Here is a 51,399-nt window from a genome sequence, read left to right as displayed (position 1 = left end):
AACTAGGTTTTAATCGTTTTATTTCTTATTAATTGAATTTGAAAGTTGAGCCTGACAAATTACCAAAAGAAAACAAACTTTAAATCATTTATAAGAGCTAGAAATTCGTTAATTAGTTATAGAAACTTATTAGCAGAAAAGAAAATTTTATCTTTCTACAAACATCTCCTCGAAGAAACTGTTGAAACAGATAAAGGACTCACCCCAAATTGCTTCGATAGCTAGGGATGACCCGACCGACAGAAAACCGAATCGGGTGATAGAGATCATAAAAATTTTTTCGCCCCTTCCATATTATGGACATGAGAAAAAAAAAGTTTTTTGCCATGACTGACCAGAATCGCCTTACTTTAGACCCGACTCGCCCAGAAACCCTGATGGAAAAATATGGCATAAAAAGAGATGCCTACTACGACCGTTTGAAGTTTTTGGGAATCAAACATCAGAAGGATTCAGAGCATCGCTGTTACCTTACAGATGAGCAAGTTAATTTAATGGACGAACTAGATTTATACATTAAGGAAAACGGAAAAATGGAAGGTTTTGCTAATAATAATTCTGAGAATAATTCAGGAGCGATGGTGAAATCTGAAGATACTGCCATCGAACAGTCTTCTGAAAATATCTATGTCGAACCAGAAAACCCTACCGATAATCTCGATGTCGGACAACTGATCCGCAAAGCAGCCCAACTCAAAGCACGAGAACTGGCAACTCCAGACCTGGTAGTTAGAGAACTAGCCAACCGTATGGAAGAAGACGATCTACCAGAAGACTTGAAAGAAAAAGTGTCAGCAGTGAGGGAAGCAGTCAACCCAAAGTGGACACCAGGGCAACTAGCCGACACCATTCTGGCTCAGTATCGCAGCAGTCGCAGTTAGAAGATCGGGTTGATGGTAAGCTGTTATGCATTTAAATTGGGTATAATAATGGGATTAAAGAAAAGCGATCGCGACTCAAGATGCCGGCGAAAAATTATCTAACATCAGAGCAACAGAAAAAACTGCAAAAAGCTCTAAAAAGAGAAGAAAAAGGAGACATTAGAGAGAGAATATTAATCTTATTATTGCTCAATAATGGAAAAACACAGTCAGAAATAGCTGAATTTATTGGATGCTCAAAAAACAAAGTATGTTATTGGTGTGTCCATGGTGACCCAGATAACCTAGAGAGTCTTAAAGATGAAAGAATGAAAGGTAATCATCAAAAAGCTACAAAAAAATATATAGAAATATTATTAGAAACAATAGAGAAAAATCCAGAAGAATTAGGATATGAATTTGGTCGATGGTCAGCACAAAGACTAGCTAAATATTTAGAAGAGATAACAGGAATCAAGTTAAGTGGTTCTCAAGTAAGGAGGATATTATCAAGAAAAAAGTACGGTTACCTTTGGGCAAAGTATAGCTTAGATTTTCAAAGAAATCCTCAAAAAAGAGAAGCGTTCAAAGAGAAACTGAAAGAGTATTTAAAAATCGAAAAGGAAAAGCCTGAACGTCTCCAGGTATGGTTTTGGGACGAGTCTGGATTTAGTTTAAGAGTAATTAGACGCAAGAATTGGTGTCTCAAAGGAAAGCGCAAAAAAGTGAGAGGAGACAGACGAAAAGGTCGAGTAAATGTGATGGGAGCGTTAAGATACTCAGACAAAAAAAGATTTGTGGATTTCTTAAACAAAAGCAATAGTAATAATTTCTATGAAGTTCTAAAAATATTTTATCAAGAGATAATTACTGAATGGATTGAAGCAGGAAATCAAAAGGAAGACTTTGCTGAGAAAGGAGCAAAAATAGTCATTATTCTTGATAATGCTAGTTTTCACAAAAAAGAAGAATGTATCAAAAAAATAGAAACAGAAATGCCTAATATACATTTAGAGTATTTGCCAGAATATAGCCCAGATTATAATCTAATTGAATTAGTGTGGCATTCAGCCAAAGAATATATTGCGGGTAGACTTTTTAAATCAATTGAAGAATTAGAACTCTTGTTACATCAACTTTTAAATGAAGGAGAATTAATTATTAAATGGGGACGAAAACTCAAAAACAAAGGTAATGCTATTATCACAGTTTAAATGCATAACAGCTTATTAGGTGTCAGGTGTCAGGTAAAACATACAAACCTAACAACTGTAGCCTAGAACCCGAAACCTTTTCAAAAGTCTGTAATGCGGTTCGGGCTGGTAATTCAATCTTGGTACTGGGTGAAGCTGGAACGGGTAAGAGTGATTTTGCCTTCTCTCTTCACTCCGAATTATCGGGAGAATTTCAAAGTGCGATCGCGACTTACAAGGGTTCTCTCAAAAAGTTCTTCATTGCCATTGCCATGCAGTTAGATGTTCCGACGACGGAAGCTCAATTTAACAAAAATGGCGAACCGACAGGGGAGAAGGATTTAACCGTCGATGCTCTCAAACAAGAGATTTTAGATAATAGTGGTGAAGATACTTTATTAATACTTCCCGAAGCTAAAAGACTCACTACTTCTATTCGTTATTGGTTGGAAGACATGATTTCTGCTGGTGCGAGGGTCGTCTGTTTTGCCGTCGCCAATCCAGGTCGCGATATCTATCTCGATATGTTGGAAATCGAACTGTCACTGCCAAGCGCGCTGCCTTCGGCAGATCCGCTTTGCGGATCGCATCATTCGGGAAGTGATGGAAGTTGAAGCACAAAGACAGGGATTAGAGATTAGTAAATCTCGTTTAGCCGAACTCCAACCGTTGGCTGGTAGAAATCCGATGTTAGCGAGGAAAATTATCAGAAATGAGAAATTGGGGCTGAAGCAGGATAGACCAGAACATACTCAGTATGTGGTAATTATGCCGATTATTATTGCCATGCTATTTAGTTTTGCCGTAGTGAGATTTATTGGGATGGGAACGGGTAATAAAGGATTGTATATGACTGGAGGAATTTGTTTGGTATCTGCGATGGCGTTGAAGCAGTTAGGGAATGTTCGAGGAGCTAGAAAAAGGTTGGGACAGTGATCGAAGGAATTTATGCAGACGAAGCCGATAAGTTACACCCCGAGCAGTGGGTGAATGTCTACGAGATCGATGTATGCGGTAGGGCAACTTATTATGATTCCTATCAGGTTAAAGAATTAGATTTAGATGACCCAGAAGAGTATGGATTAGAACCGACTGATGAGTATGGAAATTTGATGTCTTTGAAAGAGGCATTTGCGAGGGGAGATAGAAAAGTTGAAATGGAATGTTCGAGGGGCGAGGAAGAGGTTAGGAAAATGATGAGTAAAAATTTAATGGTCATGGGAAATAAAGGTTTGTATATTACAGACAGATAGGTATGAAAGTTATTGGAAACCAACTTGAAAAGTAGGGTAGGAGGTGGCTCTCGATGGATGAAAGTAATCGATACTTGCGAATCGCTCTTATTGCTGTCGGAATTGCTTTTCTTCTTATTTATCCTTTGATGAAGGTCTGGTCATCGGGCTGGTCATGGCAACCAGGTCAGTACGAATACGAACAAATGATCGTTGGCGTTTATGCGACGCTCGGTGTTTTTTTACTCTGGGCTTCTCGAAATCCATCAGCACATTTGAGTTTGATTTGGTTTACTGTCTGGTCGAGTGTCGTTCACGGGCTGATTATGTCAGTACAAGCAGTAATAGACCCTGCCGAACACGGACACCTAATTGGAGATATTCCAGCATTATTCTTGGTGGCAATCGTACTTGGTGTTCTTACATCACGTAAAACGGTGTCAAATAGGCGTAATGATTCTGAAGCAATCACCTAGTCCTCTAAGTATTACGAATTGCGCGGTCTCGCTACGCGAGTGCGAAGCATCGCTTTGTTGGGAAAATTTTGCTCACGATTATTTAAATAGCTTTCTCCAACAGTGATTCTTCTAGCTGACGATCGCCCGTACCCTAACCCAAACTGGTAAAGTAACTCTACTTCTTACCTTTAATGTTAGCCATTACCCATTGCGCGATCGCACTCTCTGGAACTTCCCTAATCCTTGGCACTGCTAACCCTCTACCCTTGGGTTTGGCTATCCTGGGTTCACAACTTCCCGACTTGGACACTACCACTTCAACCATCGGTAAAATCTGTTTTCCTGTAAGCTCTTGGATCGAAGACAGGTTTCCCCATCGCAGTATTACTCATTCATTACTAGCGACAGTTGGTATTGCTGCGGTTAGTCTCACAGTTAACTACTTCTTACATGGCAGTATCAAAACTGCTCTTGCCTTACCATTAGGTCATTTATTAAGTTGCTTCAGCGATACTTTTACCAAGCAGGGAGTACAGCTATTTTACCCAGAACCCGTTTGGGCGGTTAGCGTCTCAAATCCCAGAAGAAGACTCAAGACTGGTGGTGCTGGTGAATTATGGGTTTTAGGTATCGCGATCGCTATGTTCTGTTTTGGAATTTATCTGGCTAACGGTGGTGGGATAACTCAGAAATTATCTCAGAGTTTGGGTTTAAAAGATGGAATAGTAGAACTTTATAACAAGAATGCTAGCTCTCACAATGTTTATGCCGAGATTAAAGGAGTTTGGGCAACAGATAGAACTTCGGCGGATGGTAAGTATTTGATTCTGGGTACTGAAGGAAGTGAATTTATTGTTAGTGATAGTAAGGGAGTTTATAAGACTGGAGAACAGATTATTACAAGCAAAGTAAGTACAGAAATAGGAGAAGCTTCCAAGACTGAGGTAAGAAGTATTAATTTCAATGATGAAGAAGCCATTACCAAACTGACTCAATTACGTACCGCTTATCCTGGTGCAGACATTTACTTGAGTGGTGAACTGGCGATAGATTTTCCTGAAGATGTGAAAATATCAATCGAACCCAATCAAATGGTTACGGCGACTGTTGTGGGAAATAGTTTGAAGTTGAATTATTGTGGGTTGGATAGAGCGATCGCTTTATTGAAAGAGCAGTTTGCAGTTGGGACTGTAGAGGTTAAGATTTGGCGGTCATGAATATTCAGTCTCAGAGCATTTAAGATGGTATATAATAAGTTCGCTCGACAAGTTCGCAACACCTGCATAACGAGAATAGGAGTTTCAATATGGCTTTAGATCAACTTGAGGCATTTTTAAAGAAAATGCAGTCCGATCCTGCACTCAAAAATGAGGTGCTAGCTTCACCAACAGCAGATGATGTTGCACAAATAGCACTCAAGCTTGGTTTTGAATTTTCAGGTGATGAATTATTGAGAATGTCAGGTAAAAAAGTTGGCAGGGTTACTGTTAAAAAAAAGGATCTTCCTGGAGAGTACTGGGGGAATTGAGCAATCGCTATTTCTAAGACCAAAATTACGCTGTGCATAGCACGGGCGATCTCGCCTTCGGCGAGGCACTACGCGAGGGGTTCACTCCCTTCGGTCGCGATCTCTCTACCCGAACTCAGATTACACCCAAAACTTTACTTAATAGACTAAGACAGATAACAGAACACCAGTATTGTTATTTGTTATGAAATGGTTTGGTAATCTACTTCCCTATGCACTAGCGACAGCAGGAATTATCCTCGCTTCGACTCTCACCAACAAGGTAACTGGTACTTCACCAGCTTCTTCTCATGCTTATCCTCTTACAACATCGACATCTAATCAAACAGACACGGCTACTACTTCACCCAGACGATTGACCGTAACCGTTAAAGTAGCCGAACCGACAGACCTCAAAATAGCTGAAGGACAAACTATCAGAGAAGGTCAAATCATCTCAGATCGCATCTCTGAAAAAACTCGCCTAACCTCCCAACAAAAACAACTCCAGCTATCTCTAGACCGACTCAAAGGAGCAACCACTGACGGGGTGACAAGTAACCTGAAAAGTAGCCACAGTAAAGAACAAAGCCGATAATGAAAGAATAAAAAATCGAGACAAAAATTTAAAATGATAATCATTAATAGCCAGAATAACTGTCGAAAGCTCAATTGACTTTTTAGTCAACTCAAAAGACACTCGCGAAGCTGAATATCTTAATAAGATTTAGATTATGAAATAATAAATAACGAATAATAGTTGCAGTAAACAATCAACCCAGTTTTATCAAACTTATAGCTTTAATTCCTCTTTGATAATGCGGCATTTTCTGGCGATTCAAATTCATCATATCTCGAACAACATTAATTAAAAACTCCCAAGCAATAATCCATAATTCGCCATAAATACCTAGCCAAAAATTGCTATGTCGCCTGCTTGTTCGTCGTGCTTCAGTTAAACGAGCAATATATTTTTGATGTCCAGAATTTTTAATTGATTTACCTTTCAGAACTGAGGTAGTATAAGCTAAAGCAATTAATAAAATTAAGTTAGTAAGACGTTGAGTATTAGCTTGACTTCCTTCAAGATTATAGCCACCTGTTTTGCAGTCTTTAAACATTGCTTCAATTCCCATTCGACTGCGATAAAGTTTAATAACTTCTTGACAGTTATCTAAGTTAGTTAGCAAATACCAAGGCTCTGGTTCGACTTTTTTATTATATTTTCTTTTCCAATAACCAGCCAAGTTAAAATAACCGAATCCTTTATTTTTGGTAATATTAATGTTCTTGAGAAATAGCTGATGACCAGGTTTAATTCCTAAACTAGAAAGCTTTTGGTATTCTCTTTTGGGCTTTCTTAAGTTAGTTCCTTGTTTTTGTCGAAATATAAAATAGATTTTTTGAGGTGATTTTTGGGTTTTGAGCCAATAGGATAATTCTACACCATGAAACTCTCTGTCCCCCAAAATTACTAATTCATACTGTTTCAATAAACGTAAGACTGGTTTGATAATCGCCTGTTGTTCCGCTAAATTGCTGCTCCCTTTTTTATTTAACACTTGCCAATATATTGGCAAAGCTCGTTTTTTATAAATAACAGCTATCAGAAAAATATTATTATTCTTCCATTGTGTTCTATCTATTGTCAGAATTAATCGACTTCCCCAAAGGAATTCTTTTTCAATAATTAACTTAATGATAGGAAACCAAAATAAAGGTAAGCTTAAAGCCGATTGAGTTAGAAATCTTTGTATATGTTTACGACGACTTTCATAGCGGATTGGTAAAGGAAAACAAGCAGAAAGTCTTTCTATTTTGACAGTTTTTTGCACTGTGAGTAGCCAAATTAAAATCTTTAACGTTTGAATTTGAGAGGCTGTTAAACACAGTTTAATGTGGTCTGTATATAATGGTAATAATTTCATGATTATCGGTCTATTTTTAATTGCAAATGACCGATATTTTCTACCATACAATCACCCTTCCTAATCAATCTATTTGACTTGAACTAAAAATCAACTCAAAATACAATGATTATCATTCTTAACAAATAACTTGATTTTATTCACAACTTGAAGACGCTTATCCCTTCTTTAAGCAAGGGTTTGGGGTGCTTGTCACCCCGTAAGTGTAGAACATCAGGAGACTCGTTATGGTCCTTATACCCCTGTCGGCAGTCCCATCCCTCTCGATCGTTATCGTAGTTTTAAAAAGACCTTGACCCAAAAACGTGCCGACCGTATCGAAGCGTTAGCAAAACAATTAGTTTTACCTGGTTCAGTTACCCAGAAAGTGGAGCTCAGATCTTGCACTTCGTTGCACGAACCCTATATTTTCGCCCTCTACGGGGTCATTGTCTGTAATTACGCCATCTTTACCAAAGAACAGCCAATCCAAGAAATGATGATAGCTCTCAACGATATTAATATGAGTTAGTTCGTTATTCTGAACTTAAATCTTGAGGACGAGGTAATCTAAATGTCACTTTTTGTAATTTAGATGCTTGAGTTTTGTTATCATTCTTCATTTCTTCATTAATTAGTCTTTCCCTTTCGTTGATAAGCCAATCTCGTAGTTTTTGAGAATTACTATCTGAAGTAATCTGCCAATGAGCTTCTGAACTACTATTTCTTTTATCATTCTCTACCCAACCTAAATTAGTATTAATTTTATTGAGTAAGAGTAAGTAAGATGTTTTATTCTCTGATAATTGTAAGTCTTTTTTTTGGGAATTTGTATAGTTAATAGTCAAATTTTTAGAATCAATTTCATGAAGTAACTGTTCTATAAAATTTGAACCTTTGCCCAATATTGATAAGGTTAATATGTCTGTTTTATTCTTTTTTCTCTTTTTTTTTTGCTCAGAAACTTCTATCCCGGTTCCCAAAGCAATAATCAGACCATCAAGCGTAATCGCGAGTACTCCAGCAGCGATTGCTGGAGGTTCTAATTTTCTAATTTTATGATAGGGCTGTAACAAAATATAAATGCTATCTTCATCGATATATTTACCACGGAATTCCCTATAATCAGTACTTCTAGGATTTAAAACTCGTTCGTATTCTTGCGGTAGACAATCAAAATTTGGGTCTTCTGGAAGACAATCATTTGAAACTTTACTTAAAGCTCGAAGATCTGTCTCAAAAATTGCCTTTGGCGTTTTTCCTTCTATTTGATATTCAAACAAACTTTTAAGATTTTTAGCTACTGGTAAAAGTTTGTTGTAGCGGTTTTGAAGCTCTTCTTTTTCATTTTTTAGTTGCTTACATATACTGCCACATCCTGGTAAACCAGAAGCTCTATTGCCAGCAATTTCTTCTTCTATTCGTAATTCTTTCGTCTCAATTTCGCTTTTCAGATTACTAACTTTGCGCTCAATCGGAGTATAGACTTCAAAAACCAAGCTATCATGTGCAGTCGAAGCTCTTTCTAAGGCTTGCTGCTTTTGTCCTTCGCTAGTCAGAAATTCGTAGTAAGCAAAAAAGCTAGTATATATACTTAAAGTCGAGCCAACTAGGATAGTTAACCATCTCCGTTTAGGAGCATGATTGAGAATATAACGAGAAGTAGAAAGAAATAATAAAGTCTGAATTACACCCCCAACTGACCAAGCCAATGGCACAGGGAACATTTGTAATGCACCTTTGATGGTTGTATAGCCACTTCCAATATTTAATACTGTTAATAAAGCGAGAAGAGTGACATCTTTTTTGGGTTTTGTTTGTTCTGAGGAAGTAGAGACATTTGGTTGATCTTCACCACATTTATTACATTTTTGCCTTATATTGACCATCGTTTCTTTATGACCAGGTTGGCCATTTCTTCCTCCATAACATCTCCACTTTTTTGGTTTTTTATTCATAATATTACCGAAAATTTGATAATTTTATATCGATATATTTTAGTTTTATTATTTATTTTGTCATAATTTAATATTACTCTTATTAAATTATGACATTAGTTAAGATATTGCTGCTCTATCAGTTTGTCATTTATCAATTTTATCAATTTTAAATTGGCGCATTCGTAATTATAATTACGTAAGAAAATTCCAATTTTTTTATTCTGTTCTTGGTTGGTGATTGAAATAAAAAACAGCATTTCAATTAGTTTTTTATCATATTCATAAATAGGCTCTAACTCTAAATAACTAAACAATAAATCTAGTAAACTGTAACCACATACTTGTTTTTTAACCTTTGTAAGTATTTCTTTGATGTCGCGATTATCAAAATCAAATTTTTGACATAATTTAACTAAACTACTAATTTCATTAGGAGTAGAACAAAATTCGATTAAATCAATGGCAATTTTTTTTAGATGATCTTTGGCTAAATATTTATAAATATCCTGAAATAATTGAAATTTATCATTAAGATTATCTACCAAATCAAATTTATTTTTAGCTATGGAATAAAGAGCTTTTTGCTGTGTATCGTCAAGTGGTTGTAAAGTAATAATAAAATCAGAATAAATTTTTAAGTGCCACTTTAAAGAGAAAATATTTAAACGTTCAACATTAGATAAATACTTAAGAAATGATGGTTCAATTAATCTAATCCACAGTTCTCGATCTTCGATACTTATACTCTTTTCTTGAAAATATAGTTGACATAAATAATTCAGCAAAGTTGGAATGACATTTACTAGACGTTCTTTCTCTTGGGTAAAACGTTCTACTACTAAACAAGTCAATAATTTGTTCCATTGCCCCTCTTCGGTTCGTGTCAAATCTGAAATAGTTTCTAATTGAATATTATTCCAGGAATAACTATTAAAAAAATCCTCCTTGAAGCTTGAATCTGCTTTTAATAGTTTTAACCATTTGAGCAATGATTTTTTAAGAAAAGCATTTTTTAATAGGTCTTCAACTAATAAAATATTTTCCATTGGTATTACTTTTAAAAAAGTAATTAAAGCATCCCAGTTATTCCATTTTTCTGAAGCATTTTCTAATGACTTTAATCGTTTCTCTAATTCGGCATTATTATTTTTAAACCATTGATATGTTGTGGAGAAGAGCTTTATTTTACTTGGAAAAGATTTAAGCTCGATATTTGAATCCTTTTCTGTTGATATATCAAAAGTAATAGCTTTCTTGATAATATCAATTAGAATCTCATAGGTATTTTCAGGTGGAGGGGAAAAAACATCTAGGAAATTAGCATACATTAGATCAGTTTTCTCATAGTTCAGTTCCATTTCCTGAGCTATTGCAGGTAAATAATTAAAAGATTTAGTTTTATCTGCGGTAAAGTATTTTGTCCAATTTTTAATACTAAAAAATTTTTCCAATGTTTGCCTATAAAGATCGCTGTTGAAAAATTGCTCATCTGCATATGGCAGTTTAATAGCTAAATATTGATTGAATATACTTTTAATTGTTTTAGTACTAAGTTCTGGTTTCAAAGCCTTAGAAAGCAACTCAAATTTTTCTTTAGCTGAAGAAAATAATCTTTGATATCTATTAGATTTTTGTAGAAAATTAATGAGTGCATCAAACTCTACAACAGAGTCTTTCACGAGATAGCGATCGCGGATATCTTTAATACTTTCCTCACAGATATCAACCAAATGTTGATTGAGAACGCTATTTTCAAGTTCACTAGGAAATCTATTTAGTAATCCAATTTTGATTAAAGCCGATGGTAAACCTTCAATTTGTTTGACCTCTTCTAATTTTTGGTATGCTTGCTCTATTCCTACTTTCTGAATTACTAATAATATAAGTTCTACAGCAATCGGAAAACTTTCTCCATGCTCTTGGAAAAGCTTCAATAAAGCTTGCCAAAAGTCATCGGCATCTTTAAAATCATCGATGATTGGTTGCCAATAATCAGTATTGCTATGATTTTCATAAATTTCAGCAATGTAGTTACACCAAAGATCTATTTTATGTTTTTGTAGTTCTTGTATTTCTTGTGCTTCTTTGGGGTCTTCTGGTAATCCTGAAATAAAATAAATCAAGCTACTTGCTTGCTGAAGATCGTCTCTAGTAAAGTTTCTAACGCTAGAAAAAAGTGAATTCAAATGCTTGATAAAATGCTCAATAAATTCAGGACTATTGCAAACCTTTTTAACAAAATCATTTAGATATCGATGATTATAAATATCTGGATCGTGTTTTCCAACAACCTTTTTACGATCGCGATCTAACCAAATAAATTCTTCTGCAAGAGGATATGCTGGTTCTTGATCGGTTTTAATAATTATGTCTGCCCAAAGACATTGATTTTCTTCGACCGTTCCAATAGAGATCGCAATTTTAGTACGATAACTAGCTGGTAAGAGTAATAAAAGATTGCTGACCAAATCTATAGGGTCTGAAGCATTATTATCGATGGTGAGTATAATTTTTTGACCAGTAAGAATAGCACCTAAAGTTAACAGTAAAAATGATCGAGCTTGATTATCTATATCATCACTAAATTGTTTTATCTTATTAGCTCGATCTGCAGTAATTTCTGATGATGTTGGTTGGAAAATTTCAGATATTATTTGTTCCCAAAAACTTCCGTTTGCAGAATGCGGATAAATAGGCTGATTAAAATCAGCAAAATAAGGACTGGTTCGATCTAAAAAACGAAGCAAAAAATCTACGGGATTAGTTTCTAAAAGCTCTATATTTTCGGTCACTCTATCCGCCAAAATGTAATGATGTTGATAGAAATGACGAACATCACGATCTGCACTAGACAAAAGCTGTTGATTTTCGTCTTCAGCTAAAGCTGCTTTAACCAAAACTAATCGGTTTGCATCTAATTGAAAAATTCCAATCGCTTTACCATCTCCTACACCTTGAGGACCCCAGAAATGGTATTTTCTGAATAAAATATAAATAAATTCGGTATTATTTTCATAATCTGGAGTGCAAGCAATCAAGCGATAGCCAGAGTTTTTACCGCAAAATTTACCATGAATTAATTGACTATACATTGGCTATTAATTAAATTAATTCAAATATTTTTTCTAACTTTTGATTCGGAGAATAGTTTATTCTTTTTCATTCTCACCAGGAGTAGGAGTATTAGTATGAATTGATGGAAGCTTTGGTGGGTTCTTTAAAATTCCTTCTATAAACCACTCAATAGGTTCGACCACATTCATTGGCTCTAGTCTTACCCCTTTAAGAATCTGGGGTTTGGGTTTTTGGTTGCGATCTTTACGTTCTCTTCCACCAAAGCGATCGCTAGGATTAGAAACTTTATCTCCTTTGGGACTAAACACATCATCAGATTTTCTTTCTTGAGGATCGGGATTGGGTTTTTCTGGAATAATTACACCTGATTTCGATCTTCCGGATTTTTCATCGTAATAAGATCCTATTGCTGAAACAGCAAAAAATTGACAACGATGGAATTTGCTTGGTTTTTCATAATAGCCATCGTCAATTTGTCTTGCCAACTTACTCTTATCTACATAAAAATAATTATCAAACCAATTAATAATATCTTCAGTCTTAGGATCAAAATTCAAAACTTTACTGACTAGTTCAATCGAACTCATGCCCGAATTTTCGATATCTTCATGATCTGCTTTAGTGACAGCAAAAACAACATAAGATTCTAATTGTTCAAAACTATTGTTTTGTTTTCGATTGCTTACTTTAGAATCTAAATATTCTCGTCTTTCAAACATTTCTCTGAACAATTCTTCCAATAGCTGAAGTTGAGACTTTCCATTACTTGTTTTGTTACTATTTCTCCAGTAATCGAGCAAAAATAGAATGCCATCACAACTCAACAAGTAATCAATCAGAGTAACTTCTTCCCCATTCAGATTGATTCTCAACTCTTCTCTATATCTAATTTTATTTTCTCCTCCATAATATTCACCAGCTATATCAAAAAAGTCGATAACCGCTTGAACCTTTTTTCCTGTTTCTTGAAAGTTATCATTACTAATCCGATACTGACAAGTTTTTATCTGTTCGTCTGAAGTATTTGTCGCATTAGGGAGTTCTCTATTGTCTAGTTTTTCTATAGCTTGTTCCAAAAAATCTTTATAGTCACCACTAATACGAATTTTCCATCCCTCTTTTAGCAACATTCTATATAATTTTGCTAAATAAACAGTTTTTCCAGATTCCGATACGCCCCAAATACCTAGACGGATCGGTTCTGCATTAAAATCTCTGCGTTTAATCATGCGTAATATATTCACTAAATTTTACTGAATTTATTGTTAATTAAGTTTTTGATTTTCTAGAAAAGCTTCTTTGACTAAACTATTCCACTGTTGTTGAAGCTCTTTGCGTTCTTCCAAATCTTTAAATTCTGTCCAGACTTGAGAACGATATTTTCCTAATAAAATGTCCCACTCTTGTTCTATATCTTTGGCACGAGTAATATGATCTGCAAATTCTTCAACCATAGAAATCTGTACATTCGTAATTGAAAGTGCCAGATTTTTTAATGTTTCCTGACAAATAATAATTGCTTTTTGATGCCGTTGCTTGAGGTCAAGTATAATGTCCTCAACATTACCAAAAGAACCATTAAAAGGTTGACCTAGAGGTAAAGGAAAAATACTGTTATCGCTAATTTCTTGCCAAACCTTCGATTGAAGAAAACCTCGATAAGAAATCTCAAAAGAAGCCAGAAATTTAAAGCCTAACTTGAGTTTCGGGAAACTATCATTTAATTCATTTGCCATCGCTTTTAAGGATTCTAAGCCTTGTTTGTTATTTAAATTACCCAATCCTAAATCAACAAAGATTTCAACAATCTCCAATTTTGTTTTATTTAAGAAGTCTTTTAGTTCTATTTCTAAAAAATGAAAATGTTGTAGAAAAGTTGCTCGCATTTGTTGAATGGCTCTAAAATGCGGTTCATTGGGAATACCTTCTTTTTTGATCCAAACTTTGATCTCTTCGGAACTAGGAAAACCAGGATTATCCTGACAATTAGTAATAGCTATATCTACTTGATTGATAAATTCTTTACTAGGTTGATCTTTTAGAAGACGTGTTTTTTCACGGAAGTCTTCTATTTTTTCATATAGCTGCTTAACTAAATTCTCTCTAAAAGATACATATTCAGCATGACCATCCCCATAATCCTCAATAAGTTCTTTTGCCCTGGTTAACTCTTGCTCTACTTTAGATTGCAGACTTTTGAGACTACTTAAAGATGCAGATATATATTGTCTGTCCAAACGGACTATATTTTCGACTAAATATTCAAGAACCTGCTCTAAAACTTGATTGGCTTCTATAGAGTTGTTACAGTTAGCTGTTAGACATTGCTTAACTCTAATCCCCTTTTGCTCTCTTGTATTCTCAAAATCTTTACATCGTTGACGATTTTCTCCATCATAATTGAGCAGCATGAAAGACCATTCTTCTAAAGGTAATTTTTCCTCAAGTGCTTTAGAAGCTGTATCATACAAATTTATATCCTTTTCTCCCCAAAAATCTCCCATCTTATTAGGTCTGCGAATAAAGAGAATAAAGTCAACATCCTGACTTAGTGCAGAAATCATACGTTCCGCATCTCCTAGTCTAGTATCTCCCAAGCCAGGCATATCAACCAAAGCAATCTGTTGAACGTCAACTTTAGGAAAAGAACAAGAAACTTCGACTTTTTCGACTGCTAAATGATTGAAGAATTTAGGATTACTATTACTGTCATATTCTTGTGAGACGTATTGTTTAATTTCACTTTGAGCAATTTCCTTACGCCATTTTTCTGGCTTTAGAGAGTTTGCATACTTATCAAAATTAAGATGGTATTCATCTTTTAGATGTTTATAAAGTGACTCAATTTTAGCTAATTGACCATGATTAATAGGCATCGAGGGAAGAGACACATTACGAAATTGGGTCAAGGTTTGAGGAGGATTAGGAAAACCTAATGCTTGGTAATAAGGTTCAATCACTTCCTCTAAAAAAGATTTTTCGGAATGAAAATGAACTACACCAGAAGTTATTCCCTCGGAGTGAAAAATGTTACTTTGAACCGTAGTACATGGCTGTCCATCGCTACTGGGAATTTCATTGTCTGTTAATCCAGATACCGCTTGAAGAAAAGTACTTTTCCCTTGGCGAGCTAGACCAACAACACCAATATTTATTGAATTACGTTCAAAGCGTTTCCAGAGATTTTCCCATACCTGTTGTTCTTGAATAGCTTCTTCAATCAATACTGAAAAATTAATTTGCTTCAGTCGTTCGATAAGTTTAGGAGTTATTCCAGGTTTTTCTAAAAGAGTTTGCTTTTGTGTTTTGAGTTTACGCAGTGAAGCCTCCAAAGATTTTAACTTCTCTTGTTTTTGTTTCGGTTCAGCAGCAGTAGTTTTGCGCTTGCTGATAATATCGTTGATGATCTGAGATTTTTCTAAAGCCATTATCCTAAAGCCACTAAAATAAGTTCTTAAGCGATTTGCTAGTGATGATTGGTAATTAGTTATTGGAGAGGTAGATTGAGATATACAAATAGCTTCTTTATATAAGTAAGACCCGTAATTAGCTGAAATAAAGGTGATTACAGATTTTTTTTAGAAATAACTTAACAATATTTATTTTTATCTGAAAAACCTGGTATTTGCTACATTATTTAGCTGAAAGTTCGCTTTGCTAATGCTAAGAATGCCATTACTCTAATTCTTTGACCCTTAGACAATTTGGCAACATCAGTTTTATAAAATTCCTTGAGAGCCAATTGCTTTTCAAATTCAAAATCATGTTCATGATTTAAATTAGTCCAAAGCTTCTTGAAACTGTCAATCAAATCTCGAACTGATATATCAACAGGTAAGCCTAATCCTCCTGGGCTACAAATTTGGACATTAAATAACTCCTCAGAAAAAAGTAATGAAGTATTGCAAATAGAGATATTTTGGTTAAACTTGAGAGAAAAATGATCGCTAGATTAGAAATTATGCTCGCTCAATCCTTAAAATCACAGAAACTACATTAAATATTTAAAGAACGAACAAACTCTGTCAAGTTTTTCGACCTTTTCTCAGAACCCTCGCTCGACTAAAGATTTATCATTAAAACTAATTAAACTTGCTTTAAATTTTTTAAATTTGTCGGAGAACGAGCGTAGTGCGATAGGTCGAACTTAGATTCGAGTCAAATAGAGTATTGCTAACCATAGCAGCAGTACTACTATCATTTCCCCATTCCATATTCATTATTGGTGGGTTGACATTAAAATCTATTTCTCCAAAACACCAAGTACTTGCTACGGAGGCTGATACAGATAAAAAAGTCATGCCTTCAAAGACAACCCTATTTCCTTGTGTAACGTAATTCCCTTGTAACGGAAACATATCTTTTCTGCCATTAGCAGGGGCAAAAAAAAAGGTTCCATTAGAATTAAACTGCCATATAGCTCCTGCTACCATGTCGAAAGCTTGAGATTTCCATTCATTTCGACCCTTTAATTGCTCAAAAATAATTATTTCCTGTACTGCAAAAGTTAATTGAAATGGCGTATATGTAGCTATGTCTTCCATAGATGTTTGAAAAGGCTTTTCTAGATTGGGCCAAAAATTCAAAGCAGATATAAGCATTTTGTATTTGCAGAAAAAACGAGCGAATTTGCCTTCTATAGTTTGACTCAGTAATGACTTTCAATGATTTCAAAAGTAGGCAACCTCTTGTCACACGAATCTTATGTACCGCCAACATGTCTGACAAGTGCTTAATTAGCTTTTGCAAATCGAAGCACGCGAGTTTCTTTTCCAGTACCAACATTAATTAATTTGTGAAAATCTATTCCAGAGCCATATCCTGAATAGGTAAGGGTAACTGCCGAACCAACTTTGGGGACAACTTGGTTATCGTACCAGTCATACCAAACGAAGTATTGATCGCCATTTCTTAATTGAATCAAAATTTTAGCTGCTGCATTAGTAGCATCCCAATCAAAATTTTGAACTACAGTAACTAAAGTTGTATCAGGCATTTTAAAATCTCCTTCTCTTGTTTGTTGGATATTTTTTTGTACGAATAGAATTATGAATTCATGCAAGGAATAGAAAACAATTAGATTGTTCGAGTACTTTTAGTTCAAGTGGGTTTTTTAATGACATCAAAAGAACGATCTTGGTTATACTGAGACACGAAGCGATCGCGATTGAGTATATGCTCGCTACTGAGATTTAATAATTGCAAATAAAACGATTTGGGCAAATCGATTTGAGCAATTGTTTTAGCCTGGTAAAACCTGTCAATTAAATGTTCGTCGATTTTAATTTCTAATACAGAATGATTTTCTGGAGGAATGACTGAAACTTTATAAAAGAGAGGAGAATAACCAATTGCTGTAATTCGACCCTTTCGATCGTGCCATATATGTATTCTTACTTGAGACATTAATCAACCTTTTTAAAATCAAAGCAAAATTCTTGAAGAATCGAAAAAGTTATAAAATTTACGCTGTCAAATACCATGAAAAGGGAGGTTGCATCCACAGCTAAGGAAGTAGTGGCAAAAAATGCCGTAGCAAAGTTAGATTGTTTTTTGGTACAGTCTCCCCAATAGCAGTTTTAAAAATCCTTTTTTTCAAAAAGATGTGTCTTTTTATCTCAGTGAAGTATGTTTGTTTTATTAATAAAACAGTTAAAATTTATACATCCTTCGTAATGCCAAAAACAAACTTTAATTCATCGATTGAAGGAATAGCAAACATGATAGGAATAATAGAACCGATCCCAGAAAAAACATTTTCCATATGAAAATCTGGTCGATCGAATTGTTCGGCAATATAAACACCGAGGCGAGCAGTATATAAATAATTTAGTGCTGAATTAAGTGTTACAGCACCAATCGCTCCCACGCCAGTGGCAATTAATAGCCATTGCAACGCTTTGCTACCAAAATAATACGAACCTGCACCTTGAGCGAGGTTGACACAAAAACGCTGAATGGCACCTTTCTCAATATAGCCATTGCCAGAGGTTTCAGCGATGCGATAAATCATACTAATCCAAACTCCACTAACGCCAAGTAGATCGACCCCAGGAACAAATGTTCCGGGAACTGCCAGACCTGCGGAGGCCAAGGCAGATTGATGGACGATATCTTTGTACTTTCCCAGATCGGCAACAGACGTAATTTTGTCACTCATCGTTCAAAATCTTTAATATTACTTTCAACTTTAAAGTCGGCAAAACGTCGATAATTATCGATACTCGGGGAACGAATAAACTTTGTCAAAGATTTCGATCTTTCTTTGAAACCTTTATTACAAATGTAGTTTGGGCAAACAGATACAATCGGTAAACTCTTTTTGTAATCTTTTTTTTATAATGTCGGAAATACTCAAACAGGAAGTACGCAATCTATTAAACAACCTGCTTAAATACGATTCTCAAAAAAATCCACCTTTAAAATCATCATTAAAATTAAAAACCAAATGGCATCAAACAAGTTTGAAGGTTGACACAACTTTAGATAGTCTATTAAATGCAAAGATATTTGAATTGATAGAAACATTTTCATCTTCGCCAAATGATAAACCCTCCAACTCCAAAGATCGTCTGAGATATCTTCTCAAAGAGATACTCGAAGAAAAGCTAAAACTTTTAGAAGATAAACGAGTTAAAAATGATAAAGGCACATATAGAGGGATCAAAAACTGGATATTCACTCTCAAACTCTGGCATTCACCCGAAGAACTTGCTTATATCGAACGAAATCTACGAGCATTTGAACAACATTGGTACACAATATATCCAACTCAATTCAATCGACAACTTCCTCTTTACAATCTTCCCCCTCGTCGTTATACAAAACTCTTTGGCTACGAAAGCGAGCTAGATCGCCTCTTAGAATTACTTTCTGCTAAAAGTAGGGAACAAATAATTTGTCTTCAAGGAATGAGTGGAAGTGGTAAAACGGCACTGGCTTTAGAAGTAGCCTATTATTGTCTGGAAGCTAGTAAAGATAAGACTAATACTCTTTCCTTTGATGCGATAATTTTTACTTCTGCTCAAACTACTCATGTTGTGGGCAATAATATAATGCCTAAATTACTTGGAGCAGAGCAGTATCTCGGTGATATCGTGCGAGTCATAAGCGACACTTTACAATTTCCTCTCGAACCTTCTTTAGATTTCGAGCGACAATTGCGACTTCTATTAAATTATCTAGATCGTAAAATCGTTCTACTAATTATTGATAACTTAGAAACAGTAAGAGATCGCGATACTATTGCCAATCTAATTTCTCATTTTCCCGAAACAGTCAAAATTATCCTTACTAGTCGAATCCCCTTCCCTCAACTCAATAGTTGTTCGATTACTCTAACTCACTTACAACCACAACCAGGTGGAGAATTAATCGATGATTTAGCAAAAAAGTTCCAAAGAATCCTTCAAAGTGAGCAAATAACCTCAATTTATAGTCGAACGGGAGGATTACCTTTAGCTATTACCTATCAAATGGCACAAATTGTCACCACAGGAATTCCAGACAATCTGATTGGAATGGTGGTAGATAATACACCTGATGAGTTACTCCAATTCTGTTTTGCCGATTTAGTTAAATCTCTCTCTCCCACTCCCGCCTATCACTATCTGCTAATTGCCGCTTTATTTAACCAATTTGCCAGCACAAAAGCGATCGCATACATACATCGAACAACTGAAGAAATTGCCTCTTCTCATCTCCAACACCTAGCCAATCTATATCTATTATTTCCCCAAAAAACAGAACAATATACTCTTCACTCCCTCACCCAAGAATATCTGCAACAAGAATTAGAGAAACAACCCGATTATCAAGCCCAAATTCGCGCTCGCTGGGTGCAATGGTATTTAGAATTAGTCGAACCTTATATTTCTCTGTCTGCTGATGAGTGGCATGATTATCGAGAGATAGAAGTAGAATGGATAAATTTGCGTTCTGTAGTTGAGTGGTGTACGCTCGACAATCGCTATTTGGATGTGAAAACCTTTTGGCAAAGTTTAAAAGGATTTACTCGCACTTTAGGATATTGGACGGAAAGAAATATTTGGTTGGATTGGCTACTAGATCGCGCTATTTTAGCTCGAGATTGGCAAATGGTAGCAGAAGCCAAATTTCATTTTAGTCAAACTTTGGCTCATATCGATCAAACCGATGCTAGCGGTCGGGCTATGAAACTCGCACGAGAAGCTTGGGATTTAAAAGAATATTGTTCTCTAGATTGGCAACTAGATTTATCCTTATATATTACGGCTCTCTATACCCGCCAAACGCAAACCAACAGTTGGAAAACAGCCCAAACCTGGTGCGATCGCAGTCAACAAATCTTTCAAACTCTGCCAACTACTATTCCCAACTACTCAGAAAAAAAATGTCAATTATTCTACTATCAAGCGGAAATTTATACCCACTCCCAAGAGTTTGGAACAGCCTTAGATACCTACCAAACAGCACTGAAAATTGCCAAAACTAACAATTATCACAGAGGGATTGCTTATATTCGCGCCCGAATTGCTGTAATTTTAATTAATCAAGATCTACTAACTGAAGCGAAAGAAGAATTACTCTCTCTACTAAAGCTTACAGAGCAACATCAAGATAGACGTTCTCGTACTTTTTGTTATCAGTATCTAGCTATAGTTGCCAAAAAACTTGAAAATGTTAAAGAAGCCAAAAATTACGCTACTCTAGCTCAAGAGGGTTTTAATAATTTGGCAATGGAAGCCGCCGCCGCCGAGATGGAGAAATTTATCGCAGAATATAATTAGATTCCCATTTAGCTATTTCTTCATTATCAAAATTTAAAATTTATCTTTTAGCGATTAGCAATAAACAACTAAAGTAAATCTTGAACCTTAAAATTATCCCTATTGAAAGCTACTGAACTTGTAATCGTTAATTCTTTTTCTCGCAAAGTTGTCAATAAAGCCGAGTCATCTTGAAAAACAGCCCAAAAAGGTTTTAAAAGCTCTATTTTGTCTTTAGGCAAAGAATAATAAATTTTATTTTGCTCCACTTTTATATCTTTAGGTAATACTTGGTGAGGAATTTTATTACCCAAAAAAGTTTGCCATCCTGCAATTAGATAACGATAAACTATTGAGTTACTCTCTAATTGAGGAGAATTAAGTAATTTTAATTTTCCTTTAATATAATCATCTTTAACAATAATCTTTTCGGGAGTGAAGTGTAACTTAGCCTTAATTTTTTCTGTTTCTATTACAGCAATCATCCCTTCCTTTTCTTCAGGTTGTAAACTGGTAAGATGTTCGACTCTTGCTTCAGCTTGTTTACACAATAGTAAAACAGTTTTTTCTTTAAGAGTTAATTGCTTGTCTTCTCGGTTTAAGAGAATATACTGCTGACTAAATTCTTGAGTTATTTTTTGAGATTGTTGCCAAATATTTTTTACGTTGTGTAATTTTTTCATATTCAATAACTATGATTGATGTTGTCTGACATATTACTGCAAAGCTAAGATATGTACGACAAAAACAATAACACGATCGCACCACGAAGTAATTATCGAGTACCAGTAGCTACAAATAAGCCAAATGCACCCCAAGCATGAGTTACATTAACTAATTTTGCCGTTTCTTCACGAGCAGCTAAAGCTAATTTTTCAAGATTGCGATCGAGAGCATAATAAGGACTACCAAACGAAAATAACTCTAAGAACTGCTCGATTCCACCTAAGCGATCGCTAGTTACGACTTCTACTCTAGTTTTAACATTACTAAAACCCGCTTTAGATAAATAACTTCCTAATTTATAACCAACCCGAGCATCTCCTCCTTGGCTAGCTTGAATAGTTCTCAAACCTTCTCTTAATGTTCTAAAAGCTGGTGGTTCGGGATTTAAAGCAAACCAACTATCTGCAACATCAACTAGACAAACTTTCCCCTCTGGTTTGAGGACTCTAGCAATTTCTTTCAAGGCTTTTACAGGTTCGGCTAAATGCTGAAATAATAATCGCCCATAAACAAAATCGCTTACTCCATTGGATAGATTGAGAGCATAAACATCGCCGAGAACAAATTTAACATTAGTTAGATGTTTTTGCTTTTGAAGTTGTCTGGCTGAGTCTAATAGACGCTCGCTACAATCTACTCCCAATATATCTGCATTGGGAAATTTTTTGGCGATCGCAATACTAATCGTACCAGTTCCACAACCGAGATCGACAATCTGCATTCCTTCTTTTAATCCTGCATCTAGCCAAATCTTTTCTTCGAGAGGTAGTAATGAATTTGCTTGATAGTTCAATCTATCTTTTTCCTTTTTTCGCTCGATAGTTGCAAAGCAATCGAAGTCATAAGAACCATCTTTTAGGTTAGTTATTGGTTTCATTGTCTCGATTAATTATATAATTTGCCGTAAAGTGGGCATCAATTGCCCACTCTTGATTACCTATTCAATTACAAACGAACCGATTTAGTTAAATCGCTCAACTGTAGTTTGATACTAGGACGTTGTAGATTGCCTTTTTTGTCGAGGAAGCAAAAACCAGCTTCAGGCATTAAAAAGCAAAACGCAGCTTGTGAATTCATTGAATGACTCCTGATGAAATAGCAATTAGTAATGACAAAAAATTAAACGACTAGTGATGAACGAGCGTTCCTTAACAACCTCGATCGATTACATCATCTCTACCCCAAAATGCTTAACCCATAAAGCTTGGGTTTTAATAAATGCCTCATCTAAAGCTTCGCGATCGCTTTCATCTTTCATGCCAAAATAAGGATAATGATCCATAAATTGACCGAACAGATTTTGACAATCTTTTCGATACTTAGCGGTATCTAGGATATGAAAATGCCAGACGCGATCGATAATTTTAGAAGGTACAACGATCTTTTCGGAATAGAGATAACTCAAAATGAGAAACCGTCGGTACTGTTCGATGGCTTCGGTAGCTTGTTCGAGCGACCAAGCTATACCATCTTCTGGGTGCATCAGTTTAAAAGCGATCGGGCCAAAATTGATTTGGTTTAGGCAACTTAAAAACTCCTGCCCTTTTAATTGGGTTATTAAGGATGAATTCATCACATCAGTTGTTTGATTTGAATTTCGTCATGTATCCAATTGAATCAAACAAACTCAAGTGACGAAATAGATCGTGTAAAAAAATAGATTATGTACAAACTTACATATCGATTTATATCGTTTAGTTTAACCAGAATGAATCATCAAGAAAAATTAGAATTCATTAAAGTTTTTCTAAATCAAACACCTCGTACTCAAGAGGTATTAATAGAATTTATAAATTCCAATAATTATCAAGATATTGCTAAAAAATTAAAGATCGAACCTAACACTGCCTCTCAACATATAACTAAAGTTTGTAAAGAACTTAAGTTAAGACAAAAGTTTCCCGATTTATCTTCTAAAGAGATTAGTCTGGAGTTGAGAAAATTATTAAATCTATATATAGATGACATTGCTGTCGATAAAATCAGCCAAGCTTTATCTTTAACAAGAAAAACAGTAAATTATCGCTCGAGACAAGATTTTAGACAGGGACAAATAATTATTATTATCGATATAAATCCATTACAAATTAACTTTAATTTTCTTTGTAAGTTTTTGAAAGAAATTCAAAGATTTTTTGGAAATGATGTTATTACGATCAAGAAAATCGAAGATGGAAGTATTAAATTAACTATCACTGGAACATTAGAAGGTTGTCAAAGAATTAAATCTCAATTTGACGCTGGAGAATTAACAGAAATATTAGAAAGTCGCGTTATAGATGTCTCTTTAGTCGAAGTAGAAGTAGAAACAGAAAATAATCTTTGGACTAATTTAAGCAATTGGTTACAATCCAATATTTTACCTGACTGGGAACTAGAAGAAATAGTTGGTGCTACTATTACAGCTTTAAGAACTAATCCCGACTTTTTTGCTACTCCTGCTTTTGGTTCATTAATGGGTAATTCTAACGAAGAAGAATTAACATCAATTTCGGAATTATTAGCCAATCTTAATAATGAAGATCTAAATATAGTGCGTTTAGCAGCCCAAGAATTAGGCTCGAGGGAAGCTAACAATCGAGAAGTAATTGCTCGTTTAAAAGAAAAATTAAACACTATTAACGACCTCGAAACTCAATGGCAAATTGCTTTAACTTTAGGCAAAATTGCCCCAGAGAAATACCTCCAAGCTAAAGCACAAAAACAAATTATAGAGTTAGATGATACATCTTTAGAATTAGTCTTAGCTATTAAGAACGAAGATGATGATTTTATCGATATTCTAGTAGAAATAAGACCAGATTGGAACGACTATCTACCTATAGGTTTAGAAGCAAAAATATTAGAAGAATCTGGAGAAGATTTTTGGCAAGATGATTTTGTTTCAACTCAGTTAGTTACCGATAGTCGAGCCTATATTTATTTTAATTTTTGGGGAATGCCAGGGGACAGATTTATTTTACAACTTAGTTTAAACCATACAATATTGCAGAAAAACTTCCAAATTTAAGAACCAATTAGATAAAAAGCTCCCCAATAGTAAGGATGTCTAAATGGGTAAAGTTGATTTTTGAGTTTTTCTTTATCAATTGAATTAACAGACAAATTTTCTTGACACAACCATTTCCATAATTCTTTATTAGTAATGTTTTTCAGCCACACTTGAGCTTGTTTTAATGCGTCACTAGGAGTATTTCCCAATTTTAGATATTTATAAAATTGCAACATCAAGCAAGCTGTGGGCAAGTCTCGTACTTCCCATAAAGAAACCAAAACTGCTTTAACTCCGGCAGCCATCAAACCACGAGCTAATCCAATTACACCATCCCCAGTAATTTTACCTCGTCCCGTAGAACAAGCACTCAAAACCACTAATTCCGCATTTAAAGATAAAGTTTGAGGCGGTGCAAACCGAGCTAAAATTTCTCCTACAGTAAGAAATCCTTTCTCTTCTCCTTCTGATGCTAGAGCAATTCCCCCTTCTAATGGTTGTAAATCGTTAAATTCAGCATGAGTACCAAAATGAATAATTTTTGCTTGAGGAAGTTGAGTTAAGATTTCTTTTTTAGTTGCTTGTTTTCCCAACAGTGGTTTGGTTTTGAATAAATTTGATATAGCTTTAGCAGCATATTCGGCGTATGGTAATGTCTTAAAAGATGGCATTTGGGGATTACCTACTACTAAAACATTTTGGGTATCGCTATTATTTACAAAATTCTGCTGAGTTAAATTTAAAGTTTGAATGGAAGGGGATAAAATAATCGAATACTGCTCGATTAAATATCGATCGCTCTTGGAATTGAATAAGTTAGCAAAAGGTATTTTAAATAAACTTTTATGAGGTATTAAGATTATTTTATTTGCTGAAGATGTATTTAAAAAATGTTCGATCGGTTTGATTAATAATCGAGCGAGTTCAGTCAATAAAGTTTGACTTTTTGCTAATTCTGTTGAAGAACCAAGATGATGCGAACTTTTAGCTTCTTCTAAAAATCTATCTAAGCCATTAATTTGCTGTTGTAAATTATAATTTAATTCAATTGTTTCTAAAAAAATAGAACCATTTGGTTGTATTACCCAGATATAAACTTTAGATTCGATTTCTCCTCGATCGACAACAAAATATTCAACAATTGTCGCCGAATAAGTTTGAGCTAGTTGTTGAATTTGCTCGAAATTAATTTCGGAACTGTTAACAGGAAAATTCCTCAAATCTTGACTAATATCTCGAGCAAAGCGTGTTGCTAAAAGATCGGCAAAAGCTCTTGCTCTGGATTTTTCTGAAAAAATTAGTGCTTCTTTAACATCTCCTAAAGCAATTGATATTTCAATAATTTTAGTAAATAAAGGTTGCGCTTCTTCTAAAGCCTCAATTTTTTCTAGATCTTCTACTAACTTACTGCGCCATGTTTCAATATAGCTAGCTAAATTAAATAAATCTAACCTAGATTTTTGTTGATTCACTTCAAAAAATTCGACAATATTCGCTCGCGACATAAAGTCATGTTGAAGGCTAATTGTCAAACAAAATCCCTTAACTACTTGAAAGTAATGTAAATAGCAACGAAATAAAATAGTTTCTATCTGAGATAATTTTGGATTTTCTGTCAAAAAACTTTCAATTTTTCGCTCTAATTCTCTTAGATTTATATTATCGTTTGATTTGTAATGTATCTTACTTAAATGATACTGATTTTTTAAATTAAAACTTAACTGACTGAGGAAAGCGATCGCTAAAGTAACATCTTCTAACAAAGAAGGATAATCAATAAATATTGTTTCTTTAAGCTTTAATAACTCTTCAATGTTTAAATTAATTTTTTCTTCAAGTAGAGTAAGACGATCTCGTAAAATCGACCAAGCTTCAAGAAAATTAATTTTTCCTCGAACGATATTAAAATTTAATTCTTTTAAATTATTTAATTCACTTTCTGTAAGAGTAATGAGAGCGAGCAAATTTTGCTCAAAATAGTTGTAAAAATTGACTAATTCATTTCGGCGATTGAGAGGATATACTTTAAAAGGTTGACGAATTAAGCTAAATGTTAGTGTTTTGTTTTCTCTTTGGATCGTGATGGCAATTTTAGTATTAGATTCACCTATAAGTAACTTATAAACTTCTTTAATAGGGATATATCGAACCTCAACTTCATTCACCTCAATTAAAATATCTCCTGGCAAAATACCTGCTAATTCCGCGGAACTATTTTTAGCAATGTCATTAATAATATTTCCTAAATTATTTTTTTGATCAAAAAATATCCCAACTTTACCTTGCTCATTTTCACCATTTAATAAAAATCTAGTTTCTTCTAATCCTTCAGTTAGAATGTGACAACTTTGCTTAAACTTAGCAAAATCATTCTTAATAGAAGCTGTACGTTCTTTAAATAATATACTTGCAGATTGTTCTCCACCTGATAATTGTATTACTTCAATTAGATGCTCTAAATGAGCGAGTAAATTATTATATTTACCTAAATAAATATTATTTCTTAAAACATAAAAAAATAAAGAAAAGTATTCACTAGTTAAATCCTTTGATTTTTCTTGAGAAGATATATCTAATTGATGTCGTTGATGACGATATAAATTGAGAACTTCTTCTAAAATAATGAGTCCTTGTTCAAATCTTTGTTGATGAATTAATTCCTGCCCTAAATTTCTAAACTCTTCTAAAAATATTTCATCATTTTGTACTGCGATTTCAGTATTGATAGGCAATTTCCAATTAGCAATAAAAATTTGAGATTTAAAAGGAAAATTGCCTATTCCCCACATTCCATATAAAGTACCACCTCGATTTAATGAACGAAGATACCCCCATCCTTTTTCTTCTCGATCTGTCCAACTGAATTCTAGAAAATTACCTTCTGCAATACCGATAATCTCTCCGCCTGAAACTTCATTTACTCGATTATAAGCACCTCGAACTTCATTACTATTTTGTTCTAATGTTATCTTTCCTATAGCTTCTACATTAGTTAACCAACATCCAGTAAAATTTGAGTTTTCAGAATTAAGAGATTGGCGTAATTCTTCTACTTGTTTGCTTTTTTCTATTTCGCCAACTATAGTTGCTTGGTAAGTACTAGGCTCTAGGCTATCGATATAATATCCAGAAGCTACAATATTTCCTGTAACGAGATCGCCATCAATTATTAAATTAATAGCAATATTTGTTCCCATTACAGGAACAACATTTTTTTCTAATTTATTTTCTTTTTTACTACACCAAGTACAGTTTGTTGTTGGTAAATTTTCTTGATATTCTAAGTTTATATTAAGTAGCTGAAAGTTAGCATTATCTGTTTCTATTAGAGAATACCAATCATTATTTACAAATAGTTCTATTGGTTGACAACACCACTTAAGACTACCATGCTGCAACCCCGATGTTATTTTATAGAGTAATGAAATACTATTAGGTTTTTTTTCTTCTCGGGAAAAATTAAGATATAAATAGCAGACTAAAGAATTAAAAGGCTCGGTTTCCGTACTTCCTGCTAAAGAAACGCGATATTTTTTTGTTAATGGGAAAGAATTTATATCTAAATCAAATTGTTTATTATCTACAACTGTTAAAAATTTATCCGCTCCGAGCGAGTAATTAATTTTTGATTTGCCATATTCCTCAAACTCATCTCTTAAAAAAGCAGTAGGTTCTAACTTTTGAAAAATTCTAGCAATTTGTAATGGTTCATTATAAGTTGATAAACTATAAATTCCATCTATAATTAATGATTCATCTTTTATTTGTATTATTCCATCTAAAAAAACTTTTTCAAATTCAAGAACTTGTTCTGCTCTAATTTTATAAGCTGTACCAAGTTTTGTATATGTAGCCGTTAAGGGAAAAAGTCTTTCAAAAAGTGTAGCTCTAGGTAGAAAAATTAATTGGTTCTCTGCCTTAAATATCCATAATCCCAACTTAAAAAGCGAATCAATCTGACGAACTGCAAATGAAGTCCCTTGTTTTAGTTCGATTTGAACTTGTTGATTTCCTTGATAAATTACATCTTTATTTAAGGTAAATTGTTGTTTTTGCATATTTTAAGCAATTAATTTTTACGTCTAGGAGAGCGAAAAAAAGTGGGAGAGATAGCTTAAGTTGATAGTCTGTTTTAGTGGGTTTGCGAAACCCTAAATAATCTTAAATTTCTTGCAGTTGACTGGTTCTGGTTAGAGATAATTTTTAATTGTGTAAGCACTTCGTTCTGATTCAGCTAAAAACTGCGCGAAATTATCTCGATAATTAATCGAGGTTTTTGTATTTTCAATAACTTTAGAGATAAATGGCATAGGCGCGTAATTATACGCTGAGTTTTTGGGTAGATGATAATGCTAATTCTCCTTAATTATACGTTCAATTAATTTTTCTATTTGATTGATGAAAAGAGGTTTTACTGCCAGAAAGATATATTATCGGCAGCAAATTCCTCTCTGCCCGCGATCTGTTGTAAAGTTAGATCGAATAGTAATTCTAACTCCGAAGTGCGATCGCAAAAACAAGTTTCGAGCTCCCGACGTAAGGGGAAAGAACGCCTCGCTATCTTACCCACCACTGAAGCGATGTTGGAGGCGTTTGTTGCTTTTTTGGAGTTGGATGTGGCTGCCGGGGATGCTGCTCCCGATACGGTAACTACCTATCTGCGTCGGGTCAATCAGTATCTCAATTGGTGTGGCGAGCAAAAAGTCAATCCGGCTCTGGCGACAGAAGAAGACCTTAAGTCCTACCGTCGCTATCTGATTGGTGAAAAAAAACTTAAATCCTCTACTATTGCCATAACTTTAGTAGCAGTTCGTCGTTTTTATACCTCGGCTGTAGCGCGAAAACTGGTCAAAGAAAACCCAGTTATGGGAATAAAACCTCCTAGAGAAAAAGTCGATGCTGCCGAACGGATTACTTTTCTCGAAGAGGAAGAACTGCGATACTTGCTCTCGATGATTCCCCGTGATGATTCTCTCGAGAGTCTGCGGGATTTGGCTCTAGTGGCAATTATGGCTTTACAAGGTCCGCGAACCTTAGAACTACACCAAGCCGATTTTGGTGATTTAATTCGTTCTGGAAAAAACTGGGGTTTGAGGGTTGAAGGTAAGGGTAATATTAGAACTATCCCTCTGCGTCCAGACTTAGCCGAGGTGTTGTGGCAATATTTAGAAGCAAGAGAAGCTCGAGGGGAAATCTTAACTAAGAAAAGTCCTTTGTTTATCTCTCTTTCTCATAAAACGCACTTTCAAAGATTATCCCGACGCGGTATTCGTTGGATTGTGGATAAGTATTTAGAAGCAGCCAATCTCAAACACGCTTCGGGCAGGACTCTTTCGGCTCACAGTTTGAGACATACTGCCGGTACTCTAGGAATAAAAGGGGAAGGAGATCTCAGGCAGGTTCAGGATTTACTGGGACATTCGGATCTCAAAACTACAGCTATCTACCTCCACGTGCGCGAACGCTATACTCATAATCCTGCTTTGAATATTGATGTGGAGATTTAGAGGATGGGGGAGTTTACTTTTCTTCTTTATCGACAACACCATATTCTGTTTCTAGCAAACTCAATAGTTTCTCTTCTATCGAAGTTAGGTAAGCTCGTTTGAGTTTGGCTAAACCATTGAGAATCCAAATAGCTGCTTCATCTAGCTTACCTGTCTCTCGCAATAAACTCATACGCACGCCTATTTCTTCCATTTGTTGGCATTCTTCAAGAGTGTAGTCGAGGGATTTTAAATGTTCTAGCTTGACAAGATACTCGCAGTCCCAAGTGTTGACCGTACAGCTAAAGTCGTGAACTGCACTGACTATACACCAGCATCCTCCTTTTCCTCGCAGTTCGAGATTATCTTTGGCAACGATTTGACAGACTTCTCCTACCCGATAGGGATTAGGCACTTTGGTTTTTTCTTTAATACGCTGCACTAGATCTCTGACAATGCGACTGCTCGGTACGACTCCACCTGCTTCTTCTACTGCCTGCTGCCAGACCTCAACTTGTTGATATCGATCTAGTTTACTCAATGGTCTGACTTGACGTTCGCTAGTGGGTAAAATGTGATCCAATGGATCACATTTTTGGGATAGGTTATCTACGACAATAGCAGCATCGATTAAAAGATAGGGGTGTCGGCGACTGTAACCAAACCGCTCGCGACAATAATCTTCAAAGGTGCTGTGAGTACTGCGGTACAATCTCCTGTCTCGCAGTTGTTGGAGTGCTTTACCTGCAACATAGAACGAGCGTTCTACCTGTCTTTCGAGATGGAGGCGTTCTTGTTGTTCTTCATCTGTAAGTTCTTCGATAACTTCAACTACAATTGCTCGTTCTGCTTTGGGAGAAGTTACTGTAGTTAAAGATGAGCTTTCTGCTTGACTTTCTGCCTGCTGGTTTGGCTCTGATAATGGTTCAAATTCAAACTTGATGACCCAAACCTCTTGAAAGGGGTCGCCATTAAAAAATCTATCGATAAATTTTTCTTGATTTAATTTGGGATATCCTTCGGCAACTAAATCGCCTTCGGGTAAATCTAGAAGGAGTTCTTGATAGGGTTTTTCAGTTAACCTCAACCACCCTACTAAGGAACCACCCCTGCGCTTGTCTTTATCGAAAGCAGCAACTGGTAAACCTCGTTCGTATCGCTTGATAAAATGTCGGGCGTGACGCTCGCTCCACAATTTTCTGATGCAAGTTTTTTTGCCTCCAATAACTGCTCGTAGCGTTTTGCCAAAAATGATTGGGTGTCCGAGTGAAGTGTTACTAGGTCGGTTTTTAGGCATAAAAAAACTCGCCGTAAGTATGGAAACCCTTGAAAAAGAATAGACTTAAAAAAGTTTCACTTCTTTTTTGCCCTCTCTGTATCTTACCGTGAAAAATTTCACACTGTCAATAATTTAGCGTTAAATATTTAATGCTAAACTAATTCTATGAATCGCAAGATGGAAATAATCTACGTGTCAAACATTGCCGAGCTACGCAAACAAAAAAAGCTAACTCAACGTCAGCTAGCAGATCTGATTGGAGTCGATCCCTCCACTATTCGGAATTGGGAGAGGAATAGAGGTGGAATTGAAACCTTTATGCGTCTGACTAAACTGTGTGAAGCACTCGATTGTCAACCCCAGGATTTGTTTAAAAGCGATTAGTTTATTTCATCTTTTTGAGTGCCGTCATATATCGATATATGATGTTTAAAATAGGAGCGAGTAGCTGAATTTTCAAGAGAACAAAGAGTTAAGCTATGTTAAATCAATATTCAACTCAGCAACTGTGCGAACAATTTCCCGAAGTTCTTCAGCAAGTCGAACGAGGAAGTTCTATAGAAATAACCAAGGAAGGAAAATCAGTAGCAATCATTCTCTCAACTGAAGAATATCATCGATTAATATCTAGACAATCGAGCTTTTGGCAAGCTTTAGAAAAATTTCGCCAACACACTAATTTAGAGGAACTAGAAATTGATTCAGATGTGTTTGAAGGAGTACGCGACTCAACCCCAGGACGCGAGGTAATTTGGTGAGTTTGCGATATCTACTCGATACTAATGTTTTATCTGAACCCTTACGACCTAAACCTAACACATCCGTCATGGAGATGCTGCGCTTACACGATGGAGAGGTTGCTACAGCGACTATTGTTTGGCACGAACTTATTTTTGGTTGTCAGCGTCTTCCCGAGTCAAAAAAACGTCGTTCTATAGAAACCTATCTCAAAGAGGTGGTACAACCTAATATTCCGATTTTACCCTATAACAAAGAAGCAGCAACCTGGCACGCTCAAGAAAGAACTCGTTTAGTCAGCCTTGGTAAAACCCCACCTTTTGTTGATAGCCAAATAGCAGCGATTGCCAGTGTTAACGAATTCGTTCTTATTACCCGTAATCTCTCAGATTACTCTGATTTTCGTGACCTTGAGCTTGAAAACTGGTATAAGTAGTAGATAAATAAACTTCAATTATTCAATGGGGTAACATCAAGAGCTAACGTATAGCTGAGATAATATGTTGCGTTCACTTCGTTGATAGTTAAGCTGTTTATAATGTTTTAATCGAAATAAGCCTTGCCTCAATAATTTTCTGTGCCATCATATATCGATATATGATGAATTCAGTTCGATTACAATGCAGGAATAATGTCGATTCGTTTAGCAGTTATTAGTAATGCAGGGGGAAGTGGAAAAACCACGCTGTCTACTCATTTAGCTTGGTCGATGAGTCAACAAAAATTGAAGGTTTGCCTGATGGATTTAGACCCTCAAGGTTCTCTGACTCTGTTCTGCGGACTCGATACTCCAGAACCCGAACACACTATTGCTACTGTACTTCAGGATAATTTTGACGGCAACTGGACTCTCACCCCTTGCTGGAGTGAATATACCGATAGAGTAGATATCTGTCAGGGAGGTATGGTTTTAGTCGCTACAGCAGATGAATTGGTAGTTCATAAGCGTGGTGCTTACGTCCTCGGCGACCGACTTCAAGATTATCCCCTGCCTCACGAGGTGCTGATTTTTGATTGTCCCGCTACTTTAGGTCCATTACCCTTAATGGCTTTAGCTGCCTGTACTCATATCGTCATTCCAGTTCAATTAGAGCCAAAATCGATTCAAGGGGCTGCCAAACTACTTGAATGGTATTACTATAATTGTCAGCATTTACGATTGAGACCGATTCCAGAAATCATTGGTTTTATTCCCAATCAGTACAACCCCAGAAGGGCAGCACACAGGGAGATTTTAAAAGCTCTGCCAGAGCAATTGCAGGAGATGAATATTCAGATTTTTGCCCCAATTCGGGACAGTACTGAATTTGTCAATGCTAGCGGACAGGGTTTACCCCTTCATCTCTATCGCAAAACTCATCCAGCAGTAGCTGATTTTCAACCTCTCGTCTCCCAGATTTTGAAAATTTTAGGCAAACCCAGTCAGAAGAAAACTAAAAAAGCTTCATGAGTCCTCGTAAATCCCCTAATCTGAATAACTTTTTTTCTGGTGCCAAACAGTCTCAGCAACTGTCTGAAGCCGAGCAAGAAATATCATACCTCAAAGCTGAAATTGAAAAGCTTCGCGCTAGTGGTTCTCAAGAATTAGAATCTCAACTTAGCGAGTTGAGAAAACAATTGGCATCAAAAGCTGGTGTTTTAGATGTTGCCCTAGAAGAAATTCAACCGAATAAAGAGCAGCCAAGGCAGACATTTTTAGCGGAAAGTATCGAAGCCATGGCACATTCCCTGGCAACTTACGGACAATTAGAACCGATTATTTTGATTCGGGAGGACGCCCCGTCCGTCCGTGGAGAAAATTTAATTATCTTTGATGGCGAGCGACGCTGGCGCAGTGCTAAGAAGTTGGGTTGGCAGTCAATTAAAGCGGTGCTGATGGAGCAACCAGAAGATTTACACAAAAAAGCCCTGTTGACTTCTCTGCATCGAGAAGATCTCAATCCTTTAGATAAAGCAGAAGCGATTGTAAGGGAATTGTCATTTCAGACTGAATTGAATGCTTCAGAAATTCCGCGTACAGTTGCAACGGCGGTTCGACGGTTGAACAAATACAAGCAAATGAATCGGGTTGTCGAGCTGCTAACGGTAAATACTCAAGAGCAATCGTCGGGTTTGAGCGAGCTAAATTTGGATGAGAACGAAAAATTATTACTTTCTCTATTACTAAATTTACAACTCAATCCAGCTTCGGTTGACGCTAATATTTTCACGATGCTCTCTTTAGCACCCGATCTTAAAGAGGCAATTCGGAATTTGGGACTAAAAGGCGTTCATGCTTTGGCGTTGAATAAGCTGTCGGCTAAGAATTTGAAAATCTCGGAGCGGAAGGCTAAATCCGTTCGAGTCGAAAAGACGAAGCAAGTCACCCTGAAAAAGCTATCGGCTGCCGAAACGCGGAAATTGGTTAATGAGGTGCTGGAGAAATATGCAGGGAGTGAAGCGAAATCTCATAGAGAACTGAAAACTATTGTTAGGGCGAAAGTTAATCTCCAACATCTTTCGGACGAAGTCTTAGCCTCTGCTGATGCTTCCCAACTAAAAGCTCTGGAGGAAGTTTTACGACAAAAATTAGCGGCGATAGAAACTGTTTTAAAGATTGACACTCCCCACGAATAACGTTAGTTCAAAACGTTTGGACAACTTTAATCATGATTGACTCTCAAGCAATCAAAAACACTTGTAATACTCTAACATTGAGAGTGAGTCGATACAACCTATAAGAAACTGAAAACCTCAAAACAACTCTGGCAAAACCCGAAGAAGAGAGAGAAACTCGAATCTCTACTATCTCAGTTAGAACAGTTAATTGAATCTGAAGCTAAAAGTGAGGTGAATAAAGCTAAGGACGAATCAACTCCTGAAACCTCAACAGAAGAATCTAAGGAAGAAACGGGACTGACAGATGGGCAACTAGCAGAGCTTTTGGGCGTGAGTAATCTAGTTCTGCGCGAGTATCGAGTTAAGAGAAAAAAACCACCTGCTGGTTTGTTAGAACGATTACAGGAGTGGGAAGTGAAAGGAGAAGGATGGGTGAAAAAGAGTTGAGAAAAGATAAACGAAGGTAAAGATTAGACTTGTCGGGAAATAAGAAGGGATAATGGCAGAAAACAGAAGTTACAAATGTTGAATATAGAGCAAGTAATCAAACAAGACAGATTGTTAAGAGCATTGACAGGCTTAAATCAAAAAGCATTTGAGTCCAAGCTCGTCAACATTTAATGAGTTTTACCAACAGACAATAACAAAACAAAACAAACAATCGAGACAAAGAGCAGTAGGGGGTGGAAGGAAAGCTCTTCTAGAAAAAGGTTCAGCCAAATTGTTCTTCATCTTATTCTATTTCAAATGTTATCCGACATTCGATTTAGCAGGATTTATCTTTGGGATGCATCGCTCAGTGGCTCATGATTGGGTACATAGATTACAGCCAGTATTAGAAGCAGCTAGAGGTCAGAAAATGGCTTTACCCGAACGAAAGTTGAATAGTATTGAAGCTTTTCTTGAAAGATATCCCAAGGTCAAAAAAGTGATAATTGATGGAACGGAAAGACCAATTCAAAGACCTAAAAATCCAGAAAAACAAAAACTTCACTATTCGGGGAAGAAGAAACGCCACACTCGAAAACATCTAGCAGCAGTAGACGAAAAAAAAAGAGTTTTAGTTTTGACTCAAGCTAGAGAAGGAAAAATACATGACAAACGCGCTCACGATGAAGATGATATTGCAGGAAGTATTCCCGAAGAGATTCCGATTGAAGTAGATTCAGGATTTCTGGGATTACAAAAACAGTATGACAACATTCATGTACCTCATAAAAAGCCGAAACGAGGTGAACTAAATGAAACTCAAAAAGCGGATGCGACCGATATGTCGTTTCACGGCATATCGCACGCGCACCAAGCAAAAGAAAATCATCTTTTGAGTAGTTCTCGTGTCATTTGTGAAAATGCCTTCGCAGGAGTCAAACGTTATGATGCTGTCAGTCAAATTTACCGCAATCGAACCCTCGATTTTGACGACCGGTTAATGTTGACCGCAGCAGGATTATGGAATTGGTATTTAATGGCAGCTTAAAGTTAATCCAGCTTGAGAATCTCTGACATTAACTTGAGTTTTTTATTTCCCGACAACTCTATTAACTAATTATCTATTTTGTCTGTCAAGAAAATCTCTCTTTAGGAGCGTGTTTATTTTTCTTATAACTGTGAAACTAAATGATAAATACAATTCACTCTCGACTATGGAAAAAGAGACGTTGTTCGATACGGACATCTCACATTGGCGAGGCAACCTCGCCAACCGTGTCCTCAAATTCTTCCGTGACAGCAATGGTAATATTGTCATCGCTCAACCACCAAACCCACCTATTATTGTCTGGGGTGTAGCTAGTTTACTCAAACTAATTTTCACAACTGGTTTGATAAATGTGGGGTTAGATTTAATAGCTTTTGGCTCTTTATTTACCTGGGCGTGGATGGAATTATTTCAAGGCGTTAATTATTTTCGCAGAACCTTGGGTTTTATTGTGCTAGTTGGATTTGTTGGATTCAGAATCTACAGCTACAACCCAGTTTGAACTTTGTTATCGACTTATAACTTATGAGCGATCGCGAATGCGCCAGCGAAGCTGACCGCGATCGCTGCTACTCCGTAGTCACGCAGTGCCTCGCTTCGCGAGATCGCACTTCATCATTTCAATGCCAAAATTCATCATCGCAGTAACAAACCCGAAGTTACCCCGACCATTTTAAAACTGATTAAAATTGGTATCGAACATTTTGAAACTGAGCGTGCTTGAGTAGAGAGAACACAAAAAAACCTCGGCGCACATACCAAGGTTTATTAGAAGAAATCCAATAAATGTTGACGAGAGATTAAAAATTAAGCTGATTAGCTAACTGCAAATGAAATTAAAACTACGGCTGTAATGAAGCTAGCTGCGACCGCAGCTTGTTTAAAATAGTTTTTTTGTTCCCACACTGTTGGATATTCTTGATAAGTAAGGTGTCGTCCCCTGAATCGAATTCAAGGGCTTGTAAACCCCGTCACTTTGGGTTCAACAGCTTAGTTGTTAAGGAGTTCCGTTGTCTAATTGAGGGATGGCATAGAGGAATCGCCAGTAGGCAATAGCTCTAAGAGGAAACTATAGACGCGAGCGCAAAAATTAGCATCTAACTCTAATTTATGCAGTCTTTTCCTTAGTTCTGGTTCAAAAAACCGCTACATAGACTCATTTTTAGTTAGAAGCGGATGCTCTTTGGGTTTATCGGCTCTGCCGCTGCCAAAGGTGAGCTTGTTGAGAAAAACCAACTTTTTCGCGTTGCTCCCTTCACAGCCTCGATAATATTTTCTCACTCAGAAATCAGCGGGGTTTGGTGTAGATAGAGATCGTCACTCAGTTGTTTCAGGACAAAGGCTGCGGTGTCAGCACGGGATATTTTACTAGCGGTCACATTAATTAGGTCAGTAAAAACGCGATAGTTACCAGTCGCTGCTCCATTGTGGAATGGAGCGGGACGAACAATAGTCCAATCCAAACTGCTGTCGCGAACCACGGCTTCTTGACGGTCTTTGTCTTTGTAAATTTCTTTAAGCAACAGTGGTAAAATCAGCCTGTCATAGATGAACCCACCGTGTCCTTTGCTATCTCCTGCACCCAGACCTGTGATACAAACCAACCGCCGCACCCCTTGCTGCTGCATCGCTTGAATCAGGTTTTTTGTTCCCTCAGAAAGTAGAGTGATAGGTTTGCGGCTAAGTTTACTGCCCAATGAACTCACAACAGCTTGCTGACCAGACATTGCAGTTTGCAAAGAATCAGGATCGAGGACATCGCCCTTCAAAACGTGCAAGGGAAGCGAAGCCGTTCCCTCTGTAGAGTCATCGGGTTGCTCAAACTTGTCAGGATTGCGAACTAGCACAGTTACTTCGTGTCCCTGAGCTAGGGCTTGTTGCACGAGTTTTTGTCCAGTCGGGCCTGTCGCACCAATAATTAGAACGTTCATCTTTTTCTTATGTGTTTTAGGGTTTACTTTTGGAAATGCTTTTGACTGGTTATGCCCAACCGCGATCGCGCAAATAAGAGTCAAAATCGCTCAACTTAGGGAAATCGCGTTTCAATTGAGCGAGATCTGCCTCGTAGCCGACTGCTTCAAACCAGCGATACATCGTCGTGAGTTCGGCTCCAACTTGCTGCTCGAACGCCTCAAATGGAATTTGCTGGTACTCGACGTTTTTTGCGAGTACTCGGCTAAACGCTGCTGAAATTTCAGTCATCGTCATTTCGACACTGGCAACTTCTATTTCGCGACCTAAGAAGTCGGCAGGGCGTTCAAACACTAGGGCGACCATTGCCCCATAATCTTCTTCAGAGAGTTGCTGTAATTTGGTGTCAGGGCGAAGCGGTTGGGGAAGCGTTCCCGATTCCACTACTGGGCGCAACATGTTGTAGTTATAAAAGAAGAACACAGGACGCAGAATCGTATGAGGCAGTCCGATCGCTCGAATGTACTCCTCGACTTGAAACTTGCTGTCAAAGTGTGGAATGCCTGTATTACGTTCTGCGCTGCCGACTGAGCTATAGACAAAATGTTGGATGTTTGCTGCTTTTGCCGCATCTGCAACCGCTTTACCCTCACAAATTTCGGTTTCCGCTCCGCCTCGGAAGTCCTGCATTGAAAAAATACCCGCGACTCCTTGCATTGCCCGGTCGAGGGAGACCCGATCGCTAAAATCTCCAACCGTTAGTTCTGCACCTGCTTGCTGAAGTACCTGAGCCGCACGCTTATTCGGATCGCGTACCAGCGCACGCACCTTAAATTTACCGCGCTGTAAAAGATGGCGCGCTACTGCACCGCCCTGATTGCCTGTCGCTCCAGTCACTAAAATGATTTGTTCTGTGTTACTAAGCTGTGTCATATTCGATTGCTCACGCTTGTTGGTGGCTTTGAAAGTTATCTGGCTTTAATCTAACTTGTGAATAAATAGAAAAAAAGTAGTTAAAATTCAAAACAGTTATGCAAAAAGTTCAAAAATTAAAAGGCAGCGATGGATAAACTCAAAAGCTTGATGATTTTCATACAGTCTGCTCAAAGTGGCAGCTTTTCTAAAACAGCTAGACACCTAGGCATGGCTCCATCAGCCGTGAGTCGCGCTGTATTACGATTAGAAGACGAATTAGGAGTACGCTTGCTACAGCGCACGACTCGCAGTTTGACCCTAACTGAAGACGGCGAACAATTCTATAAACGCGCTCGACACATTCTCAATGATTTGGAAGAAGCTGAACTAGAAATCAAGCAGTCACAATCTAGACCGACTGGAACGTTGCGGTTAGATTTAAGCTTTACGTTTGGCAAACTGCACATTGCTCCGGCGTTGATGCAATTTGCAGCACGTTATCCTGAGCTAAGTTTGAATGTTTCGTTTAACGATCGCTTCGTGAACCCGATTGAAGAAAACATTGATGCAGTAGTACGAGTCGGAGTGCCCAGTGATAGTAGCTTAATCATGCAGCACCTAGCAAATACGCAATACACGACCTATGCTTCGCCACAGTATCTAGCTCAATATGGGATACCGACAACCCCTGCTGAACTATCGCAGCATCGCTGTGTCAACTTTATCTTTCCACAGACTCGACGAGACGTAAATTGGAAGTTTGAACGAGACGGAAAATCAATGGAGCTTCCGGTAGATGCTTACCTGCGCTTCGACAACTCAGAAGTCGTTTTGGATATGGTGATTCAGGGTGCAGGAGTAGCGCAAATGCCAAAGTTTATGGCGGCGATCGCAGTCGCGCGAGGCGAACTTCAACCGATTCTTCAAGACTATATTCCCCAGACTGAGTTACCAATCTCTATACTGTATCCGCAAAAGCAATATCTTTCAGCGAAAGTTCGTGTGTTTGTGGAGTTTATGAAAGAGTTAATAACTGCATTAAAACAATCAGATATCGTAGGCTGAGAGTATTAGAAGCGTGTCAACTGAAGCTTAATTAAACCTTTGTTGGGCGAAGAGTTGGTAGTGTAACAATAAATATTAGACCTTTTGCAAAATAGTTTTTATCGTAGATTAGAGAATTTTATCTTTCCTCTTACCTTTATTACTCAAAACCTTCAATATCTCTTCAACTGGTACTTTCTCATTGTTCATCTTTGCGATAAGCGATCGCTTGAAAGTGTGTTTTTGAATTTGCCAACAGTATCACAGTATCCGTATCTCGGCTCTCCCTCAGTAAACACAGACATGAGCCAAATAATAACTCTTGAAATTACGGTAATAACTTTAATGAAACGCAATTAATATTATCATAATTTCACTCAGACTCATTTGAAGGGAGCGTCTACGAATTTTTAGTCCTTGAGATAATTGTTGCGGTCTGCGAAGCAGCTCCCTGCGGGATCGCCATTGAGGTTCAAAACTGAGACAGAAATCGTCTAGGTCACAAAACAATTCTTCTAAAATGAACATGGGATGGGAGTGCTGAATCAATTACATTTTCAGCTTACTACTCCCTCCTTTTCTTATCCCAAACTCAGGTTGATTACTTTCGCCAACAGTATCTTCCTACTCTCATACGGTGAAAGCAATTTCGTCGTCTAAGATGAAGTAAAAGTTTCCGAGATCGAACTTTCGATGTAAAACGATCGAACTGAATTAGATCTAGAAAGTTGTATGAAATGCTTTTATCGATCTAATTGGAATTTGATTAATCTTCGTTAACTGACCGCTCCATACCAGTTCGTACAGGCGTTTGAGATCTGCCTTATCATCGTCGGTTAACTGACTTTTAGGGCCATAATTCATGATGCTTACTTCTCTGTCTACCCCAAAAACTACGCTGGGAGCATCAGTTTCGCTGATTTTGGCAAAGAAGTGCCGCAATCCAAAGATATGACCGATTTCATGAATTAGCGTGTTAACCTGCGTTTGCTCAGTCCGAGCGAGCATCTGCGGGTAAATCACTAATTGATTATTTTGGAATGGGTTTGGGAAAAAAGCACTTGCTAATACGCACCCGTTGCGATCGCACTCATCATTTCTTCTGACTAAGATCTCGAAGTCCCATAATTGGCTATTCTCTTCAAATTTAATCGGAGCAGCATCACCCCAAGCACTGAAAGCACGGTCAAACAGTCTTCTAATCGATGCTTTAGCCGCTTCTGGATTTCTGAAGGCGAGGAAAGAGCGTTGTTGAAATCGCCACCGCAACGTTGTATTTTTTTCCCAAAGTGGAATAAATCCGTTTGTGGCATCAAGGACAATTTCGGGTCCACGTGGTTCGATATATCTGGGTTCGGTGTCGCACACTACTCCGTCACCAAAGACATGAACTTGGGAGTTTGATTTTTGAGCTATCTCTTCTGGAGTGAGCAACTCAAATTCATTGGTTTGTGCCAAATCATTATTTGGCTGGTTTTCGTTTGTGGGGTTATTTGTCATATATCACCTTTATGTTGAAATTTTAAAAAATAAGGATTTGATCGCGTATCCAACTTCAGTTAATGATAATGATTAAGAACTAACAATTAACTGAAGCAATCATCGGACGTGCAGATCCAACCGATCGGATCGTGAGTAAAGTGGAGTACGGGAATATCTTCCCCACCCACATCGAAAGCATCCCGTGCGGAAATCCACTCACCTTTGAGTTTCAGTTCGACATTTTCACGGATACCCGGAACGCGATCTGCCAGACCTCGACTGTCGCCAAATCGAATTGCTACCCTGACTTCTTGCCCATTTTCCCTTGCTTCCTCAACCTCAGCTTTTGCTGCTTCGGTTCCAGAAATCCATTTATTAGGAACGATCGTAAATTGCTGGTGTTTGGCTCCATTGAGATCGTCGGCAAATACGCGAGCCACTCTAGCCTCAATCTCGACTATTTTCCGTTCGCGCTTTTTGGGCTTGGGAGGGGTTCTTTTCTGTACTGCTGATTCTTCAGCAGTATCGACGGTCTGCTTTCGCCTCTCCCAGCGATCAAGGAACTCACTGATCGAAGTATAGCGACCAAATCCATGTCCGGCGACAGAGAAGCGACGGAGGAAAAGCGTTTCGGGCGAAGTCACCAATAACCGATTTTCTCTGGTCTCCTGGGCATAAACGTCATAATTGGCAAGATTTCCAAAGTCGAGTCCCGTCAATTCCTCGATCGTGGTGACAGTTGAAATGTAGTCTTTACTGAGCCGAGCAGGCCAATCCCAGATAGCTTCGCGAGCATCGCGCCGCGCCGCAAATAGCAAATCCATAGCTTCGCTCTGATCCGCCAAAATAGCAATAACTAGCGGTTTATCGTCTTCTACGCGAGCGACAATTTTCCAAAACTGTCTTGGTAGAGCGATCGTCCCAAACTCCTCATCGTCATACGTGGGATCGTCTTCCCCAAATACTGGCCCGGTAATCACTGTAACCCGAAGGTTAGAGTCATCAGCAGCATTGAGAACGTAGTTTTCAATTCCCTGCCAAGCTTGTTGCGATCCATTGAAGGCTGTCTGCACTTGAGGGCAGGCATTGGTGTGGTGAAATGTATCATTGTTGGCGCGTTCGGCGGTTTCGGCTCGTCCCCAGTTAGGATCTTCCCGTCGAGTCAGATGTCCTCTGGCAAAGAAGTCTCCACCTCGTAAAGCGTTTCGCAACCTTCGATAGAAGGCATCGTTAAGTTGGCTCTCTTCTGGTACGCGAGGATCGATCGCCCAATTTTCCGTAGCCTCTGGCCCACTTGTAGCTTTTCCGCTATCGCGATCGACACTGATGCGCTTAGACCCATCAATATTACAAATAGAAAAGAAAGCCATTCGACGTTCTGCATTCAGTACGACACTAAAATGCTGATACTTAAGTTCGTATGGATTGTCGCTACTACCAATGCCTCTTACCCGTGCAGCCTTGCTGCTCTGAGTAGCATTTAATTGAGGCATAGGAACGAGAAAATTTTCTAGAAAGCTTTCGTTGTAACCCCGCCGATTGGCATAGACGGGATCGATCCGGCTAGCAGGTCCGCCCCTTCCGCGTTCTTCAGTCCTCTCAGAATCTGTAACGTTCGACAAAATGTTAACAGGCAGATTGGGCAAAATAGCTTGAGGTCCTCCAGTATGGCGAATTTCGACTATACGAGTGCCAAAATCTTGCAGTGGTGGAGCGTTAAACGCTTCTTGGAGTAATTGCTGCTGACTGCTATTCATTCTGCCTGATCGCGTTTGCAATTCTGTGACGATCGCACTGATCCGAATTCCCTCATTTACATTTGTGTCAGCCGATTGCTCTCGGTGTGGCGATCCCCAATGATGGAGTGCGACAACTTGCCATGCATCGTTAAAAACTGGCGAACCCGACGACCCACCTTCTGTATCAGCAATGTAATGTAGAACATTATCGCCTCGATGTACGATCCGGTTTTCCCGCAGTACGACTTGTTTGTAATAACCGTCGGGATGTTGAACGATCGTAACTGGTTCTCCCACCGAGTGCTTTGCACTGCTGGAACTAATCGGACAACAACCAAAGTCGGTTAAATTTACTCCGGGAGTAAGCTGCCGACCCAAGGCAATCAGCGTAAAATCTAGATCGTCTCGATCTTCGGTCACGAAGAAAGTGCTGGAGTCGAGTTCAAATCTGATGGGAGCGGGCGCGGTTTCCCCCAATCTGATTTCATAACGAAATTCTACTATCAGTCCGGTAGCACGATCTTTGTCTTCAATTACATGATTGTTGGTCAGCAACAACTGATCGGATACGAGGAATCCAGTCCCTCGGGGTTCACCATCTCGGAAAATAATTCTAGCGACGGCATTACTGGCAATTCGCCCAGCTTCGAGCCAAGCTACGCCGACGTAATCAGCAGTATTACCTTGAATCGCTTCTGCCTTGCGTAAAGACTCTCCTGTAAGTCCTAGATCGGCAGGGTTTTCATAATTTACAATTTTTGCAGCAGTTGCAGCATTGACGTTAGCGACAACCTTCACTCGCTCTAAAGCTCGATTTAGGTCTGTTTCTGCCCTGAGCGAAGTACCGTTGGCGATATGTTCCTTAGCATTTTGAATTCGATCGCGTGCGGATTCAACCCTTCTACTTGCCGCCCGCTCGATTCGATCTGGTATTTTCATATAATTATATTTTGGATGCAAACATATAAAGTATGAGTTAACTCATTTTCTTTTACTACAATAAGCTAATAGCTGTTTCTTCAAGTATTGCTCGTTCTGAAAGCTTTTTAATAATAGGTTTGCGCACCTCATTAAAAAATGCCTTTGCAGGCAGAGAAAAAGCAATTAAAGGTGCAAATATTAGTCCAGTTGACCAAACAATTATCGAACCTGGAAAATCAACTACATATTTATCTACTTGATGTCCATGCGGTTCTAGATGATAAGCATTTTTAAGCTGTTTAACTCCTCTCAAACGATTTTTTAAAGTATTGACAAGCCAAAAAACATCACTATCACCAGTTAAGTTTTGTAGATTGCCAGCTATCATATCTTTTTCAAAAGAAAGAATTGCTGTAAGAGAGAATAAAGGACTATTTTCGATTAATAATTGTGTTTGTTTTTTGGTAGGTTTTACACCCAATCCTAAATTATCAATGAGTTTGGCTACTGATTCGATAGGAATAGCACTGCTTGTATCGCTAATGTCTGGCGCAATGAGTAAAGAAGATTCATTTCTAATAAACAATCCCTTAAGGTCAATGCCATATCCAACCAGTTTTTCTATAGTCTTTTTAATTTTTAGCCATTCATCATAAATGTCTTCAATTTTATCTTTTAGCTTTTCTAGTTGTCGAGCAACTTTTTGCACAGCTTCGTCATTTGATTCAGGTAAATTAGGTTTAATTTGTTGCCAAATTTCTTCCCAATTTAACCCATCTGTCTTAGGCTCTTCAAATCCTGATAATAACTCTAATAGCAAGATATATTTACATCCTAAACTATGACCTACCCAAAGATAATTAGCATCGTCCAAATAAATTTGAGGGTCATACTGTAAATCGATTACTTTCTCGATAATCTCTTGGCGTAAAACATAATGTTCTCGTAAAAGTTGTAGAGAAACCGACCAATGATCGAAGGTAAATCTAAACGGAAGCGCAATAATTGTATATCCTTCTGCAAATAATTTTCTTAAGAAGAAATCGTAAAAAATAGTTGGAAAAGAACCAAATAAAGCTCCTCCAATAAATTGAATAATTCCTTTTGGGTTTGGATGTATAGCGACCCAACTAAAAGAGAGTGGTTGAAATTTGAAATGGGCTTCAAATTCAGGTTTATTTTGGTTTTCAAAAGAATATATCGGCATCTGTTTTTGCTACTGTTGTGAAAAGTTTTTAGCTCGCTTGTTACATAAACTTTAAATAAAAAACATGATTTACTTTATCTCCTAATTTCGCTAAAAATTATATAGGTGCAAGATTTTTTGGCTGTTGAACATATTGCTCTGTAAGAACTAGAGTTAAGGTCATGACAAATTCAGATAAACTACCTGGTAAAGTTCCCACCGTCGATAAGGGAAGTGCATTACCCCCAAGAGCAACTAAAGTACCGACAAATAACCAAAACCATCTACCTTCAGAACGAATCCAAATACCAATACTAATTAGTAGAAGGAAAAAAGTTACTGCAATAGCAATAATCGGTAATCCTTTGATGGGACTGGCAGTGTAACGCAGTACACCAGCAAAGTAAATCGGCTCTAAATCTGCGCCTATATATCGATTAAAGATATCTATTACTCCAAGACTTAAAGAGATAATCCAGGCTAAACTGCGTGTAAAATTATTAGCCCAAACTGCTTCCGTGCGATGAGCCAACTCTACTACCACTACAATCAAAAAGGGTACAAAAAGATGGTGAACTAAGAAGCGGACTTGACTGAGAGATTTTAATAATTCTCTTTCCCCAACCAATGTACCAGTAGCTAGTAGCAAGTTATCGTAGCCAATTCCAAGCAAGATAACTGGTAAAACAATCATGGCAACACTTTTAGATTGCAACCATAAACGAATTGACCAACCGACAAGGAATAACTCGGCGAAACCAACCAGTAGATGACCTAGTGGATAAATTTGAAGAATCATTACGTTCGCTCGATTAAAATTGTTGAAGAGTTTGCTGATTGTATTCCAAGTACAACTCAGTTCGGACTTATCATATTTGAATGTGTAATAAGTCAGAAGTGTTGCACCTGAAATAACGACTAAATTATGTTTACTTTATTCGGATAGTTTGACTCTCAATTTTAGGTCAGTTTGTGGTTGAAAGTTACTTCCTTTTGCATAATACTTTGTCTTTCCAGGAACTAAATAAGCTGGACCGCCACAGGATTTAATTAAATCAGTACCATTCTGCACTTTTATATTTACACAACCAAATATTTTTCCAGAGGGTCCAGTAATGGCAATTTCTTCGATCGTTCCAGTTTCATCTGGAGGTAAGGAAAGCACCGCAGAACCGACTCTGAGGTTATTTTTAAAGTCTAGATCCTTAGCATCAACGGTAAAATTTCCTCCTTGAATATCTGCCTCAAACATTTCTTCAATTGCAGACATCCCTGTAATATTTTTCGCGATCGCGTTTTGAGAAAACAAAAAGAGTGAAAATACGAGAGCAACTGCCAGAAATTTGGACAATTGCAATATTTTTTTCAATGAATTCATAGCGATTATTTTGATTTGAATTGTAAATTTTCAACTAAAAAACTCTGTTTTTTTAACTAGAGTCCTTTTGTAGTTACTTGGTTTATTTCTTTTAAATTTATGCTTTTGTACATATTTATTTACATTTTTAAGAATAACCTAAAACCTAATTTTATTTTTTAGTGTCTAATTCCTGAATTTATTACTGTTGAGAGAAAAATTTAGGTAGCACTATCTTAATTTCTACCGTCCTAACTACAAACTGTTCCCTCAAATATGCGATCGCCACTCTCAAAGATGAAGAACTCAGACAACAGTTACTAGAAGAGGCGATTACCAACTCCCTCTCTCTGAGTCAAATCAAAGAGAAAGTAAATGATCTTAAACCAGTCAAGCAGAAAGAAGAACTCAAAACTCGTGTCGATACAACTTATAAAAAACTAAAAACCTCCAAACAACTCTGGCAAGACCCCAAAAAGAGGAAGAAACTCGAATCTCTGCTATCTCAGTTGGAGCAGTTAATTGAATCTGAAGCTAAAAGTGAGGTGAACAAAACTAAGGATGAGCCAACTCCTGAAACCTCAACAGAAGAATCTAAGGAAGAATCGGGACTGACAGACCAGGAACTAGCAGAACTTTTGGGTGTGAGCAATTTAGTTCTGCGTGAGTATCGAGTTAAGGGGAAAAAACCACCTGCTGGTTTGCTAGAACAATTACAGGAGTGGGAAGTAAGAGGCGATCGCTGGAGCGAAAAATCAAGATAAGTTCTAATGAGATAGTTAGCTTTCAGGTGATAATAGATTGAAAAAAATAAGTTCTTTTGTTACTAAACAACAGCATACACTTTTGCTTCCCAAGGAAAAATAGGTTCTTTGCCTGCCCACTCAATAGGAATATCGCGCTCTTGAGTAATTTCATGCCACTTTTTACCAGAAGGAAGTGGAGGCCAGTTTTGGACTAGATATTTTGCATTAGGACTATGAAGATCGCTTCCCCAGTCAGAAAAATTAGCCACTACAACGACAACATCATTTCCAGAACCTCGTTTCCAGGCAAGAATACGCTTACCCTGGTTGAAATCTACGTGGATAAAATCAGTATCGTTAACTGCTAGTGCCTCCGATTTGGTACGAAACTTAATTAGTCGAGCTACATAGTAAAAAACACGCTTTCTCCATTCATCATCCCAACGAGAGAAGTTAACTGGATCGACTTGCTTTCTAAAATTTCGCTCATCTCCTGAGACATTAAAAATATCATTGTCCATTCGATCGGCAAATTCATCGCCTGCCAAAATCATAGGAATTCCTACTGCTGTCAACAGACAAACAAACGCTAGTTTAATACGCTGTTCTTTCTCATATATTTTGAAAAAATCGAGGTAATTATAAAGTCGCTCGGCACCTTCTCCCTCGACATCATGAGAGGTAATGTAGTTAATGACTTGAGAGCCATCTTGAAAACCCAGATTGAGATTACGACAATCGATCATTTTGCGTATGGTAGTTTCAAAGTTAGGATCGTCTTTGTAATTTCTTCCCACAACCGCAGATTTGACGCGATACTTAAAATCCTCATTCCAAAAACTATCTAACCGTTTTTGGTCGAGCATGGCACGTTGAAAGCCTATACTTTCTCCAATAACCAAGAAGTTACCATCATTGCCTTGACGTTCTTTCCAAACAGCACGTGAAAAATTTTTGACTTCCTCAAGAAAGTCATAGTTTTTAATATTGTTGACGCTATCAAGACGCAAACCATCTACTCGATAGTAAGTCAGCCAATGAAACAAATAAGCTTTAAGAAAAGCACGTGCGGGAAAAAGATTGTTTTGTTTCCCACTTATTGGCTCGTATCCCGATACTGAGTAATTATATTTGATCAAATCTCCGCCAAAGCCATCTCGTCCTTCTTGTTCGGGATCGCCACTACCAAATTTGACAAAAAAATCTAAAAAGTTAATATTCCGAAGCGAAGTTCCGGTAGCAAACGCCATAACCGTATCTTTAAAAAAACGAATATTTTTTTGATGGCAGGTTTTAATCAATTCAACGAGGTCATGCGAGGCTGTCGGTTCGGGTGCGGAAACAGGAAAACCCAGTTCAAAATCAGCAGCAAAATAGTTGGAAGTTCCATAACCCCATTGGTCAGGTTGGTCGCTATCTGCTGGAGGTAGTAATTCAAAAGCGTTGATTCCCAATTCGAGGAGATGCGCTCGGTTGTTAAGAGCAGCAACTGTTAAAAAGGTTGGAGCCAATAAGTTTGGAACTAGCAAAGCTAAAGCGTCCTTAAATGTTCCGTTGCCAACTTCAATTCCGTCACGCGAGGTAAGGCGCGTCCAGCGAGTTGGTAATTCGTAGATGACTAGTTTATTATTAGGTGGTAATTCTCTTGGAGAAGTGTCGTTATTCCAATCTATAATTCTGCCGTCAGGATCGCAGGGAATCAACTTTCTGTTTTGATAAAGAATGACACTAGCCGGAGCTGAACTGGAAATGCCTGTCTTACCTATTAGAACATTTTCAGGTTTAGGAGCGCGAACGCGACGATCGATAGTAAATGCTATGGGATCGGTGCAGTAGAGTATTTGATTGACATTACCAGAATCATAAGGTTCTGTGTTGCGAACTTTAAACCAATAGTAGTAAACTCTGCCTTCTTCAAGTTGGCACTTGGTAGCTTCAACTTCCCACAAGTCTGGAAATGTAGGCGAAACAACGAGGGGAATTTCTTTAAATCGTTCTATTGCTTCAGTACTAAGCCCGATAAAAAGAGTTGGGGAAATATCTGTAGCACCAGGTCGCCATAAAATATGTTTCTTTTCGTTTTAAGAGATCTATTGTTATTGACATTTTTTTGTCGTTATCTATATCTAAACTTAGTACACATAAAAAGGCTACTCGTACCTATTATGTCTAGTGATGAGACAACATTCCGTCATCTTTTTATAAGGACTATTCTTAAACTGTTGCTTTTTATGCAAAGTTTTATATTTATTTACATCAAAGCCAAAAAATTATTTTTCATTCTTTACTGATTTCAATCTCTCTTAAAAAGCGATCGCTCTATCTTTTCACCCCCAAAACTTCTAAAATCTTCCTCACTGCTACTTTCTCCGCCTCCAACTTCTCTATTCTTGCCAATAACCGCTTGGGAATGTAACGAGACTTTTTAGTCAGGCGATCGCCCTGTCTCCACTCCTCATAGTGATACCAGTATTGTTGATACTCTTTGCCACTGCGTTGAATGGGTTTGCATTCGATATAACCCGTACCGCATCCTTGTTTGCGCTTTCTTGTACTGGGGGGTATGCTTTTCCTAGGGTTTAAATTATCTTGTTCGACACAACTATCATTAAGTTTTTCATCTACTGAAGTTAATGAAGTGTTAGAACTTTTCCTAGGGTTTTTCTTATCTCCCCCCAGTAAAAATAAAATATCAGAGACGGGAAGCTTTGAAGATTCTGCTTCTTGGACTTTATTCAGCAGCGTTTTGGGGATATATTTGGTTTTTTTCTGACCGTTTTCTACGTAATGATAGTAAGCATCAGTGTATTCTTTACCATTCTTCGTCACGGTGCGGTAATGGATAGAGCCGTTGCCTTCTCCTTTTTTACGCCTGTTTCTTGGTGCGCGTTCCTTAGCGGATTGAGAATCCGCAGGGTCGCACCGCTTCCTAGGGTTGTTTTTACTGGGGTGTAATTTTTGACTAGGGTTTTTCTCGATCTGTCCACTACTTTTACTCTCAGGAAAATCTGGATAGACTAACAGCTTGGAAACTGTAACCGTAGAATCATCTGAGGGAATGTAAACGACAAAGCGATCGCCCAAATCCTGTTTAATTACTCCCTTAAGTTCAGGTTGTTTGGGTTGCTTGATGAGACAGGGAATAGAAATCTCTTGGCTAGGTGATGGACGTTTCTTGTCTTCTTGTATGGGGGAATTTTTATCTCCCCCCAGTAAAACTTTTGAATTCTTAATCGAAGATTTTGATTTTTGCTTGAACCTGTATATATAAAGTATCTTTGGTTCTTTACTTCCTTTAGATAACCCATGTCGAGGACGATTGTTAGTAGTTTCCCCCCACCTTTGAAAGTTAGCAGCACGATAGATAGTTCCCTGGTGGCCTACACTGGTATCGGCATAGGAAATAACCAACTCAATATTAAAAGGTTGGTCTAAGTATTTTGGTGGGTGGTGTTCTAACCAATCATCATTAACCCGTTTTAAAACTTTGGCGATCGCACAACTAGCAATGTTAGAAGCGTGGCCGTTGCTTTGCGGATGCTGGTATTTTGGGTCAATCCAAAGACGAGCAATTTGTAAAACCTGCCATTTAGTAGGTAAACCATCGTAGCCAAATAATCCTTTCTTCTTCGTAAAGTGAGGAGTGGCCATAATGATAGTTCCAACAATTTCATCATCAAGTGAAATGCTGTAGGCAAAAGGAAGCGATCGCGGGTGAATTGGTCTGTGTAAATAATGATGTTTGGTAACAAGCTGCTGCGCCCATTTTAGACCGCATCTTTCTACACTTATTCTTTGCTTAAGGCTGCTCTTACCCCCCAGTAATTGAGGACACGTCTGTCGAACCAAGCTCGACAGCGTGAGCTGTCCGTTTTGAGATGAC

Annotated in this window: 47 protein-coding genes and 2 pseudogenes (1 of these 49 cut by a window edge); 23 read left to right on the top strand and 26 right to left on the bottom strand. The window is 37.4% G+C overall.

Translation table 11 applies throughout. The annotated features are described in order from the left end of the window. Positions 1 to 326: 326 nt before the first annotated feature. The 9 genes from STA7437_RS25240 to STA7437_RS24060 all read left to right on the top strand — a co-directional run bounded on the left by STA7437_RS25240 (position 327) and on the right by STA7437_RS24060 (position 5,848). Positions 327 to 881, top strand: coding sequence for a hypothetical protein (locus STA7437_RS25240; protein WP_216087191.1), 555 nt, complete (start codon positions 327 to 329; stop codon positions 879 to 881). A gap of 80 nt (positions 882 to 961) precedes the next feature. After that, complete coding sequence (locus STA7437_RS24090) at positions 962 to 2,074, top strand: IS630 family transposase (RefSeq protein ID WP_015195703.1); 1,113 nt, start codon at positions 962 to 964, stop codon at positions 2,072 to 2,074. Between the two features lie 26 nt (positions 2,075 to 2,100). Beyond that, the gene (locus tag STA7437_RS27280) at positions 2,101 to 2,667 is read left to right on the top strand and encodes an ATP-binding protein (protein WP_245562210.1); all 567 of its coding nucleotides are present in this window, start codon (positions 2,101 to 2,103) and stop codon (positions 2,665 to 2,667) included. Continuing rightward, a complete protein-coding gene (locus STA7437_RS27275) occupies positions 2,657 to 2,989 on the top strand; it encodes a hypothetical protein (RefSeq protein ID WP_245562208.1) in 333 nt (110 codons plus the stop codon). Before STA7437_RS27280 ends, STA7437_RS27275 begins: the two co-directional genes overlap by 11 nt. Next, the gene (locus tag STA7437_RS24080; RefSeq protein WP_015195702.1) at positions 2,986 to 3,306 is read left to right on the top strand and encodes a hypothetical protein; all 321 of its coding nucleotides are present in this window, start codon (positions 2,986 to 2,988) and stop codon (positions 3,304 to 3,306) included. Before STA7437_RS27275 ends, STA7437_RS24080 begins: the two co-directional genes overlap by 4 nt. A gap of 53 nt (positions 3,307 to 3,359) precedes the next feature. Continuing rightward, the gene (locus STA7437_RS24075; protein WP_015195701.1) at positions 3,360 to 3,761 is read left to right on the top strand and encodes a DUF6632 domain-containing protein; all 402 of its coding nucleotides are present in this window, start codon (positions 3,360 to 3,362) and stop codon (positions 3,759 to 3,761) included. Between the two features lie 173 nt (positions 3,762 to 3,934). Continuing rightward, positions 3,935 to 4,960 (top strand): metal-dependent hydrolase, encoded by a 1,026-nt coding sequence (locus tag STA7437_RS24070; RefSeq protein ID WP_015195700.1) that lies wholly within the window; start codon positions 3,935 to 3,937, stop codon positions 4,958 to 4,960. Between the two features lie 89 nt (positions 4,961 to 5,049). Next, positions 5,050 to 5,271: a Nif11-like leader peptide family natural product precursor gene (locus STA7437_RS24065; RefSeq protein WP_015195699.1), complete on the top strand. Its 222-nt coding sequence runs from the start codon at positions 5,050 to 5,052 to the stop codon at positions 5,269 to 5,271. Positions 5,272 to 5,455: 184 nt separating this feature from the next. Next, positions 5,456 to 5,848 carry a hypothetical protein gene (locus tag STA7437_RS24060; RefSeq protein WP_015195698.1) on the top strand — a complete coding sequence of 131 codons (393 nt, stop codon included), beginning with the start codon at positions 5,456 to 5,458 and terminating at the stop codon, positions 5,846 to 5,848. A 175-nt stretch (positions 5,849 to 6,023) separates the two neighbouring features. Here the strand turns inward: STA7437_RS24060 and STA7437_RS24055 are convergent, their stop codons facing one another. The 9 genes from STA7437_RS24055 to STA7437_RS24015 form a co-directional block, all read right to left on the bottom strand. Continuing rightward, entirely contained in the window at positions 6,024 to 7,178 is a 1,155-nt protein-coding gene (locus tag STA7437_RS24055; RefSeq protein ID WP_015195697.1) for an IS4 family transposase, read from the bottom strand. A gap of 515 nt (positions 7,179 to 7,693) precedes the next feature. After that, positions 7,694 to 9,115, bottom strand: coding sequence for a hypothetical protein (locus STA7437_RS24050; protein WP_015195696.1), 1,422 nt, complete (start codon positions 9,113 to 9,115; stop codon positions 7,694 to 7,696). Between the two features lie 95 nt (positions 9,116 to 9,210). Next, entirely contained in the window at positions 9,211 to 12,189 is a 2,979-nt protein-coding gene (locus STA7437_RS24045; protein WP_015195695.1) for a hypothetical protein, read from the bottom strand. A gap of 57 nt (positions 12,190 to 12,246) precedes the next feature. Further along, positions 12,247 to 13,416, bottom strand: coding sequence for a hypothetical protein (locus STA7437_RS24040; RefSeq protein ID WP_150109205.1), 1,170 nt, complete (start codon positions 13,414 to 13,416; stop codon positions 12,247 to 12,249). Positions 13,417 to 13,437: 21 nt separating this feature from the next. Next, on the bottom strand, positions 13,438 to 15,600 hold the full coding sequence (locus STA7437_RS24035; RefSeq protein ID WP_015195693.1) for a dynamin family protein: 2,163 nt from the start codon (positions 15,598 to 15,600) through the stop codon (positions 13,438 to 13,440). A 678-nt stretch (positions 15,601 to 16,278) separates the two neighbouring features. Further along, positions 16,279 to 16,773 (bottom strand): hypothetical protein, encoded by a 495-nt coding sequence (locus STA7437_RS24030; RefSeq protein WP_015195692.1) that lies wholly within the window; start codon positions 16,771 to 16,773, stop codon positions 16,279 to 16,281. Between the two features lie 131 nt (positions 16,774 to 16,904). After that, on the bottom strand, positions 16,905 to 17,168 hold the full coding sequence (locus STA7437_RS24025) for a hypothetical protein (protein ID WP_015195691.1): 264 nt from the start codon (positions 17,166 to 17,168) through the stop codon (positions 16,905 to 16,907). 104 nt (positions 17,169 to 17,272) lie between these two features. After that, positions 17,273 to 17,578 carry a hypothetical protein gene (locus tag STA7437_RS24020; RefSeq protein ID WP_015195690.1) on the bottom strand — a complete coding sequence of 102 codons (306 nt, stop codon included), beginning with the start codon at positions 17,576 to 17,578 and terminating at the stop codon, positions 17,273 to 17,275. A 253-nt stretch (positions 17,579 to 17,831) separates the two neighbouring features. Continuing rightward, the gene (locus STA7437_RS24015) at positions 17,832 to 18,266 is read right to left on the bottom strand and encodes a hypothetical protein (RefSeq protein WP_150109204.1); all 435 of its coding nucleotides are present in this window, start codon (positions 18,264 to 18,266) and stop codon (positions 17,832 to 17,834) included. A 247-nt stretch (positions 18,267 to 18,513) separates the two neighbouring features. Between STA7437_RS24015 and STA7437_RS24010 the strand changes: the two genes are divergently transcribed. Beyond that, positions 18,514 to 20,940, top strand: a complete 2,427-nt coding sequence (locus STA7437_RS24010; RefSeq protein ID WP_015195688.1) for an NB-ARC domain-containing protein — start codon at positions 18,514 to 18,516, stop codon at positions 20,938 to 20,940. Positions 20,941 to 21,008: 68 nt separating this feature from the next. On the opposite strand, the gene STA7437_RS24005 is transcribed toward STA7437_RS24010, so the two are convergent. From STA7437_RS24005 to STA7437_RS23995, 4 genes are all read right to left on the bottom strand, one after another. After that, complete coding sequence (locus STA7437_RS24005) at positions 21,009 to 21,602, bottom strand: hypothetical protein (RefSeq protein ID WP_015195687.1); 594 nt, start codon at positions 21,600 to 21,602, stop codon at positions 21,009 to 21,011. 92 nt (positions 21,603 to 21,694) lie between these two features. Further along, the gene (locus tag STA7437_RS24000; protein ID WP_015195686.1) at positions 21,695 to 22,522 is read right to left on the bottom strand and encodes a methyltransferase domain-containing protein; all 828 of its coding nucleotides are present in this window, start codon (positions 22,520 to 22,522) and stop codon (positions 21,695 to 21,697) included. Between the two features lie 68 nt (positions 22,523 to 22,590). Further along, on the bottom strand, positions 22,591 to 22,722 hold the full coding sequence (locus STA7437_RS27545) for a hypothetical protein (protein WP_015195685.1): 132 nt from the start codon (positions 22,720 to 22,722) through the stop codon (positions 22,591 to 22,593). 88 nt (positions 22,723 to 22,810) lie between these two features. Continuing rightward, positions 22,811 to 23,218 (bottom strand): glycine-rich domain-containing protein, encoded by a 408-nt coding sequence (locus STA7437_RS23995; protein ID WP_015195684.1) that lies wholly within the window; start codon positions 23,216 to 23,218, stop codon positions 22,811 to 22,813. A 135-nt stretch (positions 23,219 to 23,353) separates the two neighbouring features. Here STA7437_RS23995 and STA7437_RS23990 point away from each other — a divergent pair, with 135 nt between their 5' ends. Then, a complete protein-coding gene (locus STA7437_RS23990; RefSeq protein WP_015195683.1) occupies positions 23,354 to 24,655 on the top strand; it encodes a DUF1822 family protein in 1,302 nt (433 codons plus the stop codon). Here STA7437_RS23990 and STA7437_RS25235 read toward each other — a convergent pair. Both STA7437_RS25235 and STA7437_RS26730 read right to left on the bottom strand, forming a co-directional pair. Beyond that, positions 24,652 to 28,695: a CHAT domain-containing protein gene (locus tag STA7437_RS25235; RefSeq protein WP_015195682.1), complete on the bottom strand. Its 4,044-nt coding sequence runs from the start codon at positions 28,693 to 28,695 to the stop codon at positions 24,652 to 24,654. The two genes, STA7437_RS23990 and STA7437_RS25235, sit on opposite strands and share 4 nt — an antisense overlap. A 353-nt stretch (positions 28,696 to 29,048) precedes the next feature. Then, positions 29,049 to 29,207, bottom strand: coding sequence for a hypothetical protein (locus tag STA7437_RS26730; RefSeq protein WP_171815491.1), 159 nt, complete (start codon positions 29,205 to 29,207; stop codon positions 29,049 to 29,051). A 10-nt stretch (positions 29,208 to 29,217) separates the two neighbouring features. Here STA7437_RS26730 and STA7437_RS23980 point away from each other — a divergent pair, with 10 nt between their 5' ends. Beyond that, entirely contained in the window at positions 29,218 to 30,144 is a 927-nt protein-coding gene (locus STA7437_RS23980; RefSeq protein ID WP_071882446.1) for a tyrosine-type recombinase/integrase, read from the top strand. A 13-nt stretch (positions 30,145 to 30,157) separates the two neighbouring features. Here STA7437_RS23980 and STA7437_RS23975 read toward each other — a convergent pair whose 3' ends face one another. Beyond that, the gene (locus STA7437_RS23975; RefSeq protein WP_015195680.1) at positions 30,158 to 31,420 is read right to left on the bottom strand and encodes a hypothetical protein; all 1,263 of its coding nucleotides are present in this window, start codon (positions 31,418 to 31,420) and stop codon (positions 30,158 to 30,160) included. Between the two features lie 147 nt (positions 31,421 to 31,567). Between STA7437_RS23975 and STA7437_RS23965 the strand changes: the two genes are divergently transcribed. The 9 genes and pseudogenes from STA7437_RS23965 to STA7437_RS23930 all read left to right on the top strand — a co-directional run bounded on the left by STA7437_RS23965 (position 31,568) and on the right by STA7437_RS23930 (position 36,717). Next, positions 31,568 to 31,786 (top strand): helix-turn-helix domain-containing protein, encoded by a 219-nt coding sequence (locus STA7437_RS23965; protein ID WP_015195679.1) that lies wholly within the window; start codon positions 31,568 to 31,570, stop codon positions 31,784 to 31,786. A 95-nt stretch (positions 31,787 to 31,881) separates the two neighbouring features. Next, on the top strand, positions 31,882 to 32,160 hold the full coding sequence (locus STA7437_RS23960; RefSeq protein ID WP_015195678.1) for a type II toxin-antitoxin system Phd/YefM family antitoxin: 279 nt from the start codon (positions 31,882 to 31,884) through the stop codon (positions 32,158 to 32,160). After that, a complete protein-coding gene (locus STA7437_RS23955) occupies positions 32,157 to 32,576 on the top strand; it encodes a type II toxin-antitoxin system VapC family toxin (RefSeq protein ID WP_015195677.1) in 420 nt (139 codons plus the stop codon). The genes STA7437_RS23960 and STA7437_RS23955 overlap by 4 nt, the downstream gene beginning before the upstream one ends. Before the next feature lie 195 nt (positions 32,577 to 32,771). After that, positions 32,772 to 33,590, top strand: coding sequence for a ParA family protein (locus STA7437_RS23950; RefSeq protein WP_015195676.1), 819 nt, complete (start codon positions 32,772 to 32,774; stop codon positions 33,588 to 33,590). After that, a complete protein-coding gene (locus STA7437_RS23945; RefSeq protein WP_015195675.1) occupies positions 33,587 to 34,756 on the top strand; it encodes a ParB/RepB/Spo0J family partition protein in 1,170 nt (389 codons plus the stop codon). The genes STA7437_RS23950 and STA7437_RS23945 overlap by 4 nt, the downstream gene beginning before the upstream one ends. A 213-nt stretch (positions 34,757 to 34,969) precedes the next feature. After that, complete coding sequence (locus STA7437_RS23940; RefSeq protein ID WP_015195674.1) at positions 34,970 to 35,185, top strand: hypothetical protein; 216 nt, start codon at positions 34,970 to 34,972, stop codon at positions 35,183 to 35,185. 148 nt (positions 35,186 to 35,333) lie between these two features. Beyond that, positions 35,334 to 35,522 (top strand): annotated as a pseudogene (locus STA7437_RS27585) (transposase family protein); the annotation flags it as partial. A 3-nt stretch (positions 35,523 to 35,525) separates the two neighbouring features. After that, positions 35,526 to 36,215, top strand: a complete 690-nt coding sequence (locus STA7437_RS23935) for a transposase family protein (protein ID WP_245562215.1) — start codon at positions 35,526 to 35,528, stop codon at positions 36,213 to 36,215. 166 nt (positions 36,216 to 36,381) lie between these two features. Further along, the gene (locus STA7437_RS23930; protein WP_015195673.1) at positions 36,382 to 36,717 is read left to right on the top strand and encodes a hypothetical protein; all 336 of its coding nucleotides are present in this window, start codon (positions 36,382 to 36,384) and stop codon (positions 36,715 to 36,717) included. A 775-nt stretch (positions 36,718 to 37,492) separates the two neighbouring features. Here the strand turns inward: STA7437_RS23930 and STA7437_RS23925 are convergent. Together STA7437_RS23925 and STA7437_RS23920 are read right to left on the bottom strand one after the other, a co-directional pair. Next, positions 37,493 to 38,146, bottom strand: coding sequence for an NAD(P)-dependent oxidoreductase (locus STA7437_RS23925; protein WP_015195672.1), 654 nt, complete (start codon positions 38,144 to 38,146; stop codon positions 37,493 to 37,495). 49 nt (positions 38,147 to 38,195) lie between these two features. Further along, positions 38,196 to 39,059: an NmrA/HSCARG family protein gene (locus tag STA7437_RS23920; protein WP_015195671.1), complete on the bottom strand. Its 864-nt coding sequence runs from the start codon at positions 39,057 to 39,059 to the stop codon at positions 38,196 to 38,198. A 129-nt stretch (positions 39,060 to 39,188) separates the two neighbouring features. On the opposite strand from STA7437_RS23920, the gene STA7437_RS23915 reads away from it, so the two are divergent. Further along, positions 39,189 to 40,106, top strand: coding sequence for a LysR family transcriptional regulator (locus STA7437_RS23915; protein WP_015195670.1), 918 nt, complete (start codon positions 39,189 to 39,191; stop codon positions 40,104 to 40,106). Between the two features lie 324 nt (positions 40,107 to 40,430). Here STA7437_RS23915 and STA7437_RS27265 read toward each other — a convergent pair. The 6 genes and pseudogenes from STA7437_RS27265 to STA7437_RS23890 all read right to left on the bottom strand — a co-directional run. Next, a pseudogene (locus tag STA7437_RS27265) lies at positions 40,431 to 40,613 on the bottom strand (hypothetical protein); the annotation flags it as partial. Positions 40,614 to 40,805: 192 nt separating this feature from the next. Then, positions 40,806 to 41,585 carry a matrixin family metalloprotease gene (locus tag STA7437_RS23910; RefSeq protein ID WP_015195669.1) on the bottom strand — a complete coding sequence of 260 codons (780 nt, stop codon included), beginning with the start codon at positions 41,583 to 41,585 and terminating at the stop codon, positions 40,806 to 40,808. Between the two features lie 86 nt (positions 41,586 to 41,671). Then, positions 41,672 to 44,245: a DNA/RNA non-specific endonuclease gene (locus STA7437_RS25230; protein ID WP_015195668.1), complete on the bottom strand. Its 2,574-nt coding sequence runs from the start codon at positions 44,243 to 44,245 to the stop codon at positions 41,672 to 41,674. 55 nt (positions 44,246 to 44,300) lie between these two features. Then, positions 44,301 to 45,434, bottom strand: coding sequence for a DUF1350 family protein (locus STA7437_RS26020; protein ID WP_015195667.1), 1,134 nt, complete (start codon positions 45,432 to 45,434; stop codon positions 44,301 to 44,303). Between the two features lie 97 nt (positions 45,435 to 45,531). Beyond that, a complete protein-coding gene (locus STA7437_RS23895; RefSeq protein WP_015195666.1) occupies positions 45,532 to 46,212 on the bottom strand; it encodes a hypothetical protein in 681 nt (226 codons plus the stop codon). 135 nt (positions 46,213 to 46,347) lie between these two features. Further along, positions 46,348 to 46,791, bottom strand: coding sequence for a hypothetical protein (locus STA7437_RS23890; RefSeq protein WP_015195665.1), 444 nt, complete (start codon positions 46,789 to 46,791; stop codon positions 46,348 to 46,350). A gap of 524 nt (positions 46,792 to 47,315) precedes the next feature. Between STA7437_RS23890 and STA7437_RS26015 the strand changes: the two genes are divergently transcribed. Beyond that, a complete protein-coding gene (locus tag STA7437_RS26015) occupies positions 47,316 to 47,534 on the top strand; it encodes a hypothetical protein (protein ID WP_150109200.1) in 219 nt (72 codons plus the stop codon). A 62-nt stretch (positions 47,535 to 47,596) separates the two neighbouring features. On the opposite strand, the gene STA7437_RS23880 is transcribed toward STA7437_RS26015, so the two are convergent. Both STA7437_RS23880 and STA7437_RS27260 read right to left on the bottom strand, forming a co-directional pair. Further along, positions 47,597 to 49,465, bottom strand: coding sequence for an alpha-amylase family glycosyl hydrolase (locus tag STA7437_RS23880; protein ID WP_015195663.1), 1,869 nt, complete (start codon positions 49,463 to 49,465; stop codon positions 47,597 to 47,599). 370 nt (positions 49,466 to 49,835) lie between these two features. Then, on the bottom strand, positions 49,836 to 51,399 hold the 3' portion of the coding sequence (locus STA7437_RS27260) for a Mom family adenine methylcarbamoylation protein (protein ID WP_015195662.1). It continues 218 nt past the right edge of the window; the window shows 1,564 of its 1,782 coding nt (coding positions 219-1,782); its start codon lies off the right edge, out of view; its stop codon occupies positions 49,836 to 49,838.

Source organism: Stanieria cyanosphaera PCC 7437, assembly GCF_000317575.1.
GTDB lineage: Bacteria > Cyanobacteriota > Cyanobacteriia > Cyanobacteriales > Xenococcaceae > Stanieria > Stanieria cyanosphaera.
Note: the sequence above shows the minus strand (reverse complement) of the source record. Positions and strands in the feature narration are given on the sequence as shown.

Excerpts from the sequence above, each read along its gene's own strand:
- STA7437_RS23980 (WP_071882446.1), top strand. The coding sequence starts at position 29,218 with ATGTTGGAGGCGTTTGTTGCTTTTTTGGAGTTGGATGTGGCTGCCGGG.
- STA7437_RS23965 (WP_015195679.1), top strand. The coding sequence starts at position 31,568 with ATGAATCGCAAGATGGAAATAATCTACGTGTCAAACATTGCCGAGCTA.
- STA7437_RS24070 (WP_015195700.1), top strand. The coding sequence starts at position 3,935 with ATGTTAGCCATTACCCATTGCGCGATCGCACTCTCTGGAACTTCCCTA.
- STA7437_RS24000 (WP_015195686.1), bottom strand. The coding sequence starts at position 22,522 with ATGAAACCAATAACTAACCTAAAAGATGGTTCTTATGACTTCGATTGC.
- STA7437_RS24065 (WP_015195699.1), top strand. The coding sequence starts at position 5,050 with ATGGCTTTAGATCAACTTGAGGCATTTTTAAAGAAAATGCAGTCCGAT.
- STA7437_RS23920 (WP_015195671.1), bottom strand. The coding sequence starts at position 39,059 with ATGACACAGCTTAGTAACACAGAACAAATCATTTTAGTGACTGGAGCG.
- STA7437_RS23990 (WP_015195683.1), top strand. The coding sequence starts at position 23,354 with ATGAATCATCAAGAAAAATTAGAATTCATTAAAGTTTTTCTAAATCAA.
- STA7437_RS23935 (WP_245562215.1), top strand. The coding sequence starts at position 35,526 with ATGCATCGCTCAGTGGCTCATGATTGGGTACATAGATTACAGCCAGTA.
- STA7437_RS24020 (WP_015195690.1), bottom strand. The coding sequence starts at position 17,578 with ATGTCTCAAGTAAGAATACATATATGGCACGATCGAAAGGGTCGAATT.
- STA7437_RS25240 (WP_216087191.1), top strand. The coding sequence starts at position 327 with ATGACTGACCAGAATCGCCTTACTTTAGACCCGACTCGCCCAGAAACC.
- STA7437_RS24035 (WP_015195693.1), bottom strand. The coding sequence starts at position 15,600 with ATGGCTTTAGAAAAATCTCAGATCATCAACGATATTATCAGCAAGCGC.
- STA7437_RS24045 (WP_015195695.1), bottom strand. The coding sequence starts at position 12,189 with ATGTATAGTCAATTAATTCATGGTAAATTTTGCGGTAAAAACTCTGGC.
- STA7437_RS23975 (WP_015195680.1), bottom strand. The coding sequence starts at position 31,420 with ATGCCTAAAAACCGACCTAGTAACACTTCACTCGGACACCCAATCATT.
- STA7437_RS23895 (WP_015195666.1), bottom strand. The coding sequence starts at position 46,212 with ATGATTCTTCAAATTTATCCACTAGGTCATCTACTGGTTGGTTTCGCC.
- STA7437_RS24030 (WP_015195692.1), bottom strand. The coding sequence starts at position 16,773 with ATGCTTATATCTGCTTTGAATTTTTGGCCCAATCTAGAAAAGCCTTTT.
- STA7437_RS23995 (WP_015195684.1), bottom strand. The coding sequence starts at position 23,218 with ATGAATTCATCCTTAATAACCCAATTAAAAGGGCAGGAGTTTTTAAGT.
- STA7437_RS24060 (WP_015195698.1), top strand. The coding sequence starts at position 5,456 with ATGAAATGGTTTGGTAATCTACTTCCCTATGCACTAGCGACAGCAGGA.
- STA7437_RS23930 (WP_015195673.1), top strand. The coding sequence starts at position 36,382 with ATGGAAAAAGAGACGTTGTTCGATACGGACATCTCACATTGGCGAGGC.
- STA7437_RS23915 (WP_015195670.1), top strand. The coding sequence starts at position 39,189 with ATGGATAAACTCAAAAGCTTGATGATTTTCATACAGTCTGCTCAAAGT.
- STA7437_RS24025 (WP_015195691.1), bottom strand. The coding sequence starts at position 17,168 with ATGCCTGATACAACTTTAGTTACTGTAGTTCAAAATTTTGATTGGGAT.
- STA7437_RS24010 (WP_015195688.1), top strand. The coding sequence starts at position 18,514 with ATGTCGGAAATACTCAAACAGGAAGTACGCAATCTATTAAACAACCTG.
- STA7437_RS26020 (WP_015195667.1), bottom strand. The coding sequence starts at position 45,434 with ATGCCGATATATTCTTTTGAAAACCAAAATAAACCTGAATTTGAAGCC.
- STA7437_RS27275 (WP_245562208.1), top strand. The coding sequence starts at position 2,657 with ATGGAAGTTGAAGCACAAAGACAGGGATTAGAGATTAGTAAATCTCGT.
- STA7437_RS27545 (WP_015195685.1), bottom strand. The coding sequence starts at position 22,722 with ATGAATTCACAAGCTGCGTTTTGCTTTTTAATGCCTGAAGCTGGTTTT.
- STA7437_RS24090 (WP_015195703.1), top strand. The coding sequence starts at position 962 with ATGCCGGCGAAAAATTATCTAACATCAGAGCAACAGAAAAAACTGCAA.
- STA7437_RS23950 (WP_015195676.1), top strand. The coding sequence starts at position 32,772 with ATGTCGATTCGTTTAGCAGTTATTAGTAATGCAGGGGGAAGTGGAAAA.
- STA7437_RS24055 (WP_015195697.1), bottom strand. The coding sequence starts at position 7,178 with ATGAAATTATTACCATTATATACAGACCACATTAAACTGTGTTTAACA.
- STA7437_RS23925 (WP_015195672.1), bottom strand. The coding sequence starts at position 38,146 with ATGAACGTTCTAATTATTGGTGCGACAGGCCCGACTGGACAAAAACTC.
- STA7437_RS23890 (WP_015195665.1), bottom strand. The coding sequence starts at position 46,791 with ATGAATTCATTGAAAAAAATATTGCAATTGTCCAAATTTCTGGCAGTT.
- STA7437_RS24050 (WP_015195696.1), bottom strand. The coding sequence starts at position 9,115 with ATGAATAAAAAACCAAAAAAGTGGAGATGTTATGGAGGAAGAAATGGC.
- STA7437_RS23960 (WP_015195678.1), top strand. The coding sequence starts at position 31,882 with ATGTTAAATCAATATTCAACTCAGCAACTGTGCGAACAATTTCCCGAA.
- STA7437_RS23910 (WP_015195669.1), bottom strand. The coding sequence starts at position 41,585 with ATGACAAATAACCCCACAAACGAAAACCAGCCAAATAATGATTTGGCA.
- STA7437_RS25235 (WP_015195682.1), bottom strand. The coding sequence starts at position 28,695 with ATGCAAAAACAACAATTTACCTTAAATAAAGATGTAATTTATCAAGGA.
- STA7437_RS24005 (WP_015195687.1), bottom strand. The coding sequence starts at position 21,602 with ATGAAAAAATTACACAACGTAAAAAATATTTGGCAACAATCTCAAAAA.
- STA7437_RS25230 (WP_015195668.1), bottom strand. The coding sequence starts at position 44,245 with ATGAAAATACCAGATCGAATCGAGCGGGCGGCAAGTAGAAGGGTTGAA.
- STA7437_RS24075 (WP_015195701.1), top strand. The coding sequence starts at position 3,360 with ATGGATGAAAGTAATCGATACTTGCGAATCGCTCTTATTGCTGTCGGA.
- STA7437_RS23945 (WP_015195675.1), top strand. The coding sequence starts at position 33,587 with ATGAGTCCTCGTAAATCCCCTAATCTGAATAACTTTTTTTCTGGTGCC.